General features: G+C 71.3%; 49 protein-coding genes and 1 pseudogene (2 of these 50 only partly in view). 32 read left to right on the forward strand and 18 right to left on the reverse strand.

Annotation, left to right across the window (positions count from 1 at the left end):
* Positions 1-1,119: the 5' portion of an NADP-dependent phosphogluconate dehydrogenase gene (gndA, locus tag CU044_RS11810; protein WP_129768462.1), read on the reverse strand. 321 nt of this gene lie to the left of the window's left edge; 1,119 of the gene's 1,440 nt are visible here — the first part of the coding sequence; its start codon is at positions 1,117-1,119; the stop codon falls past the left edge of the window.
* 284 nt (positions 1,120-1,403) lie between these two features.
* Here gndA and CU044_RS11815 point away from each other — a divergent pair, with 284 nt between their 5' ends.
* The 8 genes from CU044_RS11815 to CU044_RS11850 all read left to right on the forward strand — a co-directional run bounded on the left by CU044_RS11815 (position 1,404) and on the right by CU044_RS11850 (position 10,795).
* Positions 1,404-2,522: a DUF1996 domain-containing protein gene (locus CU044_RS11815; RefSeq protein WP_240045502.1), complete on the forward strand. Its 1,119-nt coding sequence runs from the start codon at positions 1,404-1,406 to the stop codon at positions 2,520-2,522.
* Between the two features lie 118 nt (positions 2,523-2,640).
* A complete protein-coding gene (locus CU044_RS11820) occupies positions 2,641-4,410 on the forward strand; it encodes a discoidin domain-containing protein (protein ID WP_129768463.1) in 1,770 nt (589 codons plus the stop codon).
* A 341-nt stretch (positions 4,411-4,751) separates the two neighbouring features.
* Positions 4,752-5,513, forward strand: coding sequence for a DeoR/GlpR family DNA-binding transcription regulator (locus tag CU044_RS11825; protein ID WP_030349305.1), 762 nt, complete (start codon positions 4,752-4,754; stop codon positions 5,511-5,513).
* Between the two features lie 117 nt (positions 5,514-5,630).
* On the forward strand, positions 5,631-6,992 hold the full coding sequence (locus CU044_RS11830; protein WP_129768464.1) for a sugar ABC transporter substrate-binding protein: 1,362 nt from the start codon (positions 5,631-5,633) through the stop codon (positions 6,990-6,992).
* Positions 6,989-7,972 (forward strand): sugar ABC transporter permease, encoded by a 984-nt coding sequence (locus CU044_RS11835; protein ID WP_129768465.1) that lies wholly within the window; start codon positions 6,989-6,991, stop codon positions 7,970-7,972. Before CU044_RS11830 ends, CU044_RS11835 begins: the two co-directional genes overlap by 4 nt.
* On the forward strand, positions 7,969-8,868 hold the full coding sequence (locus tag CU044_RS11840; RefSeq protein WP_129768466.1) for a carbohydrate ABC transporter permease: 900 nt from the start codon (positions 7,969-7,971) through the stop codon (positions 8,866-8,868). The genes CU044_RS11835 and CU044_RS11840 overlap by 4 nt, the downstream gene beginning before the upstream one ends.
* Positions 8,868-9,857: a zinc-dependent alcohol dehydrogenase family protein gene (locus CU044_RS11845; RefSeq protein WP_129768467.1), complete on the forward strand. Its 990-nt coding sequence runs from the start codon at positions 8,868-8,870 to the stop codon at positions 9,855-9,857. The genes CU044_RS11840 and CU044_RS11845 overlap by 1 nt, the downstream gene beginning before the upstream one ends.
* The gene (locus CU044_RS11850; protein ID WP_240045503.1) at positions 9,854-10,795 is read left to right on the forward strand and encodes a PfkB family carbohydrate kinase; all 942 of its coding nucleotides are present in this window, start codon (positions 9,854-9,856) and stop codon (positions 10,793-10,795) included. Before CU044_RS11845 ends, CU044_RS11850 begins: the two co-directional genes overlap by 4 nt.
* A gap of 87 nt (positions 10,796-10,882) precedes the next feature.
* Here CU044_RS11850 and CU044_RS11855 read toward each other — a convergent pair whose 3' ends face one another.
* From CU044_RS11855 to CU044_RS11870, 4 genes are read right to left on the reverse strand one after another with little or no spacing between them, the layout of a single operon-like run.
* Complete coding sequence (locus CU044_RS11855) at positions 10,883-12,238, reverse strand: GH1 family beta-glucosidase (RefSeq protein WP_129768468.1); 1,356 nt, start codon at positions 12,236-12,238, stop codon at positions 10,883-10,885.
* Positions 12,239-12,258: 20 nt separating this feature from the next.
* Entirely contained in the window at positions 12,259-13,125 is an 867-nt protein-coding gene (locus CU044_RS11860) for a carbohydrate ABC transporter permease (protein WP_129768469.1), read from the reverse strand.
* The gene (locus CU044_RS11865; RefSeq protein WP_129768470.1) at positions 13,118-14,128 is read right to left on the reverse strand and encodes a sugar ABC transporter permease; all 1,011 of its coding nucleotides are present in this window, start codon (positions 14,126-14,128) and stop codon (positions 13,118-13,120) included. The genes CU044_RS11860 and CU044_RS11865 overlap by 8 nt, the downstream gene beginning before the upstream one ends.
* Before the next feature lie 10 nt (positions 14,129-14,138).
* Positions 14,139-15,449, reverse strand: a complete 1,311-nt coding sequence (locus CU044_RS11870) for a sugar ABC transporter substrate-binding protein (RefSeq protein ID WP_129768471.1) — start codon at positions 15,447-15,449, stop codon at positions 14,139-14,141.
* A 142-nt stretch (positions 15,450-15,591) separates the two neighbouring features.
* On the opposite strand from CU044_RS11870, the pseudogene CU044_RS11875 reads away from it, so the two are divergent.
* Positions 15,592-16,842: pseudogene (locus CU044_RS11875) on the forward strand (ROK family protein); the annotation flags it as partial.
* A 271-nt stretch (positions 16,843-17,113) separates the two neighbouring features.
* Here the strand turns inward: CU044_RS11875 and CU044_RS11880 are convergent.
* Complete coding sequence (locus CU044_RS11880) at positions 17,114-18,253, reverse strand: LacI family DNA-binding transcriptional regulator (RefSeq protein ID WP_129768472.1); 1,140 nt, start codon at positions 18,251-18,253, stop codon at positions 17,114-17,116.
* 16 nt (positions 18,254-18,269) lie between these two features.
* Entirely contained in the window at positions 18,270-20,873 is a 2,604-nt protein-coding gene (locus CU044_RS11885; protein ID WP_129768473.1) for a glycoside hydrolase family 3 C-terminal domain-containing protein, read from the reverse strand.
* A gap of 240 nt (positions 20,874-21,113) precedes the next feature.
* Here CU044_RS11885 and CU044_RS11890 point away from each other — a divergent pair, with 240 nt between their 5' ends.
* Positions 21,114-22,448 (forward strand): transglycosylase family protein, encoded by a 1,335-nt coding sequence (locus CU044_RS11890; protein WP_129768474.1) that lies wholly within the window; start codon positions 21,114-21,116, stop codon positions 22,446-22,448.
* Here CU044_RS11890 and CU044_RS11895 read toward each other — a convergent pair.
* Positions 22,329-23,393 carry a DMT family transporter gene (locus tag CU044_RS11895; RefSeq protein WP_129768475.1) on the reverse strand — a complete coding sequence of 355 codons (1,065 nt, stop codon included), beginning with the start codon at positions 23,391-23,393 and terminating at the stop codon, positions 22,329-22,331. The genes CU044_RS11890 and CU044_RS11895 overlap by 120 nt on opposite strands.
* Positions 23,394-23,511: 118 nt before the next feature.
* Here CU044_RS11895 and CU044_RS11900 point away from each other — a divergent pair, with 118 nt between their 5' ends.
* From CU044_RS11900 to glgC, 3 genes are all read left to right on the forward strand, one after another.
* A complete protein-coding gene (locus tag CU044_RS11900) occupies positions 23,512-24,258 on the forward strand; it encodes a (2Fe-2S)-binding protein (RefSeq protein WP_129768476.1) in 747 nt (248 codons plus the stop codon).
* Positions 24,259-24,301: 43 nt separating this feature from the next.
* On the forward strand, positions 24,302-25,474 hold the full coding sequence (glgA, locus tag CU044_RS11905) for a glycogen synthase (protein ID WP_129768477.1): 1,173 nt from the start codon (positions 24,302-24,304) through the stop codon (positions 25,472-25,474).
* Between the two features lie 65 nt (positions 25,475-25,539).
* Positions 25,540-26,757, forward strand: coding sequence for a glucose-1-phosphate adenylyltransferase (gene glgC, locus CU044_RS11910; RefSeq protein WP_129768478.1), 1,218 nt, complete (start codon positions 25,540-25,542; stop codon positions 26,755-26,757).
* A gap of 87 nt (positions 26,758-26,844) precedes the next feature.
* On the opposite strand, the gene CU044_RS11915 is transcribed toward glgC, so the two are convergent.
* From CU044_RS11915 to CU044_RS11935, 5 genes are all read right to left on the reverse strand, one after another.
* A complete protein-coding gene (locus CU044_RS11915) occupies positions 26,845-27,825 on the reverse strand; it encodes an ABC transporter permease (protein WP_240045516.1) in 981 nt (326 codons plus the stop codon).
* 47 nt (positions 27,826-27,872) lie between these two features.
* Positions 27,873-28,838, reverse strand: a complete 966-nt coding sequence (locus CU044_RS11920; RefSeq protein ID WP_129768479.1) for an ABC transporter permease — start codon at positions 28,836-28,838, stop codon at positions 27,873-27,875.
* Positions 28,831-30,345 carry a sugar ABC transporter ATP-binding protein gene (locus CU044_RS11925; protein ID WP_129768480.1) on the reverse strand — a complete coding sequence of 505 codons (1,515 nt, stop codon included), beginning with the start codon at positions 30,343-30,345 and terminating at the stop codon, positions 28,831-28,833. Before CU044_RS11925 ends, CU044_RS11920 begins: the two co-directional genes overlap by 8 nt.
* Position 30,346: 1 nt before the next feature.
* Complete coding sequence (locus CU044_RS11930) at positions 30,347-31,438, reverse strand: ABC transporter substrate-binding protein (RefSeq protein ID WP_129768481.1); 1,092 nt, start codon at positions 31,436-31,438, stop codon at positions 30,347-30,349.
* Between the two features lie 166 nt (positions 31,439-31,604).
* Positions 31,605-32,666, reverse strand: coding sequence for a LacI family DNA-binding transcriptional regulator (locus tag CU044_RS11935; RefSeq protein WP_129768482.1), 1,062 nt, complete (start codon positions 32,664-32,666; stop codon positions 31,605-31,607).
* 289 nt (positions 32,667-32,955) lie between these two features.
* On the opposite strand from CU044_RS11935, the gene CU044_RS11940 reads away from it, so the two are divergent.
* From CU044_RS11940 to CU044_RS11985, 11 genes are all read left to right on the forward strand, one after another.
* On the forward strand, positions 32,956-35,541 hold the full coding sequence (locus tag CU044_RS11940) for a PA14 domain-containing protein (RefSeq protein ID WP_165371858.1): 2,586 nt from the start codon (positions 32,956-32,958) through the stop codon (positions 35,539-35,541).
* Between the two features lie 245 nt (positions 35,542-35,786).
* Complete coding sequence (locus CU044_RS11945; protein WP_129768484.1) at positions 35,787-36,719, forward strand: NADP-dependent oxidoreductase; 933 nt, start codon at positions 35,787-35,789, stop codon at positions 36,717-36,719.
* On the forward strand, positions 36,716-37,501 hold the full coding sequence (locus tag CU044_RS11950) for a GNAT family N-acetyltransferase (protein ID WP_129768485.1): 786 nt from the start codon (positions 36,716-36,718) through the stop codon (positions 37,499-37,501). Before CU044_RS11945 ends, CU044_RS11950 begins: the two co-directional genes overlap by 4 nt.
* A gap of 256 nt (positions 37,502-37,757) precedes the next feature.
* Positions 37,758-39,158 (forward strand): SDR family NAD(P)-dependent oxidoreductase, encoded by a 1,401-nt coding sequence (locus tag CU044_RS11955; RefSeq protein ID WP_240045517.1) that lies wholly within the window; start codon positions 37,758-37,760, stop codon positions 39,156-39,158.
* Between the two features lie 306 nt (positions 39,159-39,464).
* A complete protein-coding gene (locus CU044_RS38500; RefSeq protein ID WP_165371859.1) occupies positions 39,465-39,638 on the forward strand; it encodes a hypothetical protein in 174 nt (57 codons plus the stop codon).
* Between the two features lie 378 nt (positions 39,639-40,016).
* Positions 40,017-41,168, forward strand: coding sequence for a DUF6777 domain-containing protein (locus CU044_RS11960; protein WP_193563935.1), 1,152 nt, complete (start codon positions 40,017-40,019; stop codon positions 41,166-41,168).
* A gap of 62 nt (positions 41,169-41,230) precedes the next feature.
* Positions 41,231-43,303 carry a SpoIIE family protein phosphatase gene (locus CU044_RS11965; protein WP_129768486.1) on the forward strand — a complete coding sequence of 691 codons (2,073 nt, stop codon included), beginning with the start codon at positions 41,231-41,233 and terminating at the stop codon, positions 43,301-43,303.
* Positions 43,304-43,413: 110 nt separating this feature from the next.
* Positions 43,414-44,841 (forward strand): wax ester/triacylglycerol synthase family O-acyltransferase, encoded by a 1,428-nt coding sequence (locus tag CU044_RS11970; RefSeq protein WP_129768487.1) that lies wholly within the window; start codon positions 43,414-43,416, stop codon positions 44,839-44,841.
* A gap of 205 nt (positions 44,842-45,046) precedes the next feature.
* Entirely contained in the window at positions 45,047-46,063 is a 1,017-nt protein-coding gene (locus CU044_RS11975) for an aldo/keto reductase (RefSeq protein WP_129768488.1), read from the forward strand.
* Entirely contained in the window at positions 46,060-46,374 is a 315-nt protein-coding gene (locus CU044_RS11980; RefSeq protein ID WP_129768489.1) for an L-rhamnose mutarotase, read from the forward strand. Before CU044_RS11975 ends, CU044_RS11980 begins: the two co-directional genes overlap by 4 nt.
* Positions 46,371-47,222: an amidohydrolase family protein gene (locus CU044_RS11985; RefSeq protein ID WP_129768490.1), complete on the forward strand. Its 852-nt coding sequence runs from the start codon at positions 46,371-46,373 to the stop codon at positions 47,220-47,222. The genes CU044_RS11980 and CU044_RS11985 overlap by 4 nt, the downstream gene beginning before the upstream one ends.
* Here CU044_RS11985 and CU044_RS11990 read toward each other — a convergent pair.
* Positions 47,210-47,929: an alpha/beta fold hydrolase gene (locus tag CU044_RS11990; RefSeq protein ID WP_193563936.1), complete on the reverse strand. Its 720-nt coding sequence runs from the start codon at positions 47,927-47,929 to the stop codon at positions 47,210-47,212. The genes CU044_RS11985 and CU044_RS11990 overlap by 13 nt on opposite strands.
* Positions 47,930-48,091: 162 nt before the next feature.
* On the opposite strand from CU044_RS11990, the gene CU044_RS11995 reads away from it, so the two are divergent.
* A complete protein-coding gene (locus CU044_RS11995; protein ID WP_129768492.1) occupies positions 48,092-48,967 on the forward strand; it encodes a DNA-formamidopyrimidine glycosylase family protein in 876 nt (291 codons plus the stop codon).
* A gap of 39 nt (positions 48,968-49,006) precedes the next feature.
* Here CU044_RS11995 and CU044_RS12000 read toward each other — a convergent pair whose 3' ends face one another.
* Complete coding sequence (locus tag CU044_RS12000) at positions 49,007-49,672, reverse strand: zf-HC2 domain-containing protein (RefSeq protein WP_129768493.1); 666 nt, start codon at positions 49,670-49,672, stop codon at positions 49,007-49,009.
* A gap of 82 nt (positions 49,673-49,754) precedes the next feature.
* Here CU044_RS12000 and CU044_RS12005 point away from each other — a divergent pair, with 82 nt between their 5' ends.
* From CU044_RS12005 to CU044_RS12020, 4 genes are all read left to right on the forward strand, one after another.
* Entirely contained in the window at positions 49,755-50,504 is a 750-nt protein-coding gene (locus CU044_RS12005; RefSeq protein WP_030349341.1) for a LytTR family DNA-binding domain-containing protein, read from the forward strand.
* Positions 50,505-50,667: 163 nt separating this feature from the next.
* Entirely contained in the window at positions 50,668-51,045 is a 378-nt protein-coding gene (locus CU044_RS12010; RefSeq protein WP_129768494.1) for a hypothetical protein, read from the forward strand.
* Positions 51,042-52,601, forward strand: a complete 1,560-nt coding sequence (locus CU044_RS12015; protein WP_240045505.1) for a cation acetate symporter — start codon at positions 51,042-51,044, stop codon at positions 52,599-52,601. The genes CU044_RS12010 and CU044_RS12015 overlap by 4 nt, the downstream gene beginning before the upstream one ends.
* Positions 52,598-53,788, forward strand: coding sequence for a histidine kinase (locus CU044_RS12020; RefSeq protein ID WP_129768495.1), 1,191 nt, complete (start codon positions 52,598-52,600; stop codon positions 53,786-53,788). The genes CU044_RS12015 and CU044_RS12020 overlap by 4 nt, the downstream gene beginning before the upstream one ends.
* A gap of 25 nt (positions 53,789-53,813) precedes the next feature.
* Here CU044_RS12020 and CU044_RS12025 read toward each other — a convergent pair whose 3' ends face one another.
* Positions 53,814-54,329, reverse strand: a complete 516-nt coding sequence (locus tag CU044_RS12025; protein ID WP_129768496.1) for a hypothetical protein — start codon at positions 54,327-54,329, stop codon at positions 53,814-53,816.
* Between the two features lie 122 nt (positions 54,330-54,451).
* Here CU044_RS12025 and CU044_RS12030 point away from each other — a divergent pair, with 122 nt between their 5' ends.
* Complete coding sequence (locus tag CU044_RS12030; RefSeq protein ID WP_129768497.1) at positions 54,452-54,667, forward strand: zf-HC2 domain-containing protein; 216 nt, start codon at positions 54,452-54,454, stop codon at positions 54,665-54,667.
* Here CU044_RS12030 and CU044_RS12035 read toward each other — a convergent pair.
* Entirely contained in the window at positions 54,604-55,227 is a 624-nt protein-coding gene (locus tag CU044_RS12035) for a sigma-70 family RNA polymerase sigma factor (protein ID WP_129768498.1), read from the reverse strand. The genes CU044_RS12030 and CU044_RS12035 overlap by 64 nt on opposite strands.
* A 265-nt stretch (positions 55,228-55,492) precedes the next feature.
* Here CU044_RS12035 and CU044_RS12040 point away from each other — a divergent pair, with 265 nt between their 5' ends.
* The gene (locus CU044_RS12040) at positions 55,493-56,725 is read left to right on the forward strand and encodes a CapA family protein (RefSeq protein WP_129768499.1); all 1,233 of its coding nucleotides are present in this window, start codon (positions 55,493-55,495) and stop codon (positions 56,723-56,725) included.
* A gap of 88 nt (positions 56,726-56,813) precedes the next feature.
* On the opposite strand, the gene CU044_RS12045 is transcribed toward CU044_RS12040, so the two are convergent.
* Positions 56,814-57,272, reverse strand: coding sequence for a universal stress protein (locus tag CU044_RS12045; RefSeq protein ID WP_129768500.1), 459 nt, complete (start codon positions 57,270-57,272; stop codon positions 56,814-56,816).
* A 317-nt stretch (positions 57,273-57,589) separates the two neighbouring features.
* Here CU044_RS12045 and CU044_RS12050 point away from each other — a divergent pair, with 317 nt between their 5' ends.
* Positions 57,590-57,671, forward strand: partial view of a polysaccharide deacetylase family protein gene (locus tag CU044_RS12050; protein WP_129768501.1) — the 5' portion only. The gene runs 764 nt beyond the window's last position; 82 of the gene's 846 nt are visible here — the first part of the coding sequence; its start codon is at positions 57,590-57,592; the stop codon falls past the right edge of the window.

Raw genomic sequence — 57,671 nt, forward strand, 5'->3', positions numbered from 1 at the left:
CGCGGCGCGGATGATGCAGCCCGCCCGCCAGATCGCCGCGACCGAACCGAGGTCGATGTCCCAGCCGTACTCCTCGCTGCCCGCCTGGATCTGGTGGAAGCCCTGGGTGTACGACACGATCTTCGACGCGTACAGCGCCTGCTCGACCTGGTCGGCGAAGCGCGCCGCTTCGGCCTCGCCGAGCGGAGCGGCCGTCGGGCCGGACAGCGTGCGGGACGCCTCGCGCAGCGCGGCGTGTCCGGACAGCGAGCGGGCGAAGACCGCCTCGGCGATGCCGGAGACCGGAACGCCCAGGTCGAGGGCGATCTGCACCGTCCAGCGGCCGGTGCCCTTCTGCTCCGCCTGGTCGGTCACGATGTCCACGAACGGCTTGCCGGTCGCCGCGTCCGTGTGGGCGAGCACCTCCGCCGTGATCTCGATCAGATACGAGTCGAGCCGGCCGGTGTTCCATGACCGGAAGGTCTCCGCGATCTTCGCGGGGGAGTAGCCCGCCACGGACCGCAGCAGGTGGTACGCCTCGGCGATCAGCTGCATATCGGCGTACTCGATGCCGTTGTGCACCATCTTCACGAAGTGGCCCGCGCCGTCGGGGCCGATATGGGCCACGCACGGCGCGCCGTCGGGGGCCTTCGCCGCGATCCGCTCCAGCAGCGGGCCGAGCGACTGGTACGACTCGGCGGATCCGCCGGGCATGATGCTCGGCCCGTGCAGCGCACCCTCCTCACCGCCCGAGATGCCCACACCCACGAAGTGGATGCCGCGCTCGCGCAGTTCCCGCTCCCGGCGCCGGGTGTCCGCGAAGTGGGCGTTGCCGCCGTCGATGATGACGTCGCCCTCCTCCAGCAGCGGGGCGAACTCCTCGATCACGGCGTCCGTCGGTTCGCCGGCCTTCACCATGATGACCAGACGCCTCGGCCGCTCCAGCGCCGCGACGAAGTCCGCCGCGGACTCGGCGGCGACGAAGGTGCCCTCGTCACCGAACTCGTCCACCAGGGCCCGTGTCTTCGACGCGGTGCGATTGTGCACGGCTACGGTGAAGCCGTTGCGGGCGAAGTTACGGGCGAGGTTGCGGCCCATCACCGCGAGCCCCGTGACGCCGATCTGGGCAGTACCACTCATGCGTGCGCTCCTGGATATCCGTCGGATGTGCCGTGCCGCGCCAGTACGTCCCGCCGGGGAGGGATACGCACCGCCGCAGACGGTCGTTCACCAATCGTCAAGCCGCCCGGGTGCTTCCGCATTCCGGGCTTGTCGCATCGTGCCGTGTCCGGTGCGTGAGCGGCAACAAGGGCCGCTCCCGGGATCGTTCGCGGAGTATTGACACCCTCTCAGCGGCGGCGTAACACTGACACGGCCTTGGAGAGCGCTCTCCCGCAGTGATTCCAAGCGGCATGGAGGTCCGCATGGCCGACAGACTCCGCACCACCGCCCTGATGTCCGCGTTACTCGTCGCCACCGCACTGGCTCTGGTGGCTTTCGGGTTGTCCGCGATTTCGGACACCGCCAACGCCACCACCCCGCGCGCGGCCGACCGGCCCGCCGCGGCGGCACAGGCGGCACCGGCCGCCCACGCCGGGCACAAGATGGCTCCCGCCGCCCCCGTACCGTCGGGCGACGATCCCGACGGGGACGGGTACATACCGGCGAACCCGCCCGTGACCGGCGTGGAGCCGTCCACCGAGATCCCCCCGCACCGCTACTTCCACGAGTTCCAGGCGAACTGCTCGGTCACGCACACCAGGCCGGATGACCCGATCGTGTACCCCGGTCAGCCCGGCAAGTCGCACGACCACACGTTCATGGGCAACACCACGACCGACGCGAACAGCACCACGGCCTCGCTGAGCGGCGGCGGCACGGCGTGCAAGGCGCCGGGCGACAAGTCCGCGTACTGGATGCCGACCCTGTTCAAGGGGGACACGGCGGTCCGGCCGGTCGGTCCGCAGACCATCTACTACAAGTCGGGCGTCACCGACTACCGCACGGTGCGGCCGTTCCCCAAGGGGCTGCGCTTCGTCGTCGGCAGCCCCATGCAGTCGGCCGAGGAGTTCCGCAACCACCCGGGCTGGGTGGAGGGCTGGGAGTGCGGTGAGCAGTACAACAACACCGAGATCCCGGCGTCCTGCCCGACCGCCCAGGACGTACAGCTCAACCTCCGCTTCCAGGCGCCGAGTTGCTGGGACGGAAAGTATCTGGACACCCCGAACCACCAGAGCCATATGGCCTATCCGGTCGCGCAGGGCGCCAACCAGGACGTCTGCCCGGCCTCGCATCCGGTGGCTCTGCCGATGGTCGAGTTCAAGATGGCCTGGCCCGTCAACGGCGATATGTCGCAGGTCAGACTGGCCAGCGGTACGGGACACTCGTTCCACTACGACTTCTTCAACGCGTGGGACGACGCGACGCTGAACGCGCTGGTCCAGCACTGCGTCGTGGGCGGACTCCAGTGTGACGCCCGCGGCTACGACCAGACCCATCCCGAGGCGGGCGCCGCGCTCGACGCGGACTACGAACTGCCCTGACCGGTCGCGCTCTCCCCGGTGGGTGCCGTGCGCCCATCGGGGAGAGCGCTCTCCCGTGCCCGTTCCCACGGCCCGCATCCGCACCCGCCCCCCCCACATCCCGAGGAGACACCACCCCATGCACCCACCCGCCGTACACGCTGTACACCGGCCGGCCGGCCGGGCCCGCCGGTTCGCCCCGGTCGCCGTCGCCGCGCTCTTCGCCGCCTGCGCGGTGGCCCTCCCGGCCCCCGCCGCGCACGCCGCCGGCAGCGTCGTCAAGGTCACCGGATCACAGGGCTCCTGGCAGCTGACCGTCGACGGAGCGCCCTACCAGGTCAAGGGCCTGACCTGGGGGCCCGCGGTGGCCGACGCCGCGCGGTACATGCCCGACGTGAAGTCGATGGGCGTCAACACCGTACGCACCTGGGGCACCGACGCCACCAGCAAACCGCTGCTCGACGCGGCGGCGGCCAATGGAGTCAAGGTCATCGCCGGCTTCTGGCTCCAGCCCGGCGGCGGTCCCGGCAGCGGTGGCTGTGTCGACTACCTGACGGACACCACCTACAAGAACAACATGCTCGCGGAGTTCCCCAGGTGGGTGGAGACCTACAAGGACCACCCCGGCGTCCTGATGTGGAACGTGGGCAACGAGTCCGTCCTCGGCCTCCAGAACTGCTACAGCGGCACCGCGCTGGAGCAGCAGCGCGACGCGTACACCACCTTCGTCAACGAGATCGCGAAGAAGATCCACGCGGTCGATCCCAACCACCCCGTGACCTCGACGGACGCCTGGACCGGGGCCTGGCCGTACTACCAGCGCAACGCGCCCGACCTCGATCTGTACGCGGTGAACTCCTACGGCGACGTCTGCAATATCCGCAAGACCTGGGAGGACGGCGGTTACACCAAGCCCTATATCGTCACCGAGGGCGGCCCCGCCGGTGAGTGGGAGGTGCCCGACGACGCGAACGGCGTGCCCGACGAGCCCGCCGACACCGCCAAGGCGAGCGGCTACACCAAGGCGTGGGGCTGTGTCACCGGTCATCAGGGCGTGGCGCTCGGTGCGACACTCTTCCACTACGGCACCGAATACGACTTCGGCGGCGTCTGGTTCAACCTGCTGCCCGCGGGCCAGAAGCGGCTCTCGTACTACGCGGTGAAGCGGGCCTACGGGGGCAACACCTCCGCCGACAACACTCCGCCGGTGATCTCCTCGATGGCGGTCGACGGCGCCGCCTCGGTCCCGGCCGGGCGGGAGTTCACCGTACGGACGTCGGTCTCGGACCCGGACGGCGACCCGCTCTCGTACCAGGTGCTGCTGGGCAGCAAGTACCTCGACAACTCGGGCCAGTTGACGGACGCCCGGTTCACCGACGCGGGCAACGGCACCTTCAGGGTCACCGCGCCCGGCCGGCTCGGGGTGTGGAAGGTCTATGTCAAGGCGTCCGACGGCAAGGGCAACGTCGGTATCGAGACGAAGTCCTTCAAGGTGGTGCCGCCGCCGGTCGACGGAACCAATCTCGCCCAGGGCAGGCCGGCCACGGCGTCCTCGTCCCAGCCGAGCGGCACCGGCTGCCCCTGCCCCGCGGGCAACGCCGTCGACGGCTCGTTCGACACCCGCTGGGCCAGCGACTGGAGCGACCCGCAATGGGTCCAGGTCGACCTGGGGCGCAAGACGGAGTTCCGGCATGTCCAGCTGGCCTGGGAAGCCGCGTACGCCAAGGGCTACACCCTCCAGACCTCCGACAACGGCCAGGACTGGACCACGCTGAGGACCGTCGCCGACGGCGACGGCGGGATCGATGATCACGAGGTCGCCGGAAACGCCCGCTATGTGCGGGTCAACTCGACCGTACGGGGCACCCCTTGGGGCTACTCGCTCTACGAGTTCGGGGTGTTCGGCTGACGGGGCGGCATCGCGGAAGCTCGCGGCGGGCCACGGGACTCCCGTGGCCCGCCGCGAAATGTTTAGCGGGCGATTTTGCGTATACGGGCGCCGCTCGCACGTGAATCATCGACCGCGTCGGGCAGCGATCGGGCACAAGCGGAGCCTCATTCGGGCAGTGATCCGCGCAACACCGACCCTGCTACCCGTGATGACCAGCGCAAAGCTTCTTGACGAAACGGGCATGAACGGACACAGTCGGTGCAGCGAAGAAGCTGGTCGCAGCGGGTCCCTTGCTTGTACAAACGACCCATGAGCCCGAACGGGTGCTGAGCCGCAGCAAAGCAGGGAAGTGTGTCACCGTGGACACCGACGAACGACGAAGAGAAATTCTCGAGATCGCCCGGCGTGACGGGTCAGTGGAAGTCAGCGCACTGGCCACGAAGCTCCGGGTCGCGAAGGAGACCGTCCGGCGTGATCTGCACGCCCTGGAGGGTCATGGACTGGTACGGCGTACCCACGGCGGGGCCTACCCGGTGGAGAGCGCCGGCTTCGAAACGACTCTCGCGGTACGGACCACCCGGCTCGTACCCCAGAAGTCACGGATCGCGGCGGCCGCCGCGGATCTCCTGGGAGACGCGGAAACGGTCTTCGTCGACGAGGGTTTCACCCCTCAGCTCGTCGCCGAGGCGCTGCCGCGGGACCGGCAGCTGACCGTCGTCACCGCCTCCCTCGCCGTGGCGACCGCGCTCGCCGAGGCCGAGAAGATCGCCGTACTGCTGCTCGGCGGGCGGGTGCGCGGCTCCACCATGGCCACGGTCGATCACTGGACCACCAGAATGCTCTCCGACTTCGTCATCGACCTGGCGTACGTCGGAGCGAACGGCATCTCCCGCGAGTACGGCCTCACCACCCCCGACCCGGCCGTCAGTGAGGTGAAGGCCCAGGCGATGCGCAGCGCCCGCCGCCGGGTCTTCGCGGGGATCCACACCAAGTTCGGCGCCGTCAGCTTCTGCCGCTTCGCGGAGGTCGGCGACTTCGAGTCGATCGTGACGGACGCGGGTCTGCCGTCTGCCGAGGCACAGCGTTACTCACTGCTGGGCCCGCAGGTCATCCGCGTCTGAATCAGCAGGCATCACCCCCTCTTCATTCCGCCCTCTTCCATCGGTCCGTTCCCCGGTCCGGAGGCGGGGCAGAGCCGTCCCGAAACCCCTTTCGCAACGATGATCAGGAGAAATCTCATGCCCCTCCAGCAACGACGACGCGACCTCCGCGTGCGTGTGGGTGCGAGCGCGGCCCTGGTGGCCCTTCTCGCGGGGTGCAGCGGCGCGGGCGGCGCCTCTTCGTCCGGCGGGGGTGACACCCTCAACGTGCTCATGGTGAACAACCCGCAGATGGTCGAGTTGCAGAAGCTGACCGCGGACAACTTCACCAAGGACACCGGGATCAAGGTCAACTTCACGGTGCTCCCGGAGAACGACGTCCGCGACAAGATCACCCAGGACTTCTCCAACCAGGCCGGCCAGTACGACGTCGCCACCATCAGCAACTTCGAGGTGCCCTTCTTCGCGAAGAACGGCTGGCTGCACTCGCTCGACGAGTACACCGCCAAGGACAAGGCATTCGACCAGGGCGACATCCTCAAGCCCCTCCAGGAGTCCCTCACCGCGGAGGACGGCAAGCTCTACGGCCAGCCCTTCTACGGCGAGTCGTCCTTCCTGATGTACCGCAAGGACGTCTTCGAGGCGAAGAAGCTGACGATGCCGGCGAAGCCCACCTGGCAGCAGGTCGCCGACCTCGCCGCCAAGGCGGACGGCGCGGAGGCGGGCATGAAGGGCATCTGCCTGCGCGGGCTGCCCGGCTGGGGCGAGGTCATCGCCCCGCTCACCACCGTCGTCAACACCATGGGCGGCACCTGGTTCACCAAGGACTGGGAGGCGCAGCTCACCTCCCCGGAGTTCACCAAGGCCACCCAGTTCTATGTCGACCTGGTACGCAAGCACGGTGAGGCGGGCGCGCCCCAGGCCGGCTACGCCGAGTGCCTGAACAACATGACGCAGGGCAAGTCGGCCATGTGGTACGACGCCACCGCCGGCGCCGGCTCGCTGGAGGCCAAGGGATCCCCGGTCAAGGGCAAGATCGGCTACGTACCCGCGCCGGTCGACAAGACGGAGAGCTCCGGCTGGCTGTACACCTGGGCCTGGGGCATGCAGAAGGCGTCCACCAAGACCGAGAACGCGTGGAAGTTCATCTCCTGGGCGTCCAGCAAGGAGTACGAGAACCTCGTCGGCGAGAAGATCGGCTGGTCCAACGTGCCCGCCGGCAAGCGCGCCTCCACGTACGCCAACCCGGACTACCTGAAGGACGCGGCGGCCTTCGCCGATGTCACCAAGCAGGCCATCGCCAACGCCAACCCGCGTGACCCGGGCACCCAGCCCCGTCCGACGGTCGGCATCCAGTTCGTCGACATCCCCGAGTTCACCGACCTCGGCACCAAGGTCTCGCAGGAGATCAGCGCGGCCATCGCCGGCAAGAAGTCGGTTGCCGAGGCGCTCAAGAACTCGCAGGCGCTCGCCGAGAAGGTAGGCAAGGACCAGAAGTGAGTACCTCCGTCAGCACCCCCCCACTCTCCCCGGCCGGTGCCAAGCGCCCTTCGGCGCCCGGGCGCGCCGGCCGGGGGGCCTCGGGCCGGGCCCGCGCCTGGGCCACCCGTGCCCCGTTGCTGCCCGCCCTGATCTTCCTGATCGCGGTCACCCAGCTGCCGTTCGTGGCGACGCTGGTGATCTCCCTCTTCGACTGGAACTCGCTCGCCCCCGACGACCGCAGCTTCGCCGGGCTCTCCAACTACGGTTCCGTCTTCACCGACGCGAGTCTGCGCGAGTCGGTCTTCACCACCGTGCTGCTCACCGCGACCGTGGTGATCGTCAGCGTGGTCCTCGGACTGCTGCTGGCCCTGCTGCTCGACCGTAAGTTCATCGGGCGCGGCTTCGTCCGTACGCTGCTCATCACGCCGTTCCTGCTGGTGCCCGTGTCGGCCGCGCTGATGTGGAAGCACGTTCTCTACAACCCCGAGTACGGCCTGCTGAACGGCGGATGGGCGTGGTTCACCGGACTCTTCGGAGTCTCGGACCCCGCCCAGCCCGACTGGATCTCCGACATGCCGCTGCTGGCGGTCGAGGCATCCCTGATCTGGCAGTGGACGCCGTTCATGATGCTCATCCTGCTCGCCGGGCTGCAGAGCAGGCCCGCCGAGATCATGGAGGCCGCGAAGCTGGACGGCGCGACCGGCTGGCAGATGTTCCGCTTCCTGACGGTGCCGCATCTGCGCCGCTATCTGGAACTGGGCGTCCTGCTCGGGTCGATCTACATCGTGCAGAACTTCGACGCGGTGTTCACGCTCACCTCGGGCGGGCTCGGCACCGCGAACCTCCCGTACACCATCTACCAGACCTTCTACCAGGCTCACGAGTACGGACTGGCCTCGGCCGCCGGAGTCGTCGTCGTGATCGGCACCATCGTGATCGCGACCTTCGCCCTGCGCGTCGTCTCGTCCCTCTTCAGTGAGGAGGCGAACCGGGCATGAGCACACTCTCCGTACCGAACGCCGGCGCGGCGTCCCGCCCCCGCGTCGACAAGTACGCCCCCGCCGCCCGGAAGGCCAGGCGGCGCTCCGCCGGGCTCGGGCTGCTGGCCTGGATCGTCGGTATCGCCTTCTGTCTGCCGGCGCTGTGGATGCTGCTGACCTCCTTCCACTCGGAGGCGGACGCGGCGACCAACCCGCCGTCCATCGGCGCGCCGCTCACGCTCGACAGCTACCGGGTGTTCTTCGGCGAGGGCGGCGGCGCCAGCCCCTGGCCGCCGCTGATCAACTCCCTGACGGCGTCGCTGTTCTCCACGCTGTTCGTGCTGGTGCTCGCGCTTCCGGCGGCGTACGCGCTCTCCATCAAGCGGGTGGAGAAGTGGACGGACGTGATGTTCTTCTTCCTCTCCACGAAGATGCTGCCCGTCGTCGCCGGACTGCTGCCGGTGTATCTCTTCGCCAAGAACGTCGGCATGCTGGACAACATCTGGCTGCTCGTCATCCTCTACACCTCGATGAATCTGCCGATCGCGGTGTGGATGATGCAGTCCTTCCTCGCGGATGTGCCGGTCTCCATCATCGAGGCCGCACAGGTGGACGGCGCCCGGCTGCCGACGGTGCTGATGCGGGTGGTGGCCCCGGTGGCCGCGCCCGGTATCGCGGCGACCTCGCTGATCTGCTTCATCTTCAGCTGGAACGAGCTGCTCTTCGCCAGGGTGCTCACCGGTGTGACGGCTCAGACCGCACCCGTATTCCTGACGGGCTTCGTCACCAGCCAGGGGCTCTTCCTCGCCCAGCTGTGCGCCGCGTCCGTCGTTGTGTCCCTGCCGGTTCTCGCCGCAGGTTTCGCCGCCCAGGACAAGTTGGTCCAGGGCCTTTCTCTTGGAGCTGTTAAGTAATGAGGGCAGCGATCGTCGAAGCCGTCGGCAAGGTCTCCGTCACGACGGTTCCCGACCCCACCCCCGGCCCCCGGGATGTGGTTGTCGCCGTCGCCGCGTGCGGGATCTGCGGTACCGATCTGCACATTCTCCAGGGTGAGTTCGCGCCCACCCTGCCCATCGTGCCCGGTCATGAGTTCGCCGGGGAGATCGTGGAGATCGGCTCCGAGGTCACCGAACTGTCCGTGGGTGACAAGGTCGCTGTCGACCCGTCGCTGTACTGCAACGAATGCCGGTACTGCCGCTCCGGCCGGGGCAATCTGTGCGACCGGTGGAACGCGATCGGCGTCAGCAAGCCCGGTGGCGCGGCCGAGTTCGCCGTCGCGCCGGTGGCCAACTGCGTCAAGCTGCCCGACCACATCGATGTGAAGGACGCGGCGCTGATCGAGCCGCTGTCCTGCGCGGTCCGCGGCTACGACGTGCTCCGCTCCACCCTCGGCGCGGATGTGCTGATCTACGGCTCGGGCACCATGGGCCTGATGATGCTGGAGCTGGCCAAGCGCACCGGCGCCGCCGGGGTCGATGTCCTGGACATCAACCCGGAGCGGCTGGCGACCGCCGGCAAGCTCGGCTGCTCGCGCACCGCCGCCTCGGCGGACGAGTTCGACCGGCCGGGCGGCTGGGATGTCGTGATCGACGCCACCGGCAGCGCGGGCGCCATCCAGGACGGCCTCGGCCGGGTCGCCAAGGGCGGTACGTTCCTCCAGTTCGGCGTCGCCGACTACGCGACGACCGCGGTCATCGAGCCGTACCGCATCTACAACAAGGAGATCACGATCACCGGCTCCATGGCGGTGCTGCACAGCTACGAGCGGGCCGCCGCGCTCTTCGCCACCGGTGTGCTCGACCCCGCGGTCTTCATCAGCGACCGGCTGCCGCTGGAGCAGTACCCGCAGGCGATCGACCGGTTCAAGGCGGGCCAGGGCCGCAAGATCGTGGTCCAGCCGTGAGTGAGGGGTTCGAGGTCGGCTCCGGCGCCGTGCTGGTCATGGGTGAGGCGCTGATCGACCTCGTACCGGTGCCGGACGAGCCGGAGCTGAACCGGGCCCAGCCCGGCGGCGCGCCCGCCAATGTCGCCGCGGGGCTGGCCAGGCTCGGCACGCCCAGCTGGTTCGCGGGCGCGCTCGGCGGCGACGGCTTCGCCCGGATGATCGAGCGGCGGCTGGTCTCGGCCGGTACGGAACTGGGCCTGTGCGCGCGCTCGGAGCTGCCCACGACGCTCGCGGTCGCCGACCCGGGCCCGGACGGCACGAGCTACCACTTCCATCTCCAGGACACCGCGACCTTCCGGCTGCCGGACCACTCCGCGGTGGTGGACCGGTTCGCCGCGGTGTACGTGGGCGGGGTCGCGGCGGTCGTCGAACCGGCGGCCGGGGCGGTCGCGGCCACCGCGCGCGCGGGCGCCGAACGGTCCCTGCTGGTGGTCGACCCCAATGTGCGCGAGGACCGGACCATCGACCCGGAGCTGAGCGTGCGCCGGCTGCGTGAGCTGTGCGCGCTGGCGCATGTCGTCAAGGCGAGCGACGAGGATCTCGCGCGCCTGTGGCCGGACACCGACCCCGACGAGACCTGCCGGCGGCTGGCGGGGGAGGGCCGGCTCGTGATCCTGACCCGCGGCGCCAAGGGCAGCACGGCCTACGCGGGCTCCTCGGAACCGGTCTCCGTGCCCGCGGTGCCCGTCGAGGTGGTCAACACCATCGGCGCGGGCGACGCTTTCATGGCGGGCGTCCTCACCTGGCTGAGCGCCAACGGCGTGCACCGCGAGGGCGGGGTGGCCGGGCTGCCGCGCGACCGGGTGGAGGAGATGCTCGTCCTCGCCTCCCGGGTGGCGGCCTCGGTGGTCGCCCAGACCGGTACGGAACCCTCGCTGCCCGACGGTCCCGGCTGACCCCTCCGGGTACGTCCGTCACGGCCGGAGCCGCCACCCCGTCGGTAAGGGGTGGCGGCTCCGGCCGTTGCCGTGCAGCTTTCCGTGTCAGGCGGCCTTGCGGCCCCGGGCGTTCGCCGCGCGGATGATGTCCGCGTAGCGGTGGCCGCTGCCCTTGATGGTGCGCCGCTGCGTCTCGTAGTCCACATGGACCAGACCGAACCGCTTGTCGTAGCCGTACGCCCACTCGAAGTTGTCCATCAACGACCAGGCGAAGTACCCGGCGAGCGGGGCGCCCTTCGCCACCGCCCGCGCGCAGGCGGCCAGATGCTCGTCCAGATACCGGGCCCGCTCCGGGTCGTCGACCGTGCCGTCCGCCGCGACGGTGTCGGGGAACGCCGCGCCGTTCTCGGTGACGTACAGACGCCGCGCGCCGTACTCCTCGGTGAGCCGCAGCAGGAGTTGCTCCAGACCGTCGGCGTGCACCTCCCAGCCCATGTGGGTGTGGCGCGCGTCCGGTACGTCGACCTGCTTGGCGAACGGGGCGGCCCCGGTCGGGTCGTCCCGCACGATCTGGCGGAAGTAGTAGTTCAGCCCCAGCCAGTCCAGCGGCGCCGCGATGGTCTCCAGATCGCCGGGTCGCGCGGGCAGCTCCACGCCGTACAGATCCAGCATGTCCTGCGGATAGCCGCGGCCGTGGATCGGGTCGAGCCACCAGCGGTTGGTGTGGCCGTCGGCCCGTACCGCCGCCGCGCGGTCGGCCTCGCTGTCGCTGGCCGGCTCGATCGGACTGAGGTTGTTGACGATGCCGACCCGGGCGTCCGAGGAGGCCGCGCGGAGCGCCTGCACCGCCAGGCCGTGTCCGAGGTGGAGATGGAACGAGGTGCGTACGGCCGCGGTGAGATCGGTGATCCCCGGCGCCATCGTGCCTTCGAGATGCCCGATCCACGACGAGCACAGCGGCTCGTTGAGGGTCGCCCAGTCCTTGACCCGGTCGCCCAGGCGCTCGGCGACGACGGACGCGTACCGCGCGAAGTGTTCGGCGGTGTCCCGTACCGGCCAGCCGCCCCTGTCCTGGAGCGCCTGCGGCAGATCCCAGTGGTAGAGCGTGGCGAACGGCGTGATCCCGGCGTCCAGCAGGCCGTCCACCAGCCGGTCGTAGAAGTCCAGGCCGGCCTTGTTCACCGGTCCGTCGCCGCCGGGGACGATCCGCGGCCAGGCGAGCGAGAAGCGGTAGGCGTCCACGCCGAGCCGCTTCATCAGCCCGATGTCCTCGGGCACCCGGTGGTAGTGGTCACAGGCCACATCGCCGTTTTCGTTGTTGTCGATCGTGCCAGGGGTGTGCGAGAACGTGTCCCAGATGGAGGGGGCACGGCCGTCCTCGGCCACGGCTCCCTCGATCTGGTACGCGGCGGTGGCGACGCCCCAGGTGAAATCGTGGGGAAGGGCGTTGAGGTCGTTCACGGACTGCCTTTCTGGAGGGGTCACTTCACGGCGCCCGCGGTCAGGCCGGCGACGAGGTAGCGCTGGAGAAGAAGGAACCCGACGACCACCGGCACACTGACGACCAGCGAGGCGGCCATGATCTGGTTCCAGTACACGTCGTTCTGGGTGGCGTAGCCCTGGAGACCGACGGCGAGGGTCCTGGTGGCGTCGTTGGTCATGACGGAGGCGAAGAGGACTTCGCCCCATGCCGTCATGAACGCGTAGACGGCGACGGCGACGATCCCGGGGACCGCTGCGGGCACCACCACACGGAACAGCGCGCGGATCGGTCCGCAGCCGTCCACCATGGCGGCCTCGTCCAGTTCCCTCGGGATGGAGTCGAAGTAGCCGATCAGCATCCAGATGGAGAACGGCAGCGAGAACGTCAGATAGGTGAGGATCAGACCGCCGCGCGAGCCGTAGAGCTCGACACCCGTGCTGTTCCCGATGTTCACGAAGATCAGGAACAGCGGGAGCAGGAAGAGGATGCCGGGGAACATCTGGGTGGAGAGCACCGTGACGGTGAAGACACGCTTGCCGCGGAAGCGGTAGCGGCTCACCGCGTACGCGGCGAACACCGCGATCACCACGGACAGCACGGTCGCCGAACCCGCCACGATCAGCGAGTTCACGAAGTACTTGGCGAGCGGGACGGTCTTCCAGATGTCGAAGTACGGGCGGATCGTGAGATTCGTCGGGAACCACTGGAACTTGCCGGCGACATCCTGGAGCGGCTTGAGCGAGCTGCTGACCATCACATAGACGGGCAGCAGCGCGAAGGCCGCCAGCACCGTCAGCACGACGCGGCGCGTCCAGATGAACGACCGCGGCGGTGCGATGGGAGACCTGGGCTGAGACCTAGGCATCCGAGCCCCTCCTTCCCCGGGAGGTGACGAGCAGATAGACCGCCGTGACCAGCAGCAGGAAGAGCAGCAGCAGGACGGACATCGCGGATCCGGAACCGAAGTTCCAGGTGACGAACGACGACTGGTAGATATGGATCGAGATCAGATCCGCCGCTTCCGGCGCCGACTTGCCGAACAGCACATACGGTGTGTTGAAGTCGTTGAACGTCCACAGGAACAGCACGAGCACCAGCACCTGGTTGACCGGGCGCAGCGACGGCAGCGTGATCTTGCGGATCTGCTGCCAGACGCCCGCTCCGTCGATGGAGGCGGCCTCGTAGAGATCACGCGGGATGTTCTGGAGGGCGGCCATCAGCATCAGGAACGCGAACGGCCAGGACTTCCAGAGCGAGACGACGACCAGCGCGACGAAGCTGTTGTTGCCGATCAGCCAGAACGACGGTTTGTCGGTGAGACCGAGCTGGTCGTACAGGATGTGATTGATGACGCCGTTGTCGTGCTGGAACATGAACGCCCAGGTGATCACCGCCGCGTACACGGGCAGGGCGTACGGGACGAGGAAGATCGTCCGCAGAATGCTCCGGCCGCGGAAGTTCTCCTGGAGCATGATCGCCGCCGTCACACCGAACAGCCAGGACAGCCCGACCGAGAGCACGGTGAAGGCGCAGGTCACCAGGAACGAGTGGAGCAGCGCCTGACCGATCGAGGCATCGAAGTCGATCGCGATCTTGTAGTTGTCGAGACCGGCGAAGGGGGAGTTGCCCCAGTTCCGGATGAAGAACTGGGTGAGCTGCCGGAAGCTCACCCAGATCCCGATCACCATCGGGATGATGTGGATGAGCAGTTCGAGCACGACGGCGGGCAGCAGCAGGAGGTAGGGCAGACCGCCCTGACGGATCCGGTCGGGGATGCGCGGAAAACGTCGTCCGCGCACACCCGCACTGCCCGTCTTCTCCGTATTGCCCGCCTTGTGCCCACTGCTGGGTGTCACGGTGGCGGTCATGGGGAGAGCCTCACTGCGTCATCTGCTGCTGGGCCTTGGTCAGGGCCGCCTTGACGGATTCGGTGGTCACCGGCTTGCCCGCCGCGGCGTCGGCGAACAGCCCCTTGACGGCCGTACCGACGGTCGTCTCGAACTGCGACTCGTTCGCGACCTGGGGGAGCGGCGCGGCGCTGGTGGCCAGCGTGTCGCGCAGGACCTTCACGTCCGAGGCGGCGAACGCCGGGTCCTGCTGCGCGGCCTTGACCGGCGGGACCGAGCCGTAGGTCTTGTTCAGCAGCGTCTGCTCGGCGTCGCTCGTCATGAACTTCACGAACTTCTTGGCGCCGTCGATGTTCTTGGTGTTGTTGAACACCGCGATGTTGATGCCGGCGACCATGGAGTTGATGTTCTGGCCGGTGCCGGGGGTGCCGGACGCGACCGGTACCGGTGCCACGCCCCAGTCCTCGGGCTTCATGCCCTGGGAGGCGAAGGTCGACGCCGCGGCCTGCCACAGGACCATGGCCGTCTTGCCCTTGGCGAAGTCCTGGAGGGACTGGTTCTGGGCGTACTCCGCGTTGCCCGGAGCGATGATCTTGTCCTTGGCCATGAAGTCGACGTACTGCTTCACGGCGGCGACGGCGCCGTCGGAGGTGAAGGTGGCTTTGCCTGACTTATCGAAGAAGTCCGCTCCGTGCTGCTTACCGAGGGCGAAGACCTGGTGGATGTTGTTCGAGAGGTTGGAGCCCTCGGCGCCGAGCGCCCACTTGCCGTCCTTGGAGATCTTCTTGCCGTCGGCGATCAACTGGTCCCAGGTGGCCGGCGGCTGCGAGATCCCGGCGTCGGCGAACATCTTCTTGTTGTAGTAGAGCGCGTACGCCAGCGAGTACAGCGGCACGGCGGAGGGGTCCTGACCCTCCGCGCCGGCCGAGGCCACCGCCGAGTCGACGAACCGGTCCCGGCCGCCGATCGCGTCGAAGTTCTTCTGGTCCCACGGCAGGAGCGCGCCGGTGGCCTGGAGCGAGGCCGACCAGGTGTTGCCGATGTTCAGCACGTCGGGGCCCTGTCCCGATGTGGTGGCGGCGAGGATCCGGTTGAGCAGGTCGGCCCAGGGGACCACTTCCAGCTTGACCTTGATCCCGGTTTCCTTCTCGAACTTCTTCAGTTCGGGGGTGAGTATCTTCTTGTCCGCCTCGATGCTGGGCCCCTGGTTGGACGCCCAGTAGGTGAGGGTCTTCGGTGATTCGTTGCTGCCGCCCTCGGACGAGGAGCCTCCGCCGCAACCGGCGACGGCGGTGAGGGTGCTGGCGAGGGCGATGGCTGCTGCGGCTCTGACTTTGCGCATGAGAGGTGGCCCCTTTCCGGGGATGGCTGCGTTCGAGAGTCGAACGGCCTCCATGACTTAATTTATGACGTGATTTAAGAGGTGAGCGAAGGTCGCGTCAAGGTCTGGGACCGGGGTATGTTGCGTCAAGGGAAGGAGCACCATGGCAGAACGCAACAGACGGACGGTGCGTGACCTGCGCCGGGGGAACCGTGCCCGGGTTGTGCAACGGTTGTATTTCGACGGTCCGCTGAGCCGCCAGGAGCTCGGACCCGTCACCGGTCTGAGTTCAGGTTCCATCAGCAACGTCGTTGCGGAACTGGCCGCCGAGGGCCTCCTGGAAGAAGCCGGCGTGGTCGATTCCGACGGTGGCCGTCCCCGTACCCTGCTGCGGGTCGCCCCCGGCGGCGGCCTGCTCATCGGCATCGACCTGGGGGAGACCAGGGTCCGTGTCGAGCTGTTCGATCTGTCGCTCACCGAACTGGCCCGTACCGACCGGCTGCTGGGCCCCGCCCGGCACGGCTACGACGTCGAACGCATCGTGAACCACGTCCGTATCGGCGTCGCCGACGTGCTGCGCGACGCCGGGGCCGACCCGGAGCGGCTCCTCGGCATCGGCATCGGAGTCCCCGGCATCATCGAGCGCGGCGGCCCGGCCGGAGCCACGGTCCACGGCCCCACCATCGGCTGGCACGCGGTGCCCTTCGAGAAGCTGCTCCGTGCCGTCCTCGAAGTCCCCTCCGAGGTGCCGCTGTTCATCGACAACGGCGCCAAGACCCTCGGCCAGGCCGAGATGTGGTTCGGCGGCGGCCGGGGAGCGGGCACCGCCGCCATCGCGCTCATCGGCTCCGGCATCGGCGCCAGCGTCATCCACGGCGGCGCCCTGATCGAGGGGAGCGGCCGGGGCAGCGCCCTCGAATGGGGCCACACCACCGTACGGATGCGCGGCCGTCGCTGCCGCTGCGGCTCCATCGGCTGTCTGGAGGCGTACGCCGGAGCGGAGGCGCTGCGCGAACGCTGGGACGAGGCGGGCGGTTCGCTCCCCGAGGACGCGGACGACGAGACCGCGCTCGCCGCCCTGCTGGCCGCGGCCTTCCCCGGGCCCGGAGGCCCCCCGCCCGACCCGCTGGCCGTCTCGCTCCTGGACGACACCGCCGAATGCCTGGGCGCGGCCGTCGGCGATCTGATCAATCTGTTCCTGCCCGAGCGGATCCTGCTCGGCGGCTGGGCCGGGCTGCTCATCGGGCCGCGTCTGCTGCCCGCGATCCGGCGCCACGCGGAGCAGTACGCACTCGGCCACGCGGCGGCGCGCACCACGATCGAGCTGGGCGAACTGGGTCCGGACGCGGTCACGGTCGGCGCGGCCACACTGCCGCTGGCCGCGTTCCTCGCACGGGGCGGGAGCCGCCCGAGCGTTCCCGGTCAGGCGGGGCCGGCGGAGCCCGGCGGAGTGGTGACTCCGCAGCGCTGGCGACGCGCCTCGGCGCCCTCCGCGCCCGCTTCCTCCGCGCCCGCTTCCTCCGCGCCCGCTTCCTCCCCGCCCGCTTCCTCCCCGCCCGCTCCCGCCGCGCCCGCTTCCTCCGCCTCCGCGACGTCCGCCCCATCGGGGGAGCTCTCCTGACGGGCGCGGCCCCGAGCCGAACCGGATCCTGAGGGGGCGCTGAGGGGGGCGTCCGCGCGGAACGTCAGGCCGATCCGCGTACCACCAGCGACGGTTCGAAGATCACCGACGTCACCGCACGGTCCGGCCCGGCGAGCCGGTCGAGCAGCAGCCGGGCCATCTCCGCCGTCATCTCCTCCACCGGCTGCCGGACCGTGGTCAGCGGCGGCCGGCACGCGACGGCCGCGCTGCTGTCGTCGAACCCGATCACCGCCACGTCCTCGGGCACCCGTCTGCCGTGCTCCCGCAGTACATGGCAGGCACCCACCGCCATCAGGTCGTTCGCCGCGAACACGCCGTCCAGGTCAGGGTGTTCGGCCAGCAGCCGGGCCATGGCCGCCTCCCCGCTCTCCTGGGTGAACCGGCCCTCGGCCAGGGGGACGTACGGCTGCCCCGCGCGCGCCATCGTGTCGCGGAAACCCGCCAGCCTGTCCTGCCCGGCGGGCACGTCCAGCGGACCGGTGATCGTGGCGATCCGGCGGCAGCCGCGCGCCAGCAGATGTTCGGCGGCCAGCCGCGCGCCGTCCTGGTGGGCGAGATCGACATAGCTGATGCGGGTCGGCCGGGAAGGGCGCGCGTACAGAACGGCGGGCAGTCCGGCGTCCGTGATCAGGCCGGGCAGCGGATCGTCGGCATGGGTCGACACGACGAGAGCGCCGTCGGCGCTGCCCTGACGGAGATACGAGACGACCTCGTCGCGGGCGCGCGAGGTCTCGGCGAACATCAGGACCGGATACATCCCGCGCGGCCGGAGGTAGTTGACGATCCCCGTCACCACCCGGCCGAAGAACGGGTCGGCGAAGACCTGGGCGGTGAAGGAGGATCCGGCCCCGCCGTCGGGCTCGTCGGCGTGCCGCGCGCCGCCTCCGGCGCCCGCCGGTCCGCCGCGGTACGGACCGCCGGCCTCGGCCTCCGGGGACGGATCGTCCCCCGCGCCCGAGACCACCAGGGCGATCGCGTCCGTACGGCGGGTGACCAGGGAGCGTGCCGCGCGGTTGGGGGTGTAGCCGGTCGTGGCCACCGCCTGCCGTACCGACTCCTGTATCACCGGGTCGACATTGCGGACCCCGTTGACGACCCGTGAGACCGTGGCGCGGGAGACGCCGGCCGCTCGCGCCACATCCTCCAGCGTGGGTGAACCGGCCGGTCTCGGGTCTTCCGTCATGCCCCCATTTATAGCATCAGCGGAGAGCGCTCTCCGTGGCCGTCCCCGCCGATCGCTCCGGTGGCGCGGACGCCGTGATCACCGCGCTGAGCGGCAGGTCTCCGGCCGACCGGCCGCCGTGCAGCAGCAGTTCGCCCGGTACGGTCTCCCGGCGGTGACGCTCCACCGACCAGCGCTCCGTCGCCCGGCCTTCCACCCGTACCACCGCGACGACGTCCTCCTCCGGGTCCGCGACGACCGCCGCGTATCCGGCGAGCCGCCGCACCGCCGGCTCCCCGGCGGACGAGGGCCCCGTCAGATAGAGCTGGACCACCTCGCGGCCCCGCCTGCGGCCCGTGTTGCGCAGCCGTACCCGTACGTCGAAGGGCCGGCCCGCGATCACCTCGTCCGGTGCCTCCATCGCCCCGTACGTCCACTCGGTGTAGCCCAGGCCGTGGCCGAACCAGTGGGCGGGCGGGGTGCCCGAGCGCAGCCAGGCGCGGTAGCCGATGTACGGGCCCTCGGTGTAGGGGAGCCGGCCCCGTTCCGGACGGGTGCGCAGTACGGGCACGTCCTCCTCGGCCGCCCCCCAGGTGGTGGGCAGCCGGCCGCCCGGCTCGGCGCGGCCGAACAGTACGTCGGCCAGTCCGTCCCCGGCCTCCTGCCCGGGGAACCAGGCCAGCAGCAGCGCGGGCACCTCCGCGCGCCAGGGGAGGGCGACGGGGCCGCCCGCGTTGAGGATCACGACCGTACGGGGATTGGCGCGGACGACGGCCCGTACCAACGCGTCCTGGCCGTCGGGCAGTACGAGCGTGTCGCGGTCGCGGCCCTCCGACTCGCTCTCCTCGGTGGTGCCCACGACGACCACGGCGGCGTCCGCGTCCCGGGCCGCGGCGACGGCCGCGGCGAGCGCCGTCGCGGCGTCGCCCGGCGGCGGGGCGGCTGCCAGGATCGTCGCCACCCCGGTGCCGGGGGCGAGTCCGCGTCTGGCGACCACCTCCACCTCCTCCCCGGCGGCCAGTGCGGTACGTACGGACCGGTACGGCGGGGCGACATGGACCCGGGTCGGATCGTCCGAGTCCAGCGGGAAGGTGCCGGACAGCACGGTCCGGCCCGCGACGGAGAGGGACAGCGGTCCCCAGCCGCCGACCGCGAGTGTCCATTCGCCGTCCTGACGGGGCCGGATCAGGGCCCGGATCTCCACGGTCTCCGCGCCCGCCACCCTGGCCGGTTCCACGATCCGTCCCGACAGCCGGTGCTCCGCGTGGAGTTCGGCACCCTCCGTGTTCAACAGCCTTACCAGCACGCCCGGTTCACCACTGACCGGATCGCGGGTGGACGGCCCGTCGGCCCGTACCGGATCCAGCGGCCGGGGCAGCGCGCCCGGGGGAAGGCCGGGGGCGTACGTCACCTCGGCGGTCGGGTCCAGGGACGCGCGGATGCCGTCGAGCGGGGAGACCAGCGAGGCGGGGAACACCTCCGCGCTGCCGCCGCCCTGGATCCGCACCGCCGCGGCATGCGCACCGATGACCGCGACGGAGCGCAGCCGCGCGGGGTCCAGGGGCAGCAACTCCCCGTCGTTGCGCAGCAGGACGGCGCCGGCGGCGACCGCCCGGCGCAGCAGCGCGCGCGACGCGGTCTCCGGCGCGGCGGACGGCAGGGCAGCCGGCCGCCGTACCCGGGGCGGGTCGCCCAGGGCGCCCACCCGGTCGGCCAGCCGCAGCAGTCGCCGCACCTTGTCGTCGATCCGTTCCACGGGGACGAGCCCCCGCTCCACCGCGGCGCGCAGCCCTTCGGCCCAGGGGCCGTCGGGGCCCGGCATCGCCAGGTCCTGGGCGGCGCGGGCCGTGTCGAGCAGGGAGCGCACCGCGCCCCAGTCGGAGAGGACCGGCCCGTCGAAGCCCCACTCGCTCTTGAGGGGCCGCTCCAGCAGCGGCGCCGCCGCCATCGTGACGCCGTTGACCTGGTTGTACGCCGACATCACCGCCCAGACGCCGGCCTCCACCGCGGCCTCGAAGGGGGCGAGATAGACCTCGCGCAGCGTCTGTTCGTCCACACGCACGTCCACGGTGAGCCGGTCGGTCTCCGCGTCGTTGGCGACGAAGTGCTTGGCGGTGGCCGCGACTCTACCGGACTGGACGCCGCCGATCAGCGCGGCGCCGGTGCGCCCCGTCAGCAGCGGGTCCTCGGAGAAGCACTCGAAGTGCCGCCCGCCCAGCGGTGACCGGTGCAGATTGAGGGTGGGCGCGAGCAGGACGTCCACGCCCTTGCGCCGGGCCTCGGCGGCGAGCAGCCCGCCCAGCTCCGCGACCAGTTCGTCGTCCCAGGCGGCGGCGAGCGCGGTGGGGGAGGGCAGGACGAGTGAGGTGTCCCGTTCGTCCCAGGCTTCGCCCCGTACCCCCGCCGGCCCGTCGGAGAAGGTGAGCGCCCGCAGCCCGATGGCCGGCTCCGCGTGCGTGCGCCAGGTGCTCGCGCCCGTCAGCAGACGCACCTTCTGGCCGAGATCCAGCTTCTCCAGCAGATGGCCGATCTCCTCGTCGGTCACGCCTGCCCTGTCCCTGTCCGCCCTGTCCCTGCCCGCTCTGTCCGACCCGGCCTTGTCCGACCCGGCCTTGTCCCCGCCCGTGCCCACCCCGCCCATGCCTGCCCCCTCCGTACGACGGGAGAGCGCTCTCCCGCTCTCCTCGCACAGATTCCCCGGACTCCGGCGGCCCTGTCAACGGCCGCCGATATGCGGCTCCTTGAGACGCGGCCGGGTCCGGGGTGGCACGCTGGGTGCTCAGGGGTGGCCGGGGAGTAGTCGAGGTCTTGTCATGGTCCGTGCCGAGCCTCTAAGTTGACCGCTTGTGACGTGTCCTACAGCCAGTGGGGGAGCCCAGCCATGGCCGCAACCGGTCGGCACCGCCGATACCAGCCGAGCCGTATCAACCGCGCGTCCCTGACTGTCACGGCCGGTGGCGCGGGGATGGCGCTGCCGTTCATCGCCGTGGGCACGGCGCACGCGGCCTCGGTCGATGTCTGGGAGAAGGTCGCGGCCTGCGAGTCGACCGGCAACTGGCAGATCAACACCCGTAACGGCTACTTCGGCGGGCTCCAGTTCACCCAGTCGACCTGGGAGGCGTACGGCGGCGGGAGCTACGCCCCGCGCGCCGACCTCGCGACCAAGGACCAGCAGATCGCCGTCGCGGAGAAGGTGCTCAAGGAGCAGGGCCCCGGGGCCTGGCCCGCCTGCTCGGTCCGCGCCGGACTGACCCGGGGCGGCGACGCGCCGGACATCACCGCCGACCAGGCCCGTGACGGCTCGAACGCGCCCCGCACGGCGACCGAGAAGACCAGCGGCCCGATCCGCGCGAAGAGCGCGCCCGTCACACGCGAGAAGGCGTCGCCCACCTCCGTGCCGACGCAGCGTGAGGGCTACACCGTCGCCCGTGGCGACTCGCTCTCCGAGATCGCCGTCGACGAGTCGGTGAAGGGCGGCTGGCAGCGGCTGTACGAGGAGAACCGCCGGCTCATCGGCAGCGACCCCGATCTGATCTTCCCGGGCCAGAAGCTCGTCCTGCACGTCCAGGCGCCGCCGAAGGGCAGCGCCCCCGCACAGCCCAAGGCGAAGCCCGCCCCGGCCGAGAAGCCGAAGCAGTCGGCGAAGCCCGTCGACCGGCCCGAGCCCGTCGCCCCCGCGAAGCAGGAGGCGCAGAAGCCCGAGCAGACCGAGAAGCCCGAGCGGGCCGAGAAGCAGAAGCAGGCGGAGAAGCCGAAGGAGACGGAGAAGCGCGAGCAGGCCAAGACGCCCGTCCGCGCCGAGAAGCCCAGGACGAGTGGCGGCAGCGCCCCGGTCTCCGCCTCCACCGGCACCCAGTACCGCCAGTCCGGCTCCTGGGCCAGCGGCTATCACACGGGAGTGGACTTCCCGGTCCCCACCGGCACATCGGTGAAGGCCGTCGCCGCCGGTCGTGTGGTCTCGGCGGGCTGGGAGGGGTCGTACGGCTACCAGGTCGTCATCCGGCACGGAGACGGCAAGTACAGCCAGTACGCGCATCTTTCCGCGCTCAATGTGCGCGAGGGCCAGCAGGTCGGCAGCGGCCAGCGGATCGCGCGGTCAGGATCCACCGGTAACAGCACGGGACCGCATCTCCACTTCGAGATGCGTACGGGGCCGGGGTACGGATCCGACATCGACCCCCTCGCCTACCTGCGGGCGCTCGGCGTAGGGATCTGACGGGGCGTCGGAGCCGTCCGGCGGCCGGTCCCATGACGTCGGCCGGGCCGCCGACGCGCCCTCGCCGGGCCGCCCCGCGTGCTGCCGCGCCTCCCCGTGCCGCCGTGCCTCCCGCGTCTGTACGGCGAGACGTTCCGTGGTGAGCAGGATCAGCCCGCCCGCCGCGACCACACCGGAGCCCAGCGCCAGGACCGTACCGAGCACGCCGTACCTGAACTGCTCCCCGAACAGGGTGAGTCCCACGGCCGCCGCCACCACCGGATTGACGACGGTCACCGCGGCCAGCGGCGCGGCCAGCCCGGCACCCCGGTAGGCGGCCTGCGAGAGCAGCAGTCCGCAGCCCGCGAGAACCGCGATCACCACCAGGCTCGGCGCCTGCACGGTCGGCGCCTCCGAGGTCCAGTCCACGGCGACGGTCTTGGTGAAGACCGACCCGATACCGAACGCGGCACCGGCCGCGCCCGCCAGCAGCATGCTCCGTACGACCGGGCGCCCCACCGACTGCGCGACCAGGAAGAGCAGCCCCACGGCGCCGAAGGTCGCCGCCGCCAGCACCAGCCGTTCCCCGCCGTCCAGCGACTGGGAGTCGGCGCCGTCCGTCAGCGCCAGCAGTCCGGCCAGCCCCACGGACGCCATGATCGCGCCCCGCCAGGCGGTGTGCCCGGCCCCGCGGCCGACGAAGAGCGCCGCCATGGGCAGCGCGAAGACGATGGTGAGCGCACCGAGCGGCTGGACCAGACTGAGCGGTCCGTACGCCAGCGCTACCACGTGCAGCACCGCGCCCAGTCCGTTCAGCGCCACGGCGGCCCACCAGACCCCGTGGTGCAGGGGGGCGTACAGCCGGTCGGGGGTGTCCGCCGCGACGCGTTCCTGGAGAATCGCCCCGGCGGCGTAGGCGACCGCCGAGACCAGCGACAACAGCACGGACAGCGCGAGTGCACTCATGCGCCCACGATCTCTTGCCGGCGTGATTCCGGCGTCGTCCTGGAGAGGTCATTTCGGCGTACTGCTCTCGTAGTACACAGTGGGGCGGGATGTAGTCCTACGGAGGGGATGGCGGGATATGGACCGGGCGGACGATACGGACCTGATAGGGCCGGCGGTCCTGGCGCGGGTCGCCGCCGTGGGCGGATTCTTCGCCCTGCGCACGGGAGCACCCGCCGCCGGCCAGGTGCCGCTGGCCCGGGTCTACGCGGGCGACACCGCGCCGCTCACCGCCCGTGTCGACAAGGTCGCCGCCCGGCTGCGCGCCCCCGAGCGCAGGATCGGTGCCTCGGTGGCGCAGCTCGGCCTCGCCGCCCGGCTCTGGTCGATCGCGCTCGGCTGCGCCGTACTCGCGGACGCGGTCCCCGATCTGGACCCGCGCCGGCTTCACTGGGACCCGGAGGCGACCTCACCCGACGACCTCCTGCTGACCGGTCCGCGCGCGCTGCCCGGCACCGCCGGGACCGTGCGCGAGGTGGTGCAGTACGGCCATCTCGTCCCGCTCGCCGATGCACTGCGGCGCGATGGCCGGATCTCGCCCCGGCTGCTGTGGGGAAACGCGGGCTCCGCGCTGGCCGGAGCCGTACGGGAGCTGACCGTCTGGGGAGAGGGAAACGGCAGACCGGAGGTGGCGGAACGGGCCGGGGCACTGGCCGCGGAGCTGTTCGCGCACCCGGACCTGCGCGCCACGGGCGGTCCGGTGGCCGGATCGTTCCGCCGGCGCAGCTGCTGTCTCCACTACCGGTGCCCGTCGGGCGGGCTGTGCGGGGACTGCGTCTTCGACCGGCCGCCCCGGCGGTCTTCCGCGCCGGCGGTTTCCGGGTGACCATGGCAGGGCTGCGATCGCCGGGCGAGGACGGGGGGATGGCGTGAGACTCGGGCTGCTCACCCGCGAGTATCCGCCGGATGTCTACGGCGGTGCCGGCGTCCATGTGGAGTTCCTGGCTCGGGAGTTGCGCTCCCTGACCGAGCTGGAGGTGCACTGCTGGGGCGGCGACGGCACGGAACCCGCGGCCGGGGTGGTACGCCACCGGGCCGCCGCGGGACTCGACGGGGCCAATGACGCGCTGCGCACCTTCTCGGTGGACCTGGCGATGGCCGCCGCCCTGGAGGGCCGCGAACTGGTCCACTCCCACACCTGGTACGCCAATCTCGCCGGCCATGTCGCCAAGCTGCTGTACGGCATCCCGCATGTGATGACCGCGCACTCCCTGGAGCCGCTGCGCCCCTGGAAGGCCGAGCAGCTCGGCGGCGGTTACGCCCTCTCCAGCTGGGCCGAGCGCACGGCCGTCGAGGGCGCGGACGCCGTCATCGCCGTCTCCCGGGGCATGCGAGACGACATCCTCGCCTGCTATCCGTCGCTCGACCCGGACAGGGTGCGGGTCGTCCACAACGGCATCGACACCCTTCTCTACCGCCCGGACCGGGGGACCGGCGTACTGGACCGGATCGGTATCGACCCCGACCGCCCCTACGTGCTCTTCGTCGGCCGTATCACCCGCCAGAAGGGCGTGCCGCATCTGCTGCGCGCCGCCCGCGCCCTGGACCCCGGCGCCCAGCTGGTGCTGTGCGCGGGCGCGCCGGACACCCCCGAGGTCGGCGCGGAGTTCCGTGAGCTGGTCGAGGAGCTGGGGCGGACGCGCGACGGTGTGCACTGGATCCCGGAGATGCTGCCGCGCCCCGAGGTGATCCAACTCCTCACCCACGCGGCGGTGTTCGCCTGCCCCTCGGTGTACGAGCCGCTCGGCATCGTCAATCTGGAGGCGATGGCGTGCGGGACGGCCGTGGTCGCCTCGGCGGTCGGCGGAATCCCCGAGGTCGTGGACGACGGGGGTACGGGCCTGCTCGTGCCGTACGACGAACGCCACCCGGAGGCCTTCGAGTCGGGGCTCACCGAAGCGCTCAACCGCGTGCTCGACGATCCGGAGTCGGCGGCCCGGATGGGAGCCGCGGGGCGGCGCCGCGCGGTGCGGGAGTTCGGCTGGGACCAGGTGGCCCGCCGTACGTACGCGGTGTACGAGGAACTGCTCACGTCGCGATAACCACGACCACGTGGGGAACAGGCACAGATACAGATACCCAGCAGGTCCGGACAGAGGGAGCGGCCATGCGCGGTGGACCTTCGGTGCTCGGGATCGTACTGGCGGGCGGGGAGGGCAAGCGCCTGCTGCCGCTCACCGCCGACCGGGCCAAACCCGCGGTGACCTTCGGCGGTACATACCGCCTCGTCGACTTCGTCCTCTCGAACCTCGTGAACGCCGACATCCTGCGCATCTGTGTGCTCACGCAGTACAAGTCGCACTCCCTGGACCGCCATGTCAGCACCACCTGGCGGATGTCCAGCCTCCTCGGCAACTATGTGACCCCGGTCCCCGCCCAGCAGCGGCTCGGACCGCGCTGGTACCTGGGCAGCGCCGACGCGATCCTCCAGTCCCTCAACCTCGTCCACGACGAACAGCCGGACTACATAGCGGTGTTCGGCGCCGACCACGTGTACCGGATGGACCCGCGGCAGATGCTCGGGCAGCACATCGAGAACGGTGCCGGTGTCACCGTCGCCGGCATCAGGGTGCCGCGCGCCGAGGCCGCGTCCTTCGGCGTCATCACGCCCGCGGCGGACGGCACGCAGGTGCGGGGTTTCCTGGAGAAGCCGGCCGACCCGCCCGGCCTGCCGGGCGACCCGGAGCGGGTGTTCGCCTCGATGGGCAACTACCTCTTCACCACGAAGGTCCTGGTCGACGCCCTGCACCGGGACGCCGAGGACGAGAACTCCGTACACGACATGGGCGGTTCGATCCTGCCGATGCTCACCGAGCGGGGCATGGCCCAGGTCTACGACTTCCAGGGCAACCACGTACCGGGCGAGTCACCGCGCGAGCACGGCTACTGGCGGGACGTGGGCACGCTCGACTCGTACTACGACGCCCACATGGACCTGATCTCGCACCACCCCGCCTTCGACCTCGACAACCGCAGCTGGCCCATCTACACCCACTCCGGCCAGCTCCCGCCCGCGCGCTTCGTGTCGGGCGGCATCGCGAGCGAGTCGATCGTCGGCCCCGGGTGCGTCATCCGCGGCCAGGTCACCCGTTCCGTGCTCTCCCCGGGCGTGGTGGTGGCGGAGGGCGCGGTGGTGCAGGGCTCCGTGCTGCACCACAACGTACGGGTGGGGCGTGGGGCGGTGGTGCGCGGCTCGATCCTCGACAAGAACGTGGACGTACCGCCGGGCGCGACGATCGGCGTCAACCCGGACCGCGACCGGGAGCTGTACACGGTCTCCAGGAACGGGATCATCGCGCTGGGCAAGGGACAGGTGGTCGCCTGACGCTCACCGGCCACCGGCCACCGGCCACCGGCCACCGGCCACCGCCCCGGCAGGCGGTGGCCGGACGCGCGCCCGCCCGCGCCGGCGTCACAGCATCCGGCGTCTGCGGCCCAGCCAGGTCTGCGCGATCACCACCACCGCGAGGAACGCCCCGCTGACCACCTGCTGGTACGCGGAGTCGAGCGAGCCGATCTGGTTGATCACGTTCTGGATGACCTTCAGCAGCAGCACGCCGACGAGCGAACCGCTGATGAAGCCGAAGCCGCCGGTCAGCAGCGTGCCGCCGATGACGACGGCGGAGATCGCCTCCAGCTCCATCCCCGCGCCGAGAATGGTCACGCCCGACACCAGCCAGGCCGCGTTGAGCGCGCCGGCCAGGCCCGCGCAGAGACCGGAGAGGGTGTAGACGGCGATCTTCGTACGGGCCACCGGCGCGCCCATCAGCGCCGCCGCGTCCTCGTTGCCGCCCACCGCGTACACATACTGTCCGAAGCGGCTGCGGCGCAGCGCGATCGCGCCCAGGACGAAGAGCGCCGCGGTGATCCATACCGGCAGGCCGATCCCGAGCAGTTTGTCCTGGCCGAGGCGGGCGAAGAAGGACTGCTCGTCCACCAGATAGGTCTTCGAGCCCTCGTCGGTGACCGACAACAGGACTCCGCGCGCCAGCAGCATCGCCGCCAGGGTCACGATGAACGGCGCCAGCCGGGCCCGTGCGATCAGCAACCCGTTGACCAGGCCGATCAGTCCGCACACCGCGAGCGGCAGGAGCAGCGCGACCGCCGTGCCGTACTGCGAGCCCCACGCGGCGAGCACCCCGCCGAGCGCGAACAGCGAGCCCACCGAGAGATCGATCCCGCCGGTGATGATGACGAAGGTCATGCCGAGGGCGACCACGGCGAGGAAGGCCGAGGAGACCGCCATGTTCTCCAGGTTGTCGCCCGTCAGGAAGGTGTCGAAGCCGATCGAGGCGGCGACGGCCACCAGGACGAGGGTGACGAGCGCGCCGTGCTGCTGGGCGAGCGCGCTGAGCCGTTCGGCCCGGCTCGCGCCGAGCGGTTCCTCCTCCAGTGGCGGGAGGCCCCGCTCCCTGGGTCCGGTCCCGGTCCGCACAGTGGTCACCGCTTCCCCCGTTCCCGTGCCGCGTAGACCGCGAGCACGATCACCACGGCCTGGGCGATCTGCGTCCAGGACGGCGGCAGATCGTGCTTGATGAGCGTGGCGGTCAGCAACTGGATGAGCACGGCGCCCGCCACCGTGCCGCCGATCCTGATCCGGCCGCCGCTCAGCGGCGTACCGCCCACCACCACCGCGGTGATCGCGGACAGCTCCATCAGGGTCCCCAGCGACGTCGGGTCACTCGCCTGGAGCCGCGCCGTGGCCAGTACCCCCGCGATCGCGGCGAGCACACCCGAGCAGATGTAGACGACGATCAGCACCCTGCGCACCGGGAGCCCGGCGAGCTTCGCCGCCGGCCGGCTGTCGCCGATCGCGAGCAGCTGCCGGCCGAAGGTCGTGCGCCGTACGGTGAAGGCGACGGCGAGCGCCAGTACGGCCGCGATCAGCACCACATACGGGATACCGAGCAGATCCCCGGAGCCCAGCGAGGCCATCGTCGGGTCCCGTACGTCCTTGAGCTGGGGGAGCAGCACCAGCGCGACGCCGCGCCCCGCGACCATCAGCGCCAGGGTCGCCACGATCGGCTGCACCCCGATGAACGCGATCAGCGAGCCGTTGGCGAGTCCGACGGCGGCCCCGCCGATGACCGCCACGATCAGCGCGATCCACGGCCCGTACCCCAGATAGAGGGAGAGCAGGGACGTCGACAGCGCCATCACCGAGCCGACGGAGAGATCCACGCCCTCGCTGCCGATGGCCAGTGCCATGCCGAGCGCCACGATGAGGACGGGCGCGACCTGCACGGCCTGGGTGCGGAAGTTCTCCGCGGACAGGAAGTGCGGGGTGAAGAACGCGTTGGCCAGCAGCAGGACGGCCACGCCCGCGTAGACGCCGTACTCCTGAAGGAGCGTCAGCAGTCGTGCGCGGTCGAGCGGTACGCGTCTGGGCGCCGCCAGGTCAGTCATCGCGGGCTCCCCCCTGCGAGGCGATGGCGTGCAGCAGCCGGTCCTCCGTCACGTCGGTCCCGGTCAGCTCCGCGACCACGGCGCCGTCCTTGAGGACCACGACCCGGTCGGACCCCTCGATCAGCTCTTCCATGTCGGACGAGATCAGCAGCACCCCGAGCCCCTCGTCCGCGAGTTCGTCGATCAGCCGCTGCACCTCGGCCTTGGCCCCGACGTCGATGCCCCGGGTCGGCTCGTCCAGCAGCAGTACCTTGGGCCGCATCGCGAGCCAGCGGGCGAGGAGCACCTTCTGCTGATTGCCCCCGGACAGCTCACCGACCTTCTGGTGCGGCCCCGACGCCTTGATCCGCAGCCGCTTCATGAAGGTGTCCACCACCCGGTCGATCCGGGCGTCGTCGACCAGACCGAAGCGGGAGAGTCCCGGCAGCGCGGCCAGGGCGATGTTCTCCCGTACGGAGAGTCCGGGAACGATCCCCTCGGCCTTGCGGTCCTCGGGCAGCAGGCTGATACCCGCCCGTATCGCGGCGGGCGTGGAGCCGGTACGCACCGGCTCGCCCGCCACCAGCACCCGGCCCGAGTCGGGCGGCAGCGCCCCGGCGATGGCCTTCGCGGTCTCGCTGCGGCCCGAACCGAGCAGCCCGCCGAGCCCCACCACCTCGCCGGGGCGCACCCGCACCGACACCCCGTCCAACTGGTGACGTACCGTCAGATCCATTGCTTCGAGCACGGGTTCGGTGCCGGTGTCATGCCCGCCGGTGAATGTGGTGAGCCCCTCGCCGCGCCCCTCGCCGATCTCGCGTCCCAGCATCAGCGACACCAGCCTCAGCCGGTCGAGATCCGCGATCGGACCCGTGTGGACCCGCTTGCCGTCCCGCAGGACGGTGACCGTGTCGCAGACCTCGTACAGCTCGTCCAGCCGGTGGCTGACGTACACCACCGCGATGCCGCGCTCCTTGAGCATCCTGATCACCTCGAACAGGGTGCGGACCTCGCGCGGTTCGAGCGAGGAGGTGGGCTCGTCCATGATGACCACCCGCGCGTCGACCGAGACGGCCCGCGCCAGCGCCACCATCTGCTGGGCGCCGACGCCGAGCGTGCGCAGGGGCCGCCGTACGTCGACGCGCAGCCCGAGCGCCCGCAGCGCCGCGTCCGCCTCCCGGTGCATCCGGCCGAAGTCGATCAGCCCGAGCCCGCCGCGGGGCTCGCGCCCCAGGAAGAGATTGCGGGCCACACTCATCAGCGGGACGAGATTGACCTCCTGGTAGATGGTGGAGATCCCGGCGTGCTGCGCCTCCAGCGGGGTGGCGAACCGGACCGGCTCGCCCCGGAAGAGGATCTCGCCCTCGTCCGGCCGGTACACCCCCGTGAGCAGCTTGATGAGGGTGGACTTGCCGGCGCCGTTCTCACCGATCAGCGCGTGGACCTCGCCGGGGCCGACGGCGAAGTCCACGCCGTCCAGGGCCCGCGCGCCGGGGAAGGTCTTCGACAGTCCGGTCACCGACAGCACGTCAGTAGGCCTTGCCCAGATCGGACGCGGCGTTCTCCTCGGTGTACGCGCTGTCCTGGATGACGATGTCCTGGGCGACCTCCTCGCCCTTGGTGAACGCGTCGAGGGTCTGGAACGCCAGCGGCCCGAAGCGCGGGTTGGACTCGATGACCCCGGAGATCCAGCCGTCCACGATGCCCTGCACGGCGTTGCGGGTGCCGTCGACCGTCACGATCTTGACGGCGCCCGCCTTCTTGCCCGCGCTCTTCAGGGCGTTGACGGCGCCGAGGCCCATCTCGTCGTTCTCGGCGTAGATCCCGGTGATGTCCGGGTTGGACTGGATGAGCTGCTCGGTGACCTGCTGGCCCTTCTCCCGCGCGAACTCACCCGTCTGCTCGAACACCACTTCCAGGCCGGGGGCCTTGGCCGCGATCTGGTCCTTGAACCCGCTCGTGCGCTCGGTGGTGACATTGTTTCCGGCCGCCCCGAGCAGGATCGCGACCTTGCCCTTGCCGCCGGTCGCCTCGATCATCCGGTCCGCGGCGCGCTTGCCCTGCTCGACGAAGTCCGAGCCGATGAAACTCACATAGTCCTTGCAGGGGGTCGCGTTGATCTTCCGGTCGATGGTGACGATCGGGATCTTCTTGGCGGCCGCCGAACGCAGCACGGGGCCCCAGCCGTCGGAGTTCAGCGGGGCGATCACCAGCAGGTCCGCGCCCTTGGCGATGAGGTCCTGGACATCGCTGATCTGCTTGGAGAACTGGGTCTGCGCGTTGGCGGTCAGCAGCTTGATGCCCCGCTTCTCCGCCTCGGCCTTGATGGAGGCGGTCTCCGCGATCCGGAAGGGGTTGGCCTCCTTCTCGGACTGGGAGAAACCGACGGTCGCGCCGGCGAGATCCGTCTTCTCGCCGCCGAACCGCTCGATGGTGCAGGTCTTGGAGCCTCCGGCGCCGGGCGAGGCGACCAGCTGACCCGAGTCCGCCCCGGCGGAGGCGCCCTTGTCGCCGGAGGCGTCGTCCTCGGACTTCGCGCAGCCGGTGAGCGCGAGCGTGACGGCCAGGCTCGCGGCCAGAACGGTCGTGGTGGTGGTACGGCGGACGACGGACGGCTTCATGGCGGAACCCCATCTCGGCGCGGCCCCGGCGCGCAGGGCGCTCACGGGAGGTCAACTCGTACAGAGGTGCTGGGCGTTGAGATCGTTCGGAAGGGTTTTTACATCGTTGTACGGAGCCTGTAAACCCTTCGCGCGATAACGGCGGAGAACACCCGGAGCGCCGCGGTCACCCTCCGCCGACCGTGCTCTCCCGCTCCACCAGCCGGAAATCGGCCCGGAGTTCACGCGCGCGCGTGCTCCCGGGGGGCCTGGTCCCGCCCGGCGTCTCGGGGTCGTCCGCGGCGCCGGCCGTCTCCCGCAGCCGCTCCACCAGCGACTGCACGGCGAGCCGGGCGATGGTCTGCTTGTCCGGCGAGATCGTGGTCAGCGTCACCGTGCCGTAGCGGCCCTCGGTGATGTCGTCGAAGCCCACCACCGCGACATCCCCGGGAACCCGCAGCCCGCGTTCCGACAGCACTCGCATCGCGCCGATGGCGATCAGATCGTTGTACGCGAAGACCGCGTCCGGCAGCACCCCGGAGTCCAGCAGCCGGGCCATCGCCGCCGCGCCGTCCGCGTGGTCCCAGCCCCCGGTCGGGGCGATCATCGAGTCCGGCGCGGGCAGCCCCGCCTCGGTCAGCTCCGCGCGCCAGCCGCGCAGCCGGAGGTGCGAGGGCTCGTTGACCCGGTCGGTCCGCGCGCCCAGGAAGGCGATCCTGGACCGGCCCACGGCGAGCAGATGCCGTATCGCCGTCCTGGCCGCCGCGACGTTGTCGATCGCGATGTGGTCGTACGGCAGGTCGTACTCCCGCTCGCCGAGCAGCACGAGCGGCGCGTCGTGGTCGCGGGCGAGCAGATCCTCCCGTTCCAGCTCGATGGGGCTCAGGATCAGCCCGTCGATGACCTGTGCCCGGAACCCCTGGCTGACCAGGATCTCCTGTTCCCGGCGGCCTCCGGTGTGGTCGAGCAGCACGGTGTACTCGTGCTCGGCGGCCACGTCGATGACCGCGCCCGCCAGTTCGGCGAAGTACGGGTTGCCCAGCTCGGGCACCGCCAGCGCGAGGATTCCCGTACGGCCCTTGCGCAAGTGACGGGCCGTCAGATTCGGCCGGTAGCCCAGCTCGTCTATCGCCCGCTGCACCCTGGCCCGCATCGCCGGGGTGACATGACGGTAGTTGTTGACCACATTCGAGACGGTCTTGATGGAGACGCCCGCTCGTTCCGCGACGTCCTTGAGGCTGACGGACACCCGCACTTCCCCTCCGGGGCGGCGCCCGCGGGCCCGCCCCCTGCCCTGTTCGTACATCGATGGATATGGCGTCGGCCCGCGCTCTGTCCTGACCCTGGACAGCGGGCGGAACGGCATGCTGTCATGCCAACTGCCGTTCCTTCCAACGTTGTACAGACTGTCGCAACGAGCCGCCACCCCAGTGTCCCTCCCGGCGGTGTCCGCCCCGTCACGACGTCCGGCACGCGCCCGACGCCGCTTCCCGACGGACGGACACCACCGGTCGCGGCACTGGCCACAAGGAGGACATGTGCGCATCCGAAGAAAACTGGCTCTCCTGCTCGCCTCCGTCCTGGGCTTCGCGGGACTCACCGCGGTCCCCGCCGCCTCGGCCGCCGACGACCCGGTCGAGGCCCATGGGCTCAAGGGCGAGTACTACACCCAGTCCGCCCCCGGAGCCTTCGACTTCCACGAACTCAAGGCCACCGGGTTCGACCCGTCCATCGACTTCGGCAACCTGGAACCGCGGCTGACGGCCGCCACCGGTCAGGCCGACGACGTCACCGTGCGCTGGACCGGGAAGATCGTTCCGGCCACCACCGGCGCGCACACCTTCTCGATGATCGGCGACAACGGATTCCGGCTCTGGATCGACGGCCGGCTCGCCATCGACCACTGGGTCGACGACTGGGAGAAGGAGCAGACCTCCCCGTCCGTCGAACTCACCGCGGACCGGGCCTACGACATCAAGGTGGAGTACTTCGAGCACTACGGAGGCTCCAACCTCCACCTGAAGTGGACCGAGCCCGGCGGCGGCAAGCGGCCGGTGCCCCAGTCCGCGTTCCGGCTGCCCGACGGCTTCGCCTACGACGGCGCCACCGCCGCCACCGTCCTGCCGGACGGCCGTACCCTGCGGCTCGACTTCGTCCAGAAGCTCGCCGCCCCGCCCGCCGGACTCGCCTCCCATCTCAGCGCGGTCATCGGCGGCGCGGCCTGGCCGCTCGGGAGCGTGAAGAGCGACCCCAAGGACGCCAGGCGGCTGCTGGTCACGCTGAAGGAACCGGTCGTCGGCAAGGGCGGCTCCGCCGATCTGCGCTACGACGGCGCGGGCGGGCTCGCCGCCCAGCAGGGCAAGCCGGTCGCGGCCTTCTGGAGCAGCGGGCCCAACACCTCGGAGTACCAGCTCTCCACCCCCTGGGCCAAGGACGTACGCCCCGGGAACGCGCTTCCCGAGTACCCCCGGCCGCAGCTGACCCGCGACGCCTGGCAGAACCTCAACGGACAGTGGCAGTTCGCCGCCGCCGAGAAGGGCGAGCGCCCGCCGGTCGGCACCACACTGCGCGAGCGGATCCTCGTCCCGTACCCCGTGGAGTCACAGCTCTCCGGGATCGAACGGCACGAGGACCGGATGTGGTACCGCCGCACCTTCACCGTGCCGCCGAACTGGCGGATAGGCCAGGACAAGCGGCTGAACCTCAACTTCGACGCCGTCGACTGGCAGGCCGAGGTGTACGTCAACGGCACCAAGGTGACCGAGCACAAGGGCGGTTACGACCGGTTCAGCGCCGATGTCACCGACGCGCTCAAGCCCGGCCGCACCCAGGAGCTGATCGTCGGCGTCTACGACCCGACCGACGCCGCGGACGGCGAGAACCCGCCCATGGGCAAGCAGCGCCTGGACCCGAGCGGCATCTGGTACACCCCCTCCTCCGGTATCTGGCAGACCGTCTGGATGGAACCGGTCGCCGCCGACCATGTCGGCTCGCTCGGGCTCACGCCCGATGTCGCGGGTGAGAAGCTCGCCGTCGAGGTGCGCGGGGTACGGGACGGCGTGCCGGTCACGGCCACCGCGTACGACGGAAAGCGCAAGGTCGGTACGGTCACCGGCCGCGCCGGAAGCACGCTGAGCGTGCCGGTCCGCGATCCGCGTCTGTGGTCGCCGGACGATCCGTATCTCTACCGGCTGGAGGTGACGGCCGGAAAGGACAGGGTCGGCAGCTACTTCGGGATGCGCTCCCTCACGGTCGAGAAGGTCGACGGAGTGCCGCGTACGGTCCTCAACGGCACGCCGACCTTCCTGATGGCCACGCTCGACCAGGGCTTCTGGCCGGACGGGCTGCACACCGCGCCGACCGACGAGGCGCTCGCGTACGACCTCAAGATGCACAAGAAGCTCGGCTTCAACTCCGTACGCAAACACATCAAGGTCGAGCCGGACCGGTGGTTCTACTGGGCGGACCGGCTCGGACTGCTGGTCTGGCAGGACATGCCGGCGATGAACACGATCACGCCGGACGCCGCGTCCCGCACCCAGTACGAGCACGAGATGAAGAAGATGATCGACCAGCACAGCAGCAGCCCCTCGGTGGTCATGTGGGTCACCTTCAACGAGGGCTGGGGCCAGTACGACCAGGCGCGGATCGCCGACCAGGCCAAGGCGTGGGACCCGAGCCGGCTGGTCAACAACATGAGCGGGCTCAACTGCTGCGGCGCGGTCGACGGCGGCAACGGCGACATCGCCGACGCCCACGGCTATCCGAGCCCGCAACTGCCCGCGCCGGACGGGAAACGGGCGCTGGTCAGCGGGGAGTACGGCGGACTGGGGCTCGCGGTGCCCGGCCACGCCTGGCCGGTGCAGCACACCTATGTGGGCGTCGACCAGGCCGCGTACACCGACGAGTATCTGGCCCAGCTCGGCAATGTCCGCAAGCTCGCCTGCCAGGGGAGCAACGGCGCCGTCTACACCCAGATCAGCGATGTGGAGGGAGAGCTGAACGGACTGCTCACCTACGACCGCAAGGTGATGAAGCCCGATGTCGAACGGCTCAGGGCAGCGCACGAAGCGCTGATCCGTGACGCCTCCGACCCGGCGTCGATGGAGTGCGCCACCTCCTGATCCACGGAGTGCGCCATCCCCTGACCGCGGAGTGCGCACTGCCTGATCCGCCGCCGACCCCGGTCCGCCCGCATGCCGGGCGGGCCGGGGTCCGCCCACGCCGGGCCGCGTGGACGTCCGGCTCACATGAACACCGTGTGACCTCGGGAATAGGCTGGCCGGTGATCCACCTTGAATCTGCTGTCGCCGCGTCCGACGTGGGCGGAGGCGGCGACGGAAGCCACCGGCCAGAGCGAGGAGCCCTCATGCCCAAGGCCACGTCCAAGGCGTATGTCTTCACCCGGCACGGCGGTCCGGAGGTGGAGACCTTCGTCGACCGGCCGACACCGAGCCCCGGCCCCGGCCAGCTGCTGGTGGCCGTACGCGCGGCGGGCGTGAACCCCGTCGACTGGAAGCTGCGCGCCGGCTACCGAAGGCCCGGCTCGCCGCCCGCCTCGCTCCCCGAGACGCTGGGCAGTGAGGCCTCCGGCGTGGTCGAGGAGGTCGGCGAGGGCGTCGAGGGCTTCGCCGTCGGTGACGCGGTCTTCGGCTCCACCCTCACCGGCGGATACGCGGAGTACACCCTGCTGCCGGTCGGGATCACCGCGCACAAGCCGGACGCGCTGTCGTTCACGGACGCGGCCGCACTGCCGGTCGCGGCGGCGACCGCGTACGACGCCGTCCGCCAGGCCGATCTGCCGTCCGGCGCCACCCTGCTGATCACCGGCGCCGGCGGGGGTGTGGGCGTGGCCGCAGTCCAGCTCGCACGCGGCTCCGGGCTGCGCGTCATCGGCACCGCGAGCGCGGGCAAGAAGGAGTTCGTCGAGTCCCTGGGGGCCGTGCACGTGGAGCCGGGACCCGACCTCGCCGCCCGCGTACGGGCCGTCGCGCCCGACGGCGTGGACGCCGTTCTCGACCTCGTCGGCGGCGACGATCTCAAGGCCGTGGCCGAGCTGCTCGTGGACCGTACGAGACTGTTCAGCGTGGCGGACAAGGCGACGGTTCCCCGGCTGGGCGGCGCGGTGGTCGTACGGCAGCGGACCGCCGCGGTCCTCGATGAGGTCGCGAAGCTCGTGGTGAGCGGCGTGCTGCGGCCGTTCGTGACCCGGACCTTCCCGCTGGAGCGGGCGGACGAGGCGCTGCGCGCGGTCGAGGCCGGGCACGTCCGGGGAAAGATCGTGATCGAGGTCGGCGCATGACCGGTACGCCCGCGTCCATATCCCGCCCGCCCGCGCCCCGTGTGCCGGAGCCGTCCCCTGCCGTGCCGGGTCATCCGCTGGACCATCCCGCGCTGGCCTCGCTGACCGGGCCGCACGCGCACTTCGCCGAGCGGCGCGGCCGGCTGCTGCGCTATCCCCCCGGCGTCTCGCCGTGGCTGGCGCTGCCCGACGACCCCGACGCCGCGGACTGGGCCGACGCCGCCGCGCTCGCGGGCCCCGGCGGATCGCTGGCGCTCGTGGGCTACCGGGTCCCGCCGCCCGACGACTGGGAGATCACCTTCAGCGCCGACGGAGTGCAGCTCGCCGGTACGGACATGAGGACCGCCCCGGACGAGGAAGCCGTACGTCTCGGCCCCGCCGATGTGCCGGAGATCCTCGGCCTGGTGGAGCGCACCCAGCCGGGCCCGTTCCTGGCGCGCACCATCGAGATGGGCACGTATCTCGGCATCCGCCGCGAAGGGGCGCTGGTGGCCATGGCGGGGGAGCGGCTGCACCCACCGGGCTGGACGGAGATCAGCGCCGTCTGCACCGACCCTGCGTTCCGCGGCCAGGGCCTGGCGGCCCGCCTCGTCCTCGCGGTCGCCCACTCCATCCGCGCCCGCGGTGAGCAGCCGTTCCTGCACGCGGCGGCGTCCAACACGAACGCCATCCGGCTGTACGAGACGCTCGGCTTCCGGCTGCGCCGGACGACGAGGTTCCTCGGGGTCCGGGTCCCGGCCGGTGAGTCCCGGAGTGCCGAGGCCGGGGGCGGGACCGGCTAAGATAGTGGGATTTTGTTGGCCCCCGGCGCGTCGGTATGCTCCTGACCTGCGGGGATGGCCGCAAACAGCCATGAAAGCCCCATCGGGGACTCCGGCGCGCGAGTGACCCCGTGCCCGGTGTACGAGTGATCGAGGAACGGCAGCAGCGATGACGGTGACAGAGGACAGCCCGGCGTACGGCGACAGCCGGCCGTATGCCGAGAGCCCGGTGTACGCCGAGAGCCAGGAGTACGGCCCCGGCATCGACCCCGAGCGCATGGCCGTCTGCCTGGCCGTGCTCGACGAACTCGACAAGCTGGATGTCGACCACCCCGACGCGATCGCGGTCCGGCGGGCCACCGCCGGCATCTACCGGACCGTCAAGCAGCGCCGCCGCCAGGAGCGCAGGGCGGCCAAGACCGCCCACGACAAGGCCGTCACCGAAGCCACCGCCACCGGCTCCGCCGAGCGGATCGACGACGAGACCCAGGGTCTGCTGCCCTCCTCCTCGGTCAGCGGCGAGATCGCGGGCGTACTCCAGCGCCCCCGCTCCTGCTACATCTGCAAGACCCGCTACACCGAGGTCGACGCCTTCTACCACCAGCTCTGCCAGCCGTGCGCCGCCGAGAACCGGGCCCGCCGCGACGCCCGTACGGACCTCACGGGACGGCGCGCGCTGCTCACCGGCGGCCGGGCGAAGATCGGTATGTACATCGCGCTGCGGCTGCTGCGCGACGGCGCCCACACCACCATCACCACCCGCTTCCCCGGCGACGCCGTCCGCCGCTTCAAGGCGATGCCGGACAGCGACGAGTGGATCCACCGCCTCAAGATCGTCGGTATCGATCTGCGGGACCCCGCGCAGGTCGTCGCCCTCGCCGACTCCGTCGCGGCCGAGGGCCCGCTGGACATCCTGATCAACAACGCCGCGCAGACCGTACGCCGCTCCCCGCGGGCGTACAGCGAGCTGCTGGCCGCCGAGTCCGCGCCGCTGCCCGCGGGCGAACTCCCCGCCTCCCAGGTCATCGGGGCGTTCGGCAGCGGTGCTCAGGCCGTACTGCCCGCCGCCGGCGCCGAGGCGCTGAGCGCCTCCGATGTCACCGGACTCGCGCTCGTCGGCGGCTCCGCCACGCTCGCCAGGATCGAGGCGGGCACGGCGATCGACGCCGGGGGACTGGTGCCCGATCTGCACGACACCAACAGCTGGGTCCAGACGGTCTCCGAGGTCGACGCGGTCGAGCTGCTCGAAGTCCAGTTGTGCAATTCCACCGCGCCCTTCATCCTGATCAGCAGGCTGCGTCCGGCGATGGCCGCGGCCGAGGCGGCCCGTGCCTACGTGGTGAACGTCTCCGCGATGGAGGGAGTCTTCAGCCGTGGTTACAAGGGCGCGGGGCATCCGCACACCAACATGGCCAAGGCCGCGCTGAACATGCTGACCCGTACCAGCGCCCAGGAGATGTTCGAGAGCGACGGCATCCTGATGACCGCCGTCGACACGGGATGGATCACCGACGAGCGCCCGCATCCGGACAAGATGCGGCTGGCCGACGAGGGCTTCCACGCCCCGCTCGACCTGATCGACGGCGCGGCCCGGGTGTACGACCCGATCGTGCGGGGCGAGAGCGGCGAGGACCTGTACGGCTGCTTCCTCAAGGACTACGCCCCCGCCAACTGGTGACGGGGAACCGGTGGCCGGCGGACTCATGGTCCGTCAGGTCGCCACCCGGCCGGCCGGTCGGGTCACCACTCGGCCCAGCGGCCGTGGGCCGAGTGGCCGGAATTTCACTCGAATGCGAGCCCTATCGAGCGGGTTGACGCTCATATGGTTACGCTGGAGCTAACGGACGGCCAATCAGGGGATACACCATCCCCAAGGCTGTGCTGGGACAGGCCCACTACCAAGGCCGCGGTCCCGTCCGACAACGGCGCCACCGCGACGGAAACGTGTCCTGTCCCAGAGTTGCGCGACACAGAGGAGTGCGCGGTGACACCAGATCTCACGACGAAGCATGAGCAGCGTCCGGCGGAGTATGTCGAGCGGATCCGCCGGCCCGAGAAGCTCGGAAACCTCGAAGTATGGGCCAGGTCGGCTCCGATCAGGCTGGCCGGCTACGAGGACGACCTCGCGGAGCCGCACATCCTCCCCGGGATCGACTGACGCACCGGATAGACCGACGGATCGCTCCACGTCCCGTACCCCCGCATCGGCCGGGGTGCGGGACCACGCATATGCGGTGCCGTCCACCGGCGGCGTAGTGCGCGAGGACCGCGCGCGGCGGCGCCGCGCCATGACCGCGATGATCGCACTCCTGTCCGGACGATCGACCACGCGCCGGGCATCACGACCCGGCTGACCAGCATGAACGTCCCCCCATCACGCCCGGGACCCGAACCCCTTCACGCGTCGGCACGCGCGTATGCCGCCGCCTGAACGTGTCCGGCTCCCGGGCGTGCTGTCGCTGTTCCCGCTTGCGGGGTGCGGAGGGATCCGGCAGACATAAGGGGACATCCATGGAGGAAGAGTCGGGAGATTCTGGTGCGCTCACCCCACCGTCGTCGGTATGTCACGCTCGCCGTGCTGTCCGCGGGGATTCTGATCACGGCAGGCTGTGGCGGGGACGAGGGTGGCGGGGATGTGGCGAGCGCCGAGGAGTTGCTGCTCCAGCCGGCCGCCGATCCGGGCCCCGATCCGTTCACCCGGTCCACCGTGAGCCCGGATGCCGTGTCCGGCCCGGCGGTCCGCCCCCCGTCGCCGGACACCCGGGGCGGGGCGGGCGGCACCGTACGGGCGCCGCGCGCCCTGCCGGGCTCCACGCCGGGGCTCTACGGCGGCACCTCCACCGCCAGCTGCGAGGTGGACCGGCAGATCCGTCTCCTCACCCAGGACCGGACGAAGGCCCGCGCCTTCGCCGAGGGAGTGGGTGTCACCCAGGACTCCGTCCCTCACTTCGTGCACGGACTGACCCCCGTCGTGCTGCGGCCCGACATCCGGGTGACGAGCCACGGCTACCGCGAGGGCTCCGCCGCCGCCTTCCAGTCCGTCCTCCAGGCGGGCACCGCCGTCATGGTGGACAACCGGGGCGTGCCCAGGGTGCGCTGCGCCGACGGCAGCCCACTGAGCCCGCCGGTCGCGGCCAAGGGCTCCGTGCGGTACCGGGGCGAGAAGTGGAAGGGCTATCGGCCCGAGCGGGTCGTCGTCATCAACCGCACCTCCGAGGCCATCACCAGCCTGATCATCGTCGACCTGGCCGCCAACTCCTGGATGGAACGGCAGATCGGTACCGAGGGCCGGCGGGACAAGCCGCCCCAGGTGCCGCCGCAGTACGGGCCGGAGGCGGACATCACGGACCCGGACGCGGTGAAGCCGCCCCGGCCGGGCATGCCCGAGGCGCCCGCCGGCGTGGGATCGGGGTCCGGTGACGTCCCGCGGGGCAATGCCGCGGACCGGGGCCGGGCCGTGCCGGACCAGCCACGGGACGTGCCGCTCGTACCGGACGACGGCGTGGTTCCGCCCGACGGTCCGGTGGAACCGGAGCAGGGCGGCGGAGATCTCGCGTTGTCCGACGAGGAGATCCTGACCGGCCCGGACGACCCCGTACAGGTCCCCGGAGACGAGTTGTCCGCTCCGTCGCAGGACGGCCCGCTGTCGGGCGACGAGCTGGCCGGCCCCGTGACGTTCGCCGGCTGACCGAGGGTCCGAGGTTGACGGGACCGCTCGAAGAATCCGACAAATGATGACAGAGTGTCTCCATGGTTGAACGGGAAGCGGGCCCCTTGTCGCTCCCCGACGACTGGCCCGCCCGTCCGTACATCAGTCTGTCCCTCAACCGGATGGGGACCTTCGACTGGCACCTCGACAGCGGGCTCCTCCATCTCGACGACCCCGCCCTCGCGGTCCTCGATCTGCGGCCCGGCGAATACGACGGCCGGCCGAGCGGCCTGGAGACGCGATTGTCGCAGAGCGAGAGCAGCCGGCTGACGGAGGTGGTGGAGCGGGCGCTGCGGGACGGCAGCGCCACCTACGGGGCGTACCTCCGTATCCGGCGACGGGACGGAACCCCGCGCTGGACGCACACCCAGGGCGCCATCCGCCGTGACCCGGCAGGCCGGCCCTACCGCGTCATCGGCATCGTCCGTGACGCCTCCCAGGAACTGGCGGACTCGGCCGCACGGCTCGAACTGAGCGCGGTGCGCCGGGTGCGCACCAGCGTCGTCGAGGGCACGGCCGCCGCGCTCGCCCACGCCAGGACCGTCCAGGACGTCATCGACGTACTGAAGGACTCCCACGGCCTGGCACACCTCGGGGCCAGCAGCCTGGTCATGGGGCTGATGGAGGCGGGACGCATCCATATGGTCGCCGAGGGCCCCGAGGGCTCCTACGTACCGGGGACGCGGGTCACCCGCACCGACGAGCAGTACCCGATGAGCGAGGTCGTACGCACGCTCGTCCCGCGCTTCATCGAGTCCGCCGAGGAGTTCGCGGAGCGCTACCCCGTGCTGTGGCCGGACATCCGCGGGCTGGGCATCAACGCCGCCGCCTATCTGCCGCTGATCGCCCAGGCGCGGCCCATCGGCGCCCTCGGGCTGCTCTACCGGGAGAAGAGCGGCTTCACCGCCGAGGACCGCAATCTGCTGGTCGCGCTCGGCAGCAGTATCGCCCAGAGCCTCCAGCGCGCCGTCCTCTTCGAGCAGGAGCACGATCTCGCCGAGGGGCTCCAGCAGGCGATGCTGCCCCGCCGGATCCCCGCGGTGCCGGGCGCCGAGATCGCGGTCCGCTACCGCTCGGCCCGGCTCGGCCGGGACATCGGAGGCGACTGGTACGACGTGATCCCGCTGCCCGGCGGCCGGGTCGGGGCGGTCATCGGCGACGTGCAGGGCCATGACACCCACGCGGCCGCCGTGATGGGGCAGCTGCGCATCGTGCTGCGCGCGTACGCGGCCGAGGGGCACGCGCCGGCCACCGTGATGGCGCGGGCCTCGGTCTTCCTCCACGAGCTGGACACGGACCGCTTCGCGACCTGCACCTACGCGGAGGCCGACCTCGCCACCGGAGTGATCCAGCTGGTCCGGGCCGGCCATGTCGATCCGCTGATCAGGGAAACCGACGGCAGCTGCCGCAGACTTCCGGTGCCCGGCGGGATGCCGCTCGGCCTCTCCGCGGCCTTCGGCCGGCTCGACTACCCGGTGGAGACGATCGAACTGGACCCCGGCCAGGCCCTGTTGCTCTACACCGACGGGCTGGTGGAGCAGCCGGGCGCCGATCTGGACGACGGGCTTCAGCTGCTGGCCGCGCTGGTACGGGACGGTCCGCACGATCTCCAGCTGCTGGCCGACCGGCTCTGTGAGGTGGTGGACGCGCGGGGCGGCGAGGACGATGTCGCGGTGCTGCTGCTGCGCCGCCTGGGTACGCGCGCCCCCCGCTCGGGCGGCCGGCTCCAGCAGCAGGTCGCGCAGAGAGACCCTGAGGGGCTGAGCACCGCACGGCACATGATCCGCGCGGCGGTGGCCGCCTGGGGGGCCAGGGGACGCTCCGACGAGATCGAACTGGCCGCCGACGAGCTGATCACCAACGCGCTGCTGCACACCGACGGCGGGGCCGTCGTGACCGTACGGGTGGTGGCCGGGGCGGAGCGACGGATGAGGGTCGAGGTCGAGGACGGTTCCAGCGCCCTCCCGCACCGCCGGGACGCCGGGTCCTCAGGGGTCTCGGGACGCGGGCTCCAGCTCGTGGAAGGGCTGGCGGACGAGTGGGGCGTGGAGTCGCGCGGCAGTGGCAAGTGCGTGTGGTGCGACTTCATCGTCCCGGACCGACCGTCACATTGAGCGGTTTTCGTCGTTAATTGTAGGTGGCTTGATCGTACTTGACCGTAACTGGACAAAGGCGATGGACTGAGCCCGTCGCCGTACCTCGCCTTCTAGGACCTGGGGTTTCCTTGACCACCGAGCTGCTGGCACCTCTCGATCTGGCCTTCTGGCATCTCGAATCCGCGGACCATCCCATGCATCTCGGCGCGCTCGCGGTCTTCACCGCGGCACCCGGCACGGCCGGCGGAGCGGGCGTGCGGGAACTGCTCGCCGCGCGCGCCGCCGCCATTCCGCGGCTCAGGATGCGGGTACGGGACGTCTGGCTGCCGGTCGGCGGCGCGGCCTGGGCGGTGCACAAGGAATTCGACGTACGCCGGCATGTGCGCCGACTGCCGCTGCCGGCGGGGGAGTTCGCGACGGAGGCGGCGCGGCTGGCCGGGGAGCTGATGGAACGTCCGCTGGAACGCGGCATTCCGCCGTGGGAGATGTACGTCCTGACGCCGGAAGGTGACAGCGGTGATGGCGAGGCGTTGGTGGCGGCGGACGGTGGCCGTCCCTTCGCCGTCCTGGTGAAGCTGCACCACGCGCTGGCCGACGGTATGCGGGCCGTCGCCATCGGCGCCGGCATCTTCGACCAGATCGCCGACGCGCGGGCGGCCGGGGACCGCCGGACGCGCCCGGTGCCGCCCCGGTCCTGGCTTCCCGGCCCCTGGCAGGTCGCCGGGCTGGCCAGAGGCCGGATCGAGGAGCTGGGCCGGGCGGTCGGCATCGGCGCCTCCGTCGTACGGGCCAGCCGGCTCGACCCGCGCGGTATGCCCGCGCTCACCGCCGGATCCAGCGGGACACGGCGACTGGCCACCGCCCTGCTCGATCTGGAGGACGTCCAGCGGATCCGCAGGGCCGCGGGCGGCACGGCCAACGACATCCTCCTCGCGACCGTGACCGGCGCGCTGCGGCGCTGGATGCTCGAACGGGGCGAGCCGCTGCCCGCCACCGCGCCGCGCGCGCTCGTACCGGTCACCCGGCGCAGGCCGGGCGGTCCGTCCGGGTCGGGCAACCGGCTCTCCGCCTATCTTCTCGGTCTGCCGGTGGCGGAGGCCGACCCGCGGGCCAGACTGGCCGCCGTACGCCTGGGCATGGACCGCAACAAGACCGGCGGCCCCTCGCGCGGGGCCGGCGCGGTGGCCGTCCTCGCGGACCAACTGCCGCCGCTCGCCCACCGGCTGGGGGCGCCCCTCGCCGGCAGCGCGGCCAGAATGCTCTTCGACATCCTGGTGACGAGCGTCCCGCTGCCGCGCTCCACGCTCTCGCTGGGCGGCTGCCCGCTGCGCGAGGTGTATCCGATGGCGCCGCTCGCCCGCGGACAGTCCCTGGCGGTGGCGCTCTCCACCTACGGCGGGAAGGTGCATGTGGGGCTGGTCGCCGACGGCAAGGCCGTGCCGGACCTCGACCGGCTGGCGCGCGGGATGACCGAGGAACTACGGGAACTGCTGCGGGTCACCGGGCCGAGCGGCCGGATCCGCTCCGCCGGCCCCGCCCGAGCGGCCCGCACGTAGCTCCGCAGAGCTCCCCACAGCCCAGCAGCGGTCCGCGAAACCGCGAGAGATCGGACAGCTGGGTGTGAACTCCTCGGAGATTGCTGCCCCATGGGTGTTGACGCGTCCAGTCATCCGATGAATATTTCATCGTGATCGGCATCTCGGTCGCTCCCGGCATCGGCCGGTGCGGCCGGCAGGCGCAACATCGGGAGGCGGCAGCGGTATGCGGCACACCACGCTCGGACACGGAACGGTCGGGGTGACCGGACTGTCCTTCGGGGCGGCCGGGATCGGCAATCTCTACACCCCCGTCGCACCCGAGCAGGCCGCCGCGGCGGTGGACGCCGCCTGGGACGCGGGCATCCGCTACTTCGACACCGCGCCGCACTACGGCCTGGGGCTCTCCGAGCGGCGGCTCGGCGAGGCGCTGCGCGACCGGCCGCGCGGCGCGTACACCCTCTCCACCAAAGTGGGCCGGCTGCTCGACCCCGTGTCCGGCGCCGGACCCCTCGGCGACGATCTCGCCCACGGCTTCGCCGTACCCGCCACGCACCGCCGCGTCTGGGACTTCAGCGGGGACGGGGTACGCCGCTCCATCGAGGACAGCCTCCGGCGCCTCGGAGTGGACCGGATCGACATCGTCTATCTGCACGATCCCGACGACCACGCGGAGGAAGCCTTCCGGCAGGCGTATCCGGCGCTGGAGCGGCTGCGCGGTGAAGGGGTCGTCGGGGCGATCGGCGCCGGGATGAACCAGACGGCGATGCTCACCCGCTTCCTCCGCGACACCGACGCCGATGTCGTGCTGTGCGCCGGCCGCTTCACCCTGCTCGACCAGTCTGCGCTCACCGCGCTGCTGCCCGAGGCCCTGGCGCGCGGCAGGAGCGTGGTCGCCGGCGGGGTCTTCAACTCCGGGCTGCTCGCCGACCCGCGCCCCGGCGCGACGTACGACTACACCGCGGCCCCGCCCGAGCTGCTCGACCGGGCCCTGCGGATGGACGCCGTCGCCCGGCGGTACGGAGTGCCCCTGCGGGCCGCGGCCCTGCACTACCCGTCGCGTCATCCGGCCGTCGCCAGCGTGCTCGTCGGCGCCCGTTCCGCGGCGGAGGTACGCGACGCGGCCGAACTCGCCGCCCGTACCGTCCCCGACGAGCTGTGGGCCGAACTGCGCGCGGAAGGACTGCTGACCGAAGGACCACAGCCCGAAGGACCGCTGACCGAGGACGGAGTGCTGTCATGAGGGTCGCCCTGCACACCAAGGTCCGCGCCGACCGGGTCGGGGAGTACGAGGCGGCGCACCGCGAGGTGCCCGCCGAGCTCACCGCCGCGATCCGCGCCGCGGGCGCCACCTCCTGGACCATCTGGCGCGGCGGTACCGATCTCTTCCATCTGCTGGAGTGCGAGGACTACCCCCGTCTGCTCGCCGAGCTGGACCAGCTTCCGGTCAATGTCGCCTGGCAGGCCAGGATGGCCGAGCTGCTCGACGTCGTGCACGACTACTCCGCGGCCGGCGCCGGAGCCGGTCTGCCCGTCGTCTGGGAGCTGCCATGACACCGCCCGGCGTGATCGACGCGCACCACCACATCTGGGATCTGTCCGTACGCGACCAGGACTGGATCACCGGCCCCGCCATGGCCCCCATCCGCCGGAACTTCACCCTCGCGGACCTGGACGCCGAGAGCCGGGCCGCCGGGGTGTCCGCGACCGTGCTCGTCCAGACCATCGGGGTCCCAGAGGAGACCCCCGAGTTCCTCGCCGCCGCCGACGGCAGCGATCTCGTCGCGGGCGTCGTCGGCTGGACCGATCTCACCGCGCCCGGGGTCGCGGACACGCTCGCCGCACTGCGCGAGCTGCCCGGCGGCGACCGGCTGGTGGGGATACGCCATCAGGTGCAGGGGGAACCCGACCCGGAGTGGCTGCTGCGCCCGGACGTACAACGCGGTCTGGCCGCCGTCGCCGCCGCGGGACTCGTGTACGACCTGGTCATCCTGGAGCACCAGCTGCCCGCCGCCGCGAAGGCCGCCGAGCTGCTGCCCGGTCTCACGTTCGTCCTCGACCATCTCGGCAAGCCGCCGATCGCCGGGGGCGCGACAGAGCCGTGGGCGGGCCTGGTCAGGGCGCTGGCCGCGCGGCCGAACACCGTCTGCAAGCTCTCCGGGATGGTCACCGAGGCCGCCTGGGACTCCTGGACGGCCGAGGGGCTGCGCCCGTACGCCGACACGGTCCTCGACGCCTTCGGGCCCGAACGGCTGATGTTCGGCTCCGACTGGCCGGTGTGCCGGCTGGCCGCCACCTACGGAGAGGTCCTCGACGCGGCGCGCACCCTGACCGACGGACTGAGCGAGGACGAGCGCGACGCGGTCTTCCGGGACACCGCGCGGCGCGTCTACGCCCTCTGAACCGGATCGATGCCGTCCTCGGCCGGCTCAGGGAAGGCATGGCGCACCGGGCCGGGGAACGGCTCCATGCCCAGCAGCGCGGTGACCGAGTGGGTGGCCAGGGTGTGCCAGACCCGCGCGCGGCGCAGCATCGCGTGATCACCGCCCGGCAGCAGTACGGCACACGCCTCGGCGCCCGCCGCACGGGCGCGGGCGGCCAGCTCCAGGCTGCCGCGCGGATCCGTGACCCGGTCACGGTCGCCGTGCAGCAGCACCGTCCTGGTGCCCGCCAGCTGCGCCACCGGCTCGTCGGGCGGACACCAGGGCGCGAGCCCCACCACCCCGCTGACCAGGTCATGCCCGGCGGCGGCCAGGGCGGCACGGCCGCCCATCGAGTGCCCCACGAGCACGACGGGCACGGGGCCGACCAGAGGCTCCAGCTCATCGAGCGCCCGGCGGGTGTCGCGCGCCGCGTCGGCCCGGCTGCCGTTCCAGCCCCGGCAGCGGTAGCGCACCCGGCCCACCACGACGTCGTACCCGTCGGTGGCCCGTAGCACCGCGCGGGTGAACGGCCACATCCGGGCGCCGGGCAGACTCAGCCGGGCCGGCGGCGCCACGCCCTCCTCGCGCCCGCCGTGCAGCACCAGGACGACGGCGCGGGGACGCGCGGCGGTCCTGTCGAGGACGAGGGCGGGCTGGACGGCGGCTCGGCGATCGCGTACGGACACGGGGGCCTTCCTTCCGACGGCGGGAGCCCGGGAGCTGCCCGGGGCACCTCTGGCGGGCCTCTTCCATGAACGATCCGGCGAACGGATTCGTCGCCGTGCCGGTCATGGAACCCACGACCGGCCCGCCGGGCGTTCCCTCAGCCCCTGCGGCACCCTGGACGCATGCCGGAAGTACCCGAAGTCGAAGCGCTGCGAGAGTTTCTCGACGGCCGGCTGGTGGGCAGGGACATCGTCCGTGTCCTGCCACTGGCCATCAGCGTGCTCAAAACATACGATCCGCCTCTCTCCGCACTGGAGGGCGCCACGGTCACCGCGATCGCCCGCCACGGCAAGTATCTCGACATCGTCGCGCGTGATGCCGGGGACGGCGAACTGCATCTCGCCATCCATCTCGCCCGCGCGGGCTGGCTCCGTTGGAAGGACTCCTTCCCGGCCGCTCCCCCTCGGCCCGGCAAGGGACCGCTCGCGCTGCGCGCCGTTCTCGGCGGGGGAGACGGGTTCGATCTCACCGAGGCCGGCACCACCAAGCGCCTCGCCGTGCATCTCGTACGCGATCCCGCGGATGTTCCCGGGATCGCGCGCCTCGGCCCCGATCCGCTCGACGACTCCTTCGACCGGGCCGCGTTCGCCCGGCTCCTCGCCGGTGAGAACCGGCAGATCAAGGGCGCGCTGCGCGACCAGCGCCTGATCGCGGGCATCGGCAACGCCTACAGCGACGAGATCCTGCACGTGGCGAGGATGTCGCCGTTCAAGCCGGTGAAGAACCTCTCCGAGGACGAGATCACGACCCTCTACGAGGCACTGCGCGACACGCTGCGCGAGGCCGTCGCACGCTCGCGCGGAGTGGCGGCCGGGCGGCTCAAGGCGGAGAAGAAGAGCGGGCTGCGGGTACACGGCCGTACCGGTGAATCCTGTCCCGTCTGCGGCGACACGATCCGCCAGGTCTCGTTCAGCGACTCCTCGCTCCAGTACTGCCCGACCTGCCAGACGGGCGGGAAGCCGCTCGCCGACCGCAGGATGTCGCGCCTGCTCAAGTGAGGGTGGCCCGCTGACCGCCGCGCGCTCACCGGCCGGCCGTCATCGCCCGCCGATGGTCATCACACGGCGGCCGTCCGACGCACGGACCTCGAAGTGGTCGATCTCGCCGGGCCGCAGCGCCGCACCGCCCCGGGTCACCAGCGGTGTGGAGCCGCCCGCCCGCGCCGCCCACGACGTCACGGTCTCCCTCGACCCGTCCCGGCCCACCGCGATCAGGGCGCAGGAGCCGGAGTCACCGGACCGGACCAGTTCAAGGCCGATATCCGCCCCCCACGCCTTCTCCGCCGCCGTCACCACCGCCGCCGTGCCCGTCGACCGGTCCGACGCGGTCCACCGGGCCGTCACCGGTGCGCCAGGATCCGCCCGGGGAACCACGGCGAGGACGGCGAGTGGACCGCCCACCGCGAGCACCACCGCCGCGGCCACCAGCGCGAGCCGCCGTCCGCGGTCCCGGCGCCGCCGCGCGGCGGTACGGCCGAGCAGCCCGGCCAGCAGCTCAGGACCCGCGGCGGTGTACGGCGCCGTTCCGGCGGGGATGCGCCGCGCGTACGCGTCCAACTGCTCCTTCACGGAGCCGAATTCGGCCAGCAGCTCCGAACAGCGCGGACAGTCCGTCAGATGGTCCTCGAACCGGAAGGCGTCCGCGGCGTCGAGCACGCCCAGTGAGTAAGCGCCGGCATCACGATGGAGGTCCAAGGTCCGCATGCTGTCTGTTACGCAGCGGAACGCGGAATGACTCAAGCCGTGGGAGTCCTTGTACGCGGGGCACCGCCTACACTCCGGCCACATGCTGCGTGTACTGGCTGTGGACGACGAAGAACCGGCGCTCGAGGAGCTGCTGTACCTGCTCAGGGCCGACCCGCGGATCCGTGGCGCGGAGGGCGCCACCAGCGCGACGGAGGCGCTGCGGCGGATCGGCGCGGCGCTCGACGCGGGCCCCGACGACCCCGCCGCCATCGACGTGGTCTTCCTCGACATCCATATGGCCGGGCTGACCGGGCTCGATGTCGCCCGGCTGCTGGCGGGCTTCGCCGAGCCGCCGCTGATCGTCTTCGTCACCGCCCATGAGGGCTTCGCCGTCCAGGCCTTCGATCTGAAGGCCGTCGACTACGTCCTGAAGCCGGTCCGCAGGGAGCGGCTCGCCGAGGCGGTACGACGGGTCGCCGAGCTGGTGGGGGAGCGCGGGCCGGTCTCCGCCCCCGCCGCCGATCAGATAGCCGTCGAGCTGGGCGGAGTGATGCGCTTCGTCGCCGTCGACGACATCGCCTACGCCGAGGCGCAGGGCGACTACGCGCGGCTGCACACCGACACCGGCAGCCATCTGGTCCGTATCCCCCTCACCACGCTGGAGGAGCGCTGGCGGGCCCGCGGCTTCGTACGGATCCACCGCCGTCATCTCGTGGCCCTGGCCCGGATCGACGAGCTACGGCTCGACGCGGGGGCGATGAGTGTCCGCGTCGGCGACGCGGAGCTCGCGGTCAGCAGGCGTCACGCCCGCGCCCTGCGCGATCTGCTGATGCGGCAGGGCGGCCGCTGACCAGGGGCTTCCCCCGGGATCATCGCGCTGCGTACACTCCGGGCCCGAGCACCGCACCGCGCCGGGCCTGGTCTGGATATGCGCAACGGACATGCGCGACGGACATGGGCCGGGCGGGCGAGCGGAGAGCCGGAGAGAAACCAGAGTGAAAGGGGGGACGGACATGACGGCGGAGCCCGCGTCCCGGCATCCGGCGCCCCGGCGCGAGGTGGTCACGGGTGAGCCTCGTCGCGTACGCCCCCTGCCGCGCTACCGCGCCCAGGCCGAGATCGAGGAGCAGACCGCGCTCGGCGACGCCTATGTCCGTTCTCTGATGCGCAGTCAACTACGAGCGGGGATCACCGCGTTCGCGCTGCTCGCGCTGGTCGCGGCCACGCTGCCGCTCGCCTTCGCCACCCTGCGCGACGCGACGGCGGTCTGGGTGGTGCTCGGCTTCGCCGCGTATCCGCTGCTCACCCTGCTCGCCTGGTGGTACGTACGGCGCGCGGAGCGCAACGAACGCGACTTCGCCCGGCTCGTGAAGGGCCGGCCCGTTCCGTGAGCCAGAGCTATACGGTCACCGCGGTCACCGTGGTCGTGCTCGCGACCGTCCTCGTCGGCGGCTTCGGGCTGCGGATATCCCGTACGACGTCCGACTTCTACGTGGCCTCCCGGACGGTGCGGCCCGCGCTGAACGCCGCCGCCATCAGCGGCGAGTACCTCTCCGCCGCCTCCTTCCTCGGCGTCGCGGGCCTGGTGCTGCTGCACGGCCCCGACATGCTCTGGTACCCGGTCGGCTATACCGCCGGCTATCTCGTCCTGCTGCTCTTCGTCGCCGCCCCGCTCCGGCGCTCCGGCGCGTACACCCTCCCCGACTTCGCCGAGGGCCGGCTCGAATCGCGTGCGGTGCGCCGACTGGTGAGTGTGTTCGTGGTCGGTGCGGGCTGGCTCTATCTCGTGCCCCAGCTCCAGGGCGCGGGGCTGACGTTGAAGATCCTCACCGGCGCGCCCGACTGGTTCGGCGGGGTGCTGGTCGCCCTGGTCGTGGTGGTGGCGGTCGCGGCGGGCGGGATGCGCAGCATCACCTTCGTCCAGGCGTTCCAGTACTGGCTCAAGCTCACCGCGCTGCTCGTGCCCGCGCTCTTCCTGCTGCTGGCCTGGCAGGGCGACGGACGGCCGCGTGTCGACCTCGATCTGACGGCGGCCGTCACCGGCCGCGCGGACCATCCGCTGTACGCGACCTACGGCCTGATCGTGGCGACCTTCCTGGGCACGATGGGGCTGCCCCATGTCGTCGTCCGCTTCTACACCAGCCCCAACGGCCGGGCCGCGCGCCGCACCACCGTGATCGTCCTGGCGCTGGTCGGCGCGTTCTATCTGCTGCCGCCCGTCTACGGCGCGCTGGGCCGGCTCTATGTCCCCGAACTCCCCTACGGTACGGACGCCGACGCCGCCGTACTGCTGCTGCCGGAGCGGGCGATCGGCGGGCTCGGCGGTGATCTGCTCGGCGCGCTGGTGGCGGGCGGTGCCTTCGCCGCGTTCCTCTCCACCGCCTCCGGGCTGACCATGGCCGTCGCGGGGGTCCTCACCCAGGATGTCCTTCCCTCGCGGGGCGTACGCCACTTCCGGCTGGCCACCCCGCTCGCCATGGCCGTACCGCTCGGCGGATCGCTGCTGGTCAGCGGGATGCCGGTGGCCGACTCGGTGGGCATGGCCTTCGCGGTGTCCGCGTCGTCGTTCTGTCCGCTGCTGGTGCTGGGCATCTGGTGGCGGCGGCTCACTCCGCCCGGCGCGATCGCGGGACTGCTGCTCGGCGGTGGTCTGGCGTTCGCCGCCACGGTGATCACGGTGAGCGGCGCCGTACGGTCGGGCTGGCCGCACGCGCTGCTCGCCTGGCCCGCCGTCTGGTCGGTGCCCGTCGGCTTCCTCGCGATGATCCTGGTGTCGCTGGCCACGCGCGGCCGGATACCGCCCGGCACCAACGCGGCGATGACGCGGTTCCATCTGCCGGAGGCCCTGATGTCCGGCGGTCGCCAGGCGAGCGCGAGCGCGGGCCCCGGCGCGACGGGTGGCGGAACGGTCACGGGAGACGTCACCGGAACCGGCGGTGCCCGATGAGCGGATCCGCACTCGCCGTACTGATCGTGCTCGGTCCGCTGCTCCTCGCGGGCGGCTTCGTACTCGGCCGGCGCACCGCGCGCCCCGAGCGGACGAGTGATGTCGGCACCCCCGTGGAGCGCGCCACCTTCGAGACGCTGCACACCGCCTCGCTCGCCGCGCCCCCGCTACGGGCCGGCCTCACCGAGGAGAGCGCACGCAAGGCGGCCCGCCGGCTGCGCTCCCTGCTCGGCACCGACGCGCTCTGCCTCACCGACCGGGAGCGGGTGCTCGCCTGGGACGGGTCGGGCGAGCACCACGACCAGCAGGTCATGGCACAGGTCGAGGGGCTCCTCGCCAGCGGACGCGGTACCGCCTTCGCGAGCGGCTGCGGCGATCTCGACTGCCCGCTGCGCTGGGGCGTGGCCGTACCGCTGACCGTCGACCACCGGGTCCTCGGCACCCTGGTCGCCTATGCGCCGCGCGAGTCCGCGGTCCTGGCCAGGGCGGCCGGCGAGGTGGCCCGCTGGGTCTCCGTACAACTGGAACTGGCCGAGCTCGACCGCTCCCGCACCCGGCTGATCGAGGCCGAGATCAAGGCGCTGCGGGCCCAGATCTCCCCGCACTTCATCTTCAACTCCCTCGCCGCCATCGCCTCCTTCGTCCGTACGGACCCCGAGCGGGCCAGGGAACTCCTGCTGGAATTCGCCGATTTCACCCGCTACTCGTTCCGCAGGCACGGCGACTTCACCACCCTCGCCGACGAGTTGCACTCCATCGACCAGTATCTGGCGCTCGTACGGGCCCGGTTCGGTGACCGGCTCTCGGTCACGCTCCAGGTCGCCCCGGAGGTCCTGCCGGTGGCGATGCCGTTCCTCTGTCTTCAGCCGCTCGTCGAGAACGCCGTCAAGCACGGCCTCGAAGGGGCCGTCACCACGAGCCGGATCACCATCAGCGCGCTCGACGCGGGCGCCGAGGCCGAGGTGGTGATCGAGGACGACGGGGTCGGTATGGAGCCGGACCGGCTGCGCCGGATCCTGCGCGGCGAGGGCGGCGCGTCCACCGGGATCGGACTGCTCAATGTGGACGAGCGGCTGCGCCAGGTCTACGGGGACGAGTACGGCCTGGTCATCGAGACGGGCGTGGGTGCGGGTACGAAGATCACGGTACGGATTCCCAAGTACCGCGCGGGCGTGCACGGCACCTGAGCGCCCCGCCCGCGTGCGCCGCCGGTCAGAACAGATGGATCGCCAGATGGCCGAGCGGCAGTCCGAGCTGCCAGGCGGGGGTCCAGACCTGGGGACCCTCCGCCTCGCCGACCGGGAACGGATCGTCGTACGACGGGCCCACGGCATCGAGATCCGGCGCCAGCAGCTCCGTCTCCTCCAGCCACCGCCAGGCCGCGCCCGCCAGCTCCAGATCCGGATCCCGGGCCTCCCGGCCGGCCTCGAACGCGGCCGCCTCCAGCCGGTCGATCCGCCCGCAGACCCATTCGCGCCAGCACGTCCCGTACGCCGTGAGGGAGCGCCACTCCTCCATCCTGGCCACCACGCGCGGGCCGCCCACCGAGCTGTCGGAGAGGAAGATGGTCAGGGCCAGCGCGTCCCGCCCCGCCCGGTATTCGAGCGTCGTCGGCGGCATCAGATCACCGGTGCGCAACAGCTCGTCGGCGATGTACTCCGCGTACATCCAAGCCATGGGCACCAGGAGGCCCCCACCACCCGCCCCTTCGGTACATTCCGGACGCATCGCTTTTCCGCCTTCCTTTCTTCCCCCGAAGCCAGCTTCACGGAGCATTGAACCGGCGGTGGCCGCCCCGCGTGGCCAGAAAGGCAGGATCGGTCGGCGGACGGGAGAGGATTGTGACGGGTGTGGCCGAGGGGGACGCGTCCGACGGTGGAGCGGACGATTCCGGCCCGCATGTGCGGTCGCTCCTGGGCGCCTACGTACTCGAAGCGCTCGCACCCGAGGAGGACCGGCGGGTCGCGGCCCATCTGGCGGAGTGCGGCCCGTGCGGCGCGGCCTATCTGGAAGTGGCCGACGCGCCGTCGTCGCTGGCGCTGCTGGACGAGGACGATCTGCGGTAGCCGGGCGCGCTGTGACCGGGCGTGCGGAAACCGGGCGCGCTGTAGCCGGGCAGCGAACGGGCCAGCGCGCGCAGCGCGTAGTACGAACGGGACTTGACCGTGCCGGGCGGAATCCCGAGCACCCCCGCCGCCTCGTTCACGCTCAGCCCGCGGAAGTAGATCTGGGTCAGCACCTCGCGGTGCTCCCGGCTCAGCGTGCGCACCGCTTCGCGTACGTCGAGCACCGCGACCGTGGATTCGGTGCGGTCCTCGGGATCGGGCGTGGCGGCGAGGATCACGTCGCTGACCTCCGTGGGCCGCGCCAGCCGGGATCTGCGGGCGTCGATGGCCAGCCTGCGGCCGACGGTGAACAGCCAGGGCCGCATGGAGTCGAAGGGCCCGTCGAACGCTTCGGGATGCTGCCAGGCGCGGACCAGCGTCTCCTGGAGCAGATCCTCGGCGCGCTGCCGGTCGCCGTAGGTCAGGCCCAGCAGAAAGTTCAGCAGGGCCGGCCCGTGTTCGCGCTGAAGCTCCGTCAGTGCCCGCTCGTCGGTCCTCTCCTCGGCCATGGCTGTGGTCATCGTGAACGCCCTTCCCGCCGGGGTCGCCGTCGTACGCGGCTCCGTTGCCGCCTGGCGTATCCGAACGCATGGCGACGCCGAGGGACAGACAGTGCACCGAGGTCTGCGACGAGCGGTCGCTCACTGCGGCGAGTGGTGCGGTGAACGGTCGGGCGGCGGCGTTTGGACCCTTTCGCGTGCTGTACCGGCTTGGTCACTTGACATCCATTTATATGAACATATGGATTCGTTGGGACGGTATCCCCCGGAAAATGGAGCCTGCCCGATGACGAAGCGCATGCGACAGGGAGCGGTGGCCGCTGCGGCGCTGCTCATCGGAACCGCGGCGGCCTGTACCGGTCCCGAGCGGCCCAGCGCCCCGGTCCCGGGCGCCCCGCCGCGGCCGGGCACCGCGGCGCCCGCCGCGGCGGGCGGCTCCGCGGCACCTTCCGCCGCGGGCGGCTCAGCGCCGCGGCAGCGCGGCTTCACGCTCGTCGCCTCCGGGGACGTGCTGCCGCACGACTCCGTCATCGACCGGGCGAACGCCGACGCGGACGGCGAGGGCTATGACTTCGGGCCGATGCTCGACAGCGTGAAGCCGGTGGTCTCCGGCGCCGATGTGGCGATCTGCCACATGGAGACCGTGTTCGGCGAGAAGGACGGCTCGTACAGCGGCTATCCGGCCTTCGTCTCCCCGCCGGAGATCCCCGCCGGTCTGCGGGCCACCGGCTACGACTCGTGCTCCACCGCCTCGAACCACAGCCTGGACGACGGGGCCGACGGGGTGGAGCGGACCCTCGACGCCTTCGACAAGGCGGGCGTACGGCACGCCGGTACGGCCCGCTCGGCGGCGGAGGCCGCGCGCCCCGCCCTGCTGACGGCGGGCGGCGCCAAGGTGGCGCAACTGGCGTACACCTTCGGCACCAACGACTACGACCTTCCCGACGGGCAGCCCTGGGCCGTCGGACTCATCGACGAGCGGAAGATCATCACGGATGCCCGCGCCGCCCGTAAGGCGGGCGCCGATGTCGTCGTGATCAGCCTGCACTGGGGCACCGAGTGGCAGACGGACCCGGACGAGCAGCAGCTGAGCCTGGGCAGGAAACTCACCGCGTCGCGCACCGGAGGCCGCCCCGACATCGATCTGATCCTCGGTACCCACGCGCATGTCCCGCAGCCGTACGAGAAGGTGAACGGCACCTGGGTCGTCTACGGGATGGGCGACCAGATCGCCGGAACGATGACCAACGACGACGGTGAGCTGGACGCACGGGGCAACCACGGCTCGATCGGCCGGTTCACCTTCGCGCCGCCCGCGACGCCGGGGGAGCGCTGGCCGGTGAAGAAGGCCGAGTTCATCCCGCAGATGTGGGATCTCGACACCGGACGCGTCGTCAATCTGCCGGCGGCGGTACGCGGCGATTCCGAGCGGGACGACTACCGCGAGATCCAGTCGGAGATCAGCGAGGCGGTCCTGAGCCGGGGCGCGGCGAAGGACGGCCTCACCGCGGGCCGCTGAGAGGGACGCGGGAGGGCTGCGCCGGGAGGGACGGACGGGCGGAGAGAGGCCGTACGGCGCGGACCGGGCGGGACTCTCGTGACATGCCCTACGGGACGACCGTCACCGGCCAGCGGCCCGCCTTGACCAGCCGTACCGCCACCGAGCCGATGATCCGGTGCCCCGCCGACTCCGAGGCTCCCACCACCACGGCATCCGCCTTCAGCTCGTCGGCCGCCGTGACGAGTCCGCTGTACGGGTCCCCGTGGAAGGTGTGGAACTCCCAGCGGACGTCCCAGACGTCCTTGACCCGTTCCACGGCCACCCGGATCTCCTCCACCAGACCCTCGGCGATCTCCCCGGTCGTCTCCGCGACCGGGGCGCCGAGGACGGCGCCGGCCGGCATGACGGGCTGCACGTAGACGATGGCGAGCAGGGCGTTCTGGCGCCGTGCGAGGCCGCCGGCGTACGCGGCGGCGCGGAACGAGGACTGCGAACCGTCCACGCCGACAACGATCACCTTCGGGCCGTCGGTACCACGTTCGAATTGAGTGGGCTGCTGAGTCACGGCACGCAGGGTATCCGCTTCCGGCGAACGGACCGGCGGCGGTCTCCCCGGAGCGCTGACCACGGTCCGGCCGGGACCAGGGCGACACGTGCCGTGTGGCCGTGCCAGGAGAGCCGGGCGGCCGGTCGGGGAGCGGACCGGTCCCGGGCCGCCCGCTCCCCGGTGTGTCAGGGCCCTCCGGCCATTCGTGAGACACTGCCCCTGGCATCGGCCCACCGGTGCCGTGTTCCCTTCATGGCTCACCCCATCGGGTACTTTCCCCCGGATAACCGGTGTTGGTGAGCGGCACGGAGCATCCACCGTGCGAGCCATTGGTCATGAAAAAGGATCAGATGATTCCGGGGCGCCGTGCGGTCCTGCGGATCGCCGCCTGCCTCGGCGCCGCGCTCACCACCCGGC

It is taken from the genome of Streptomyces sp. L-9-10, from assembly GCF_004151105.1.
Classification (GTDB): domain Bacteria; phylum Actinomycetota; class Actinomycetes; order Streptomycetales; family Streptomycetaceae; genus Streptomyces.

Bases quoted from the DNA above. Each gene is read 5' to 3' on its own strand.
- CU044_RS11815 (WP_240045502.1), top strand. From the start codon at position 1,404: ATGGCCGACAGACTCCGCACCACCGCCCTGATGTCCGCGTTACTCGTC.
- CU044_RS11820 (WP_129768463.1), top strand. From the start codon at position 2,641: ATGCACCCACCCGCCGTACACGCTGTACACCGGCCGGCCGGCCGGGCC.
- CU044_RS11830 (WP_129768464.1), top strand. From the start codon at position 5,631: ATGCCCCTCCAGCAACGACGACGCGACCTCCGCGTGCGTGTGGGTGCG.
- CU044_RS11840 (WP_129768466.1), top strand. From the start codon at position 7,969: ATGAGCACACTCTCCGTACCGAACGCCGGCGCGGCGTCCCGCCCCCGC.
- CU044_RS11845 (WP_129768467.1), top strand. From the start codon at position 8,868: ATGAGGGCAGCGATCGTCGAAGCCGTCGGCAAGGTCTCCGTCACGACG.
- CU044_RS11860 (WP_129768469.1), bottom strand. From the start codon at position 13,125: ATGCCTAGGTCTCAGCCCAGGTCTCCCATCGCACCGCCGCGGTCGTTC.
- CU044_RS11865 (WP_129768470.1), bottom strand. From the start codon at position 14,128: ATGACCGCCACCGTGACACCCAGCAGTGGGCACAAGGCGGGCAATACG.
- CU044_RS11870 (WP_129768471.1), bottom strand. From the start codon at position 15,449: ATGCGCAAAGTCAGAGCCGCAGCAGCCATCGCCCTCGCCAGCACCCTC.
- CU044_RS11880 (WP_129768472.1), bottom strand. From the start codon at position 18,253: ATGACGGAAGACCCGAGACCGGCCGGTTCACCCACGCTGGAGGATGTG.
- CU044_RS11885 (WP_129768473.1), bottom strand. From the start codon at position 20,873: ATGGGCGGGGTGGGCACGGGCGGGGACAAGGCCGGGTCGGACAAGGCC.
- CU044_RS11890 (WP_129768474.1), top strand. From the start codon at position 21,114: ATGGCCGCAACCGGTCGGCACCGCCGATACCAGCCGAGCCGTATCAAC.
- CU044_RS11895 (WP_129768475.1), bottom strand. From the start codon at position 23,393: ATGAGTGCACTCGCGCTGTCCGTGCTGTTGTCGCTGGTCTCGGCGGTC.
- CU044_RS11900 (WP_129768476.1), top strand. From the start codon at position 23,512: ATGGACCGGGCGGACGATACGGACCTGATAGGGCCGGCGGTCCTGGCG.
- glgC (WP_129768478.1), top strand. From the start codon at position 25,540: ATGCGCGGTGGACCTTCGGTGCTCGGGATCGTACTGGCGGGCGGGGAG.
- CU044_RS11920 (WP_129768479.1), bottom strand. From the start codon at position 28,838: ATGACTGACCTGGCGGCGCCCAGACGCGTACCGCTCGACCGCGCACGA.
- CU044_RS11930 (WP_129768481.1), bottom strand. From the start codon at position 31,438: ATGAAGCCGTCCGTCGTCCGCCGTACCACCACCACGACCGTTCTGGCC.
- CU044_RS11945 (WP_129768484.1), top strand. From the start codon at position 35,787: ATGCCCAAGGCCACGTCCAAGGCGTATGTCTTCACCCGGCACGGCGGT.
- CU044_RS11950 (WP_129768485.1), top strand. From the start codon at position 36,716: ATGACCGGTACGCCCGCGTCCATATCCCGCCCGCCCGCGCCCCGTGTG.
- CU044_RS11955 (WP_240045517.1), top strand. From the start codon at position 37,758: ATGGCCGTCTGCCTGGCCGTGCTCGACGAACTCGACAAGCTGGATGTC.
- CU044_RS11965 (WP_129768486.1), top strand. From the start codon at position 41,231: ATGGTTGAACGGGAAGCGGGCCCCTTGTCGCTCCCCGACGACTGGCCC.
- CU044_RS11975 (WP_129768488.1), top strand. From the start codon at position 45,047: ATGCGGCACACCACGCTCGGACACGGAACGGTCGGGGTGACCGGACTG.
- CU044_RS11980 (WP_129768489.1), top strand. From the start codon at position 46,060: ATGAGGGTCGCCCTGCACACCAAGGTCCGCGCCGACCGGGTCGGGGAG.
- CU044_RS11985 (WP_129768490.1), top strand. From the start codon at position 46,371: ATGACACCGCCCGGCGTGATCGACGCGCACCACCACATCTGGGATCTG.
- CU044_RS11995 (WP_129768492.1), top strand. From the start codon at position 48,092: ATGCCGGAAGTACCCGAAGTCGAAGCGCTGCGAGAGTTTCTCGACGGC.
- CU044_RS12000 (WP_129768493.1), bottom strand. From the start codon at position 49,672: ATGCGGACCTTGGACCTCCATCGTGATGCCGGCGCTTACTCACTGGGC.
- CU044_RS12005 (WP_030349341.1), top strand. From the start codon at position 49,755: ATGCTGCGTGTACTGGCTGTGGACGACGAAGAACCGGCGCTCGAGGAG.
- CU044_RS12010 (WP_129768494.1), top strand. From the start codon at position 50,668: ATGACGGCGGAGCCCGCGTCCCGGCATCCGGCGCCCCGGCGCGAGGTG.
- CU044_RS12020 (WP_129768495.1), top strand. From the start codon at position 52,598: ATGAGCGGATCCGCACTCGCCGTACTGATCGTGCTCGGTCCGCTGCTC.
- CU044_RS12025 (WP_129768496.1), bottom strand. From the start codon at position 54,329: ATGCGTCCGGAATGTACCGAAGGGGCGGGTGGTGGGGGCCTCCTGGTG.
- CU044_RS12035 (WP_129768498.1), bottom strand. From the start codon at position 55,227: ATGACCACAGCCATGGCCGAGGAGAGGACCGACGAGCGGGCACTGACG.
- CU044_RS12040 (WP_129768499.1), top strand. From the start codon at position 55,493: ATGACGAAGCGCATGCGACAGGGAGCGGTGGCCGCTGCGGCGCTGCTC.